Annotated in this window: 50 protein-coding genes (2 of these 50 running past the window's edge); 23 read left to right on the forward strand and 27 right to left on the reverse strand. The window is 59.2% G+C overall.

Features of this window, described 5'->3' with window-relative positions; genetic code table 11:
• The 10 genes from tssH to tssA all read right to left on the reverse strand — a co-directional run.
• Positions 1-2,307: the 5' portion of a type VI secretion system ATPase TssH gene (gene tssH / locus GTU76_RS03210; RefSeq protein ID WP_180698059.1), read on the reverse strand. It extends 351 nt beyond the left edge of the window; the window shows 2,307 of its 2,658 coding nt (coding positions 1-2,307); it begins with the start codon at positions 2,305-2,307; its stop codon lies beyond the left edge, outside the window.
• A gap of 11 nt (positions 2,308-2,318) precedes the next feature.
• On the reverse strand, positions 2,319-3,326 hold the full coding sequence (tssG, locus tag GTU76_RS03215) for a type VI secretion system baseplate subunit TssG (protein WP_016985779.1): 1,008 nt from the start codon (positions 3,324-3,326) through the stop codon (positions 2,319-2,321).
• Complete coding sequence (gene tssF, locus GTU76_RS03220; RefSeq protein ID WP_016985778.1) at positions 3,290-5,077, reverse strand: type VI secretion system baseplate subunit TssF; 1,788 nt, start codon at positions 5,075-5,077, stop codon at positions 3,290-3,292. The genes tssG and tssF overlap by 37 nt, the downstream gene beginning before the upstream one ends.
• Positions 5,078-5,202: 125 nt before the next feature.
• Positions 5,203-5,409 carry a hypothetical protein gene (locus GTU76_RS03225; protein WP_100216387.1) on the reverse strand — a complete coding sequence of 69 codons (207 nt, stop codon included), beginning with the start codon at positions 5,407-5,409 and terminating at the stop codon, positions 5,203-5,205.
• Positions 5,406-6,209, reverse strand: a complete 804-nt coding sequence (locus GTU76_RS03230) for a hypothetical protein (RefSeq protein WP_180698060.1) — start codon at positions 6,207-6,209, stop codon at positions 5,406-5,408. Before GTU76_RS03230 ends, GTU76_RS03225 begins: the two co-directional genes overlap by 4 nt.
• On the reverse strand, positions 6,206-6,718 hold the full coding sequence (locus GTU76_RS03235; protein ID WP_180698061.1) for a PAAR domain-containing protein: 513 nt from the start codon (positions 6,716-6,718) through the stop codon (positions 6,206-6,208). Before GTU76_RS03235 ends, GTU76_RS03230 begins: the two co-directional genes overlap by 4 nt.
• A gap of 11 nt (positions 6,719-6,729) precedes the next feature.
• Positions 6,730-7,137 (reverse strand): type VI secretion system baseplate subunit TssE, encoded by a 408-nt coding sequence (gene tssE, locus GTU76_RS03240; RefSeq protein WP_007920274.1) that lies wholly within the window; start codon positions 7,135-7,137, stop codon positions 6,730-6,732.
• A 9-nt stretch (positions 7,138-7,146) separates the two neighbouring features.
• On the reverse strand, positions 7,147-8,622 hold the full coding sequence (gene tssC, locus GTU76_RS03245; protein WP_007920272.1) for a type VI secretion system contractile sheath large subunit: 1,476 nt from the start codon (positions 8,620-8,622) through the stop codon (positions 7,147-7,149).
• A 25-nt stretch (positions 8,623-8,647) separates the two neighbouring features.
• A complete protein-coding gene (gene tssB, locus GTU76_RS03250; RefSeq protein WP_003229587.1) occupies positions 8,648-9,151 on the reverse strand; it encodes a type VI secretion system contractile sheath small subunit in 504 nt (167 codons plus the stop codon).
• 32 nt (positions 9,152-9,183) lie between these two features.
• Positions 9,184-10,746, reverse strand: a complete 1,563-nt coding sequence (gene tssA, locus GTU76_RS03255) for a type VI secretion system protein TssA (protein WP_007920270.1) — start codon at positions 10,744-10,746, stop codon at positions 9,184-9,186.
• 714 nt (positions 10,747-11,460) lie between these two features.
• On the opposite strand from tssA, the gene GTU76_RS03260 reads away from it, so the two are divergent.
• The 8 genes from GTU76_RS03260 (at position 11,461) to GTU76_RS03295 (ending at position 20,493) form a co-directional block, all read left to right on the forward strand.
• Positions 11,461-13,485 carry a type VI secretion system Vgr family protein gene (locus GTU76_RS03260; RefSeq protein WP_180698062.1) on the forward strand — a complete coding sequence of 675 codons (2,025 nt, stop codon included), beginning with the start codon at positions 11,461-11,463 and terminating at the stop codon, positions 13,483-13,485.
• A complete protein-coding gene (locus GTU76_RS03265; protein WP_180698063.1) occupies positions 13,482-14,330 on the forward strand; it encodes a DUF4123 domain-containing protein in 849 nt (282 codons plus the stop codon). The genes GTU76_RS03260 and GTU76_RS03265 overlap by 4 nt, the downstream gene beginning before the upstream one ends.
• Positions 14,327-15,118 carry a hypothetical protein gene (locus GTU76_RS03270; RefSeq protein ID WP_180698064.1) on the forward strand — a complete coding sequence of 264 codons (792 nt, stop codon included), beginning with the start codon at positions 14,327-14,329 and terminating at the stop codon, positions 15,116-15,118. Before GTU76_RS03265 ends, GTU76_RS03270 begins: the two co-directional genes overlap by 4 nt.
• Positions 15,115-17,451 carry a lipase family protein gene (locus tag GTU76_RS03275; protein WP_180698065.1) on the forward strand — a complete coding sequence of 779 codons (2,337 nt, stop codon included), beginning with the start codon at positions 15,115-15,117 and terminating at the stop codon, positions 17,449-17,451. The genes GTU76_RS03270 and GTU76_RS03275 overlap by 4 nt, the downstream gene beginning before the upstream one ends.
• A 27-nt stretch (positions 17,452-17,478) precedes the next feature.
• A complete protein-coding gene (locus GTU76_RS03280) occupies positions 17,479-18,099 on the forward strand; it encodes a hypothetical protein (RefSeq protein ID WP_150707781.1) in 621 nt (206 codons plus the stop codon).
• A gap of 234 nt (positions 18,100-18,333) precedes the next feature.
• Complete coding sequence (locus GTU76_RS03285; RefSeq protein WP_180698066.1) at positions 18,334-18,966, forward strand: CDP-alcohol phosphatidyltransferase family protein; 633 nt, start codon at positions 18,334-18,336, stop codon at positions 18,964-18,966.
• Positions 18,953-19,552, forward strand: a complete 600-nt coding sequence (locus GTU76_RS03290) for a lysophospholipid acyltransferase family protein (protein ID WP_180698067.1) — start codon at positions 18,953-18,955, stop codon at positions 19,550-19,552. The genes GTU76_RS03285 and GTU76_RS03290 overlap by 14 nt, the downstream gene beginning before the upstream one ends.
• A complete protein-coding gene (locus GTU76_RS03295; protein ID WP_175552700.1) occupies positions 19,549-20,493 on the forward strand; it encodes a phosphatidate cytidylyltransferase in 945 nt (314 codons plus the stop codon). The genes GTU76_RS03290 and GTU76_RS03295 overlap by 4 nt, the downstream gene beginning before the upstream one ends.
• A 99-nt stretch (positions 20,494-20,592) precedes the next feature.
• Here the strand turns inward: GTU76_RS03295 and GTU76_RS03300 are convergent, their stop codons facing one another.
• The 3 genes from GTU76_RS03300 to GTU76_RS03310 form a co-directional block, all read right to left on the reverse strand.
• On the reverse strand, positions 20,593-20,868 hold the full coding sequence (locus GTU76_RS03300) for an HU family DNA-binding protein (protein ID WP_003213368.1): 276 nt from the start codon (positions 20,866-20,868) through the stop codon (positions 20,593-20,595).
• A 190-nt stretch (positions 20,869-21,058) separates the two neighbouring features.
• Positions 21,059-22,207, reverse strand: a complete 1,149-nt coding sequence (locus GTU76_RS03305; RefSeq protein ID WP_137218271.1) for an NAD(P)/FAD-dependent oxidoreductase — start codon at positions 22,205-22,207, stop codon at positions 21,059-21,061.
• A 20-nt stretch (positions 22,208-22,227) separates the two neighbouring features.
• Complete coding sequence (locus GTU76_RS03310; protein WP_003437744.1) at positions 22,228-22,395, reverse strand: rubredoxin; 168 nt, start codon at positions 22,393-22,395, stop codon at positions 22,228-22,230.
• 201 nt (positions 22,396-22,596) lie between these two features.
• Here GTU76_RS03310 and GTU76_RS03315 point away from each other — a divergent pair, with 201 nt between their 5' ends.
• Together GTU76_RS03315 and ubiA are read left to right on the forward strand one after the other, a co-directional pair.
• Entirely contained in the window at positions 22,597-23,157 is a 561-nt protein-coding gene (locus tag GTU76_RS03315) for a chorismate--pyruvate lyase family protein (RefSeq protein WP_016985773.1), read from the forward strand.
• Positions 23,157-24,047: a 4-hydroxybenzoate octaprenyltransferase gene (ubiA, locus tag GTU76_RS03320; RefSeq protein ID WP_180698068.1), complete on the forward strand. Its 891-nt coding sequence runs from the start codon at positions 23,157-23,159 to the stop codon at positions 24,045-24,047. Before GTU76_RS03315 ends, ubiA begins: the two co-directional genes overlap by 1 nt.
• Before the next feature lie 112 nt (positions 24,048-24,159).
• Here the strand turns inward: ubiA and GTU76_RS03325 are convergent, their stop codons facing one another.
• A complete protein-coding gene (locus GTU76_RS03325) occupies positions 24,160-24,546 on the reverse strand; it encodes a COG4315 family predicted lipoprotein (RefSeq protein ID WP_016985771.1) in 387 nt (128 codons plus the stop codon).
• Between the two features lie 151 nt (positions 24,547-24,697).
• Here GTU76_RS03325 and phoB point away from each other — a divergent pair, with 151 nt between their 5' ends.
• The 3 genes from phoB to GTU76_RS03340 all read left to right on the forward strand — a co-directional run bounded on the left by phoB (position 24,698) and on the right by GTU76_RS03340 (position 28,199).
• Entirely contained in the window at positions 24,698-25,387 is a 690-nt protein-coding gene (gene phoB / locus GTU76_RS03330; RefSeq protein ID WP_007896474.1) for a phosphate regulon transcriptional regulator PhoB, read from the forward strand.
• 74 nt (positions 25,388-25,461) lie between these two features.
• Positions 25,462-26,748 carry a phosphate regulon sensor histidine kinase PhoR gene (phoR, locus tag GTU76_RS03335; RefSeq protein ID WP_219342044.1) on the forward strand — a complete coding sequence of 429 codons (1,287 nt, stop codon included), beginning with the start codon at positions 25,462-25,464 and terminating at the stop codon, positions 26,746-26,748.
• A gap of 110 nt (positions 26,749-26,858) precedes the next feature.
• Positions 26,859-28,199, forward strand: a complete 1,341-nt coding sequence (locus tag GTU76_RS03340; RefSeq protein WP_016985769.1) for a hemolysin family protein — start codon at positions 26,859-26,861, stop codon at positions 28,197-28,199.
• A 114-nt stretch (positions 28,200-28,313) separates the two neighbouring features.
• Here GTU76_RS03340 and GTU76_RS03345 read toward each other — a convergent pair whose 3' ends face one another.
• From GTU76_RS03345 to GTU76_RS03375, 7 genes are all read right to left on the reverse strand, one after another.
• Entirely contained in the window at positions 28,314-29,210 is an 897-nt protein-coding gene (locus tag GTU76_RS03345; RefSeq protein ID WP_016985768.1) for a peptidoglycan DD-metalloendopeptidase family protein, read from the reverse strand.
• Between the two features lie 75 nt (positions 29,211-29,285).
• On the reverse strand, positions 29,286-30,257 hold the full coding sequence (locus tag GTU76_RS03350) for a response regulator (protein WP_180698069.1): 972 nt from the start codon (positions 30,255-30,257) through the stop codon (positions 29,286-29,288).
• A gap of 176 nt (positions 30,258-30,433) precedes the next feature.
• Positions 30,434-31,195, reverse strand: coding sequence for a phosphate signaling complex protein PhoU (gene phoU / locus GTU76_RS03355; protein ID WP_016985766.1), 762 nt, complete (start codon positions 31,193-31,195; stop codon positions 30,434-30,436).
• 70 nt (positions 31,196-31,265) lie between these two features.
• The gene (gene pstB, locus GTU76_RS03360; RefSeq protein ID WP_034152104.1) at positions 31,266-32,099 is read right to left on the reverse strand and encodes a phosphate ABC transporter ATP-binding protein PstB; all 834 of its coding nucleotides are present in this window, start codon (positions 32,097-32,099) and stop codon (positions 31,266-31,268) included.
• A 170-nt stretch (positions 32,100-32,269) separates the two neighbouring features.
• On the reverse strand, positions 32,270-33,940 hold the full coding sequence (pstA, locus tag GTU76_RS03365; RefSeq protein WP_016985764.1) for a phosphate ABC transporter permease PstA: 1,671 nt from the start codon (positions 33,938-33,940) through the stop codon (positions 32,270-32,272).
• A 16-nt stretch (positions 33,941-33,956) separates the two neighbouring features.
• The gene (locus tag GTU76_RS03370) at positions 33,957-35,990 is read right to left on the reverse strand and encodes an ABC transporter permease subunit (RefSeq protein WP_175555629.1); all 2,034 of its coding nucleotides are present in this window, start codon (positions 35,988-35,990) and stop codon (positions 33,957-33,959) included.
• Between the two features lie 422 nt (positions 35,991-36,412).
• Positions 36,413-37,414 carry a phosphate ABC transporter substrate-binding protein PstS gene (locus GTU76_RS03375; RefSeq protein ID WP_016985762.1) on the reverse strand — a complete coding sequence of 334 codons (1,002 nt, stop codon included), beginning with the start codon at positions 37,412-37,414 and terminating at the stop codon, positions 36,413-36,415.
• Positions 37,415-37,602: 188 nt separating this feature from the next.
• Here GTU76_RS03375 and GTU76_RS03380 point away from each other — a divergent pair, with 188 nt between their 5' ends.
• Both GTU76_RS03380 and GTU76_RS03385 read left to right on the forward strand, forming a co-directional pair.
• Positions 37,603-38,661, forward strand: a complete 1,059-nt coding sequence (locus GTU76_RS03380; RefSeq protein ID WP_016985761.1) for a helix-turn-helix domain-containing protein — start codon at positions 37,603-37,605, stop codon at positions 38,659-38,661.
• Complete coding sequence (locus GTU76_RS03385; RefSeq protein WP_016985760.1) at positions 38,658-39,149, forward strand: PIN domain-containing protein; 492 nt, start codon at positions 38,658-38,660, stop codon at positions 39,147-39,149. Before GTU76_RS03380 ends, GTU76_RS03385 begins: the two co-directional genes overlap by 4 nt.
• 16 nt (positions 39,150-39,165) lie before the next feature.
• Here the strand turns inward: GTU76_RS03385 and GTU76_RS03390 are convergent, their stop codons facing one another.
• Positions 39,166-40,464, reverse strand: coding sequence for an MFS transporter (locus tag GTU76_RS03390; protein ID WP_095119761.1), 1,299 nt, complete (start codon positions 40,462-40,464; stop codon positions 39,166-39,168).
• 376 nt (positions 40,465-40,840) lie between these two features.
• Here GTU76_RS03390 and GTU76_RS03395 point away from each other — a divergent pair, with 376 nt between their 5' ends.
• Together GTU76_RS03395 and GTU76_RS03400 are read left to right on the forward strand one after the other, a co-directional pair.
• On the forward strand, positions 40,841-41,245 hold the full coding sequence (locus GTU76_RS03395; protein WP_003229628.1) for an acyl-CoA thioesterase: 405 nt from the start codon (positions 40,841-40,843) through the stop codon (positions 41,243-41,245).
• Positions 41,246-41,303: 58 nt separating this feature from the next.
• Positions 41,304-42,203, forward strand: a complete 900-nt coding sequence (locus GTU76_RS03400) for a D-hexose-6-phosphate mutarotase (RefSeq protein ID WP_016985757.1) — start codon at positions 41,304-41,306, stop codon at positions 42,201-42,203.
• Positions 42,204-42,326: 123 nt separating this feature from the next.
• Here GTU76_RS03400 and GTU76_RS03405 read toward each other — a convergent pair whose 3' ends face one another.
• From GTU76_RS03405 to GTU76_RS03425, 5 genes are all read right to left on the reverse strand, one after another.
• Positions 42,327-42,863 carry a DUF3299 domain-containing protein gene (locus tag GTU76_RS03405; protein ID WP_016985756.1) on the reverse strand — a complete coding sequence of 179 codons (537 nt, stop codon included), beginning with the start codon at positions 42,861-42,863 and terminating at the stop codon, positions 42,327-42,329.
• Between the two features lie 93 nt (positions 42,864-42,956).
• Entirely contained in the window at positions 42,957-43,202 is a 246-nt protein-coding gene (locus tag GTU76_RS03410) for a GlsB/YeaQ/YmgE family stress response membrane protein (protein WP_007920223.1), read from the reverse strand.
• 109 nt (positions 43,203-43,311) lie between these two features.
• Positions 43,312-44,394, reverse strand: a complete 1,083-nt coding sequence (locus GTU76_RS03415) for a 5-(carboxyamino)imidazole ribonucleotide synthase (protein WP_007920221.1) — start codon at positions 44,392-44,394, stop codon at positions 43,312-43,314.
• Positions 44,395-44,404: 10 nt separating this feature from the next.
• Positions 44,405-44,896, reverse strand: coding sequence for a 5-(carboxyamino)imidazole ribonucleotide mutase (purE, locus tag GTU76_RS03420; protein ID WP_007920220.1), 492 nt, complete (start codon positions 44,894-44,896; stop codon positions 44,405-44,407).
• Positions 44,897-45,229: 333 nt separating this feature from the next.
• A complete protein-coding gene (locus tag GTU76_RS03425; RefSeq protein WP_122592897.1) occupies positions 45,230-46,138 on the reverse strand; it encodes a LysR substrate-binding domain-containing protein in 909 nt (302 codons plus the stop codon).
• Between the two features lie 180 nt (positions 46,139-46,318).
• Between GTU76_RS03425 and GTU76_RS03430 the strand changes: the two genes are divergently transcribed.
• The 6 genes from GTU76_RS03430 to GTU76_RS03455 form a co-directional block, all read left to right on the forward strand.
• Positions 46,319-47,743: an aspartate ammonia-lyase gene (locus GTU76_RS03430; protein WP_016985755.1), complete on the forward strand. Its 1,425-nt coding sequence runs from the start codon at positions 46,319-46,321 to the stop codon at positions 47,741-47,743.
• 485 nt (positions 47,744-48,228) lie between these two features.
• Positions 48,229-49,677 carry an alanine/glycine:cation symporter family protein gene (locus tag GTU76_RS03435; RefSeq protein WP_016985754.1) on the forward strand — a complete coding sequence of 483 codons (1,449 nt, stop codon included), beginning with the start codon at positions 48,229-48,231 and terminating at the stop codon, positions 49,675-49,677.
• A gap of 172 nt (positions 49,678-49,849) precedes the next feature.
• Positions 49,850-50,854: an asparaginase gene (locus tag GTU76_RS03440; protein WP_180698070.1), complete on the forward strand. Its 1,005-nt coding sequence runs from the start codon at positions 49,850-49,852 to the stop codon at positions 50,852-50,854.
• A gap of 248 nt (positions 50,855-51,102) precedes the next feature.
• The gene (locus GTU76_RS03445; protein WP_175552706.1) at positions 51,103-52,095 is read left to right on the forward strand and encodes an AraC family transcriptional regulator; all 993 of its coding nucleotides are present in this window, start codon (positions 51,103-51,105) and stop codon (positions 52,093-52,095) included.
• A 127-nt stretch (positions 52,096-52,222) separates the two neighbouring features.
• Positions 52,223-53,254, forward strand: a complete 1,032-nt coding sequence (locus GTU76_RS03450) for a histone deacetylase family protein (protein ID WP_175552707.1) — start codon at positions 52,223-52,225, stop codon at positions 53,252-53,254.
• Positions 53,255-53,384: 130 nt separating this feature from the next.
• A protein-coding gene (locus GTU76_RS03455; protein WP_180698071.1) for a dermonecrotic toxin domain-containing protein crosses the window boundary here: on the forward strand, positions 53,385-57,671 show its 5' portion. The gene runs 327 nt beyond the window's last position; the window shows 4,287 of its 4,614 coding nt (coding positions 1-4,287); it begins with the start codon at positions 53,385-53,387; the stop codon falls past the right edge of the window.

Below are 57,671 nucleotides of genomic sequence, written 5' to 3' on the forward strand. Positions count from 1 at the left end.
CACCGGGCGAATGGTTTCTTCGAGGACTTCAGCAGTCGGCCGTGCGCCGTTTTCGCAGAGGTCGCTGATCTTGTCGCTACCGAGGTTCGAGGTCATCAGGATCAACGTATTGCGGAAGTCGATCTCGCGACCTTCGCCGTCGTTGGCCACGCCTTTGTCGAAGATTTGGTAGAACAGGTTGAGCACGTCCGGATCAGCCTTCTCGACTTCATCGAGCAGCACCACCGAGTACGGTTTCTGCCGCACGGCTTCGGTGAGCATGCCGCCTTCGCCGTAACCGACGTAGCCCGGTGGCGCGCCGATCAGGCGGGAAACGGTGTGTTTCTCCTGGAACTCGGACATGTTGATGGTGGTGATGAAACGATCACCGCCATACAGCAAGTCAGCGAGGGCCAGTGCAGTTTCGGTTTTACCGACGCCGCTCGGGCCAACCAGCAGGAACACGCCGACCGGTGCGTCCGGTTTGTTCAGGCCGGCAGCGGTGGCGCGCATCGAGCGGTCCAGTGCGTGCACGGCTTGTTCCTGACCACGGATGCGCGTGCGCAGGTCGGTGGCGAAACTGGCGACTTTGGCGTTGTGTTCGCGAGCCAGTTGCGCCAATGGCACGCCGGTCCAGGCACTGATCACTTCGGCGACCAGACGCGGGCACACTTCGAAGCTGACCAGACGCTCTTTGACTTGGGCGGCGGTCAGGGCGCTGTGGGTTTCGTTGAGTTGGGCTTCCAGCGCTTCGACGCTTTGGCCTTCTTCGACTTCGGCGGCAACGGTTTCGATCACGGTGCCTTCAGCGTCTTCTTCAACGGTCACCACTGGCTCAACGGCTGCCGCTTCGCGGGCCTTGGCCAGTTGCTGACGCAGTTCCAGCAGGCGCTCGGCCAGTTGTTTCTGCTCAGTCCACAGGGTTTCCAGCGCGACCATTTCGTCTTCGGCTTCGTCGAGACGAGCTTCCAGTGCGTCCAGCGCTTCGTGGTCGATCAGCAAGCCAGCTTCGGCATCGCGGCGCAGGGCCTGACGCTGACGGCCACCTTCAGCCAGTTCGCCACGCAGGCGCTCCAGACTTTCCGGGGCAGCGGCGAGGCTGATGCGTACGCGGGCACACGCGGTGTCGAGGACGTCGACGGCTTTGTCCGGCAGTTGCCGACCGGCCAGGTAACGTGCGGACAGTTCAGCGGCCGAGACCACCGCGTCATCACGCAGGTAGATGCCGTGGCTTTTCTCGTAGACCTGGGCCAGACCACGGAGGATGGTCACCGCTTCGCTGACGGTCGGTTCGTGCAGTTGCACCGGTTGGAAACGACGGGCCAGCGCCGGGTCTTTCTCGAAGTATTTCTTGTACTCGGCCCAAGTGGTGGCGGCGATGGTGCGCAATTCGCCACGGGCCAGCGCTGGCTTCAGCAGGTTGGCCGCGTCGGAACCGCCGGCATTGCCGCCCGCGCCGATCAGGGTATGGGCTTCGTCGATGAACAGAATGATCGGTTTTGGCGAAGCTTTGACTTCGTCGATCACGCCTTTGAGGCGACGTTCGAACTCACCTTTGACGCTGGCGCCGGCCTGCAACAGGCCCATGTCCAGCGACAGCAGTTCAACGCCTTTGAGCACTTGCGGCACTTCACCGGCGGCGATGCGCGAAGCCAGGCCTTCGACGATGGCGGTCTTGCCGACACCGGCCTCACCAACGACGATCGGGTTGTTCTTGCGGCGACGGGCGAGGATGTCGACCATTTGGCGAATGGCGCCGTCACGGCACAGCACCGGGTCGAGTTTGCCGTCACGGGCCTGTTGGGTCAGGTTGTGGGTGAAGCGCTGCAACAGCGATTCGCCCTGCGCGGCCGGTTTACCACTGGCCGCCGGTTGTTCCTTTTGCGACAGGGCAAATTCTTTCAGGCGATCGATGTTCAGCTTGGCGAGCAGCGGCTGATAACGGCTGCCGGCGTAGCGCATCGGGTTGCGCAGCAGCGCGAGGATCAGCGCCGCATCTTCAACCTGGGTCTGGCCCAATTCGAGGTTGGCCACCAGCAGCGCATCTTGCAGCCACTGCACCAGTTCCGGGGCGAACACCGGGTTGCGCGAAGCACTGTGTTCGACGCGCGATTGCAGCGCGGCGCTCAGTTCGCCGGCGTCGACGTCGGCATCCTGCAGTGCGCGCGACAGCAAGCCGTTCGGACGCTCGAGCAGGCCGAGCATCAAATCTTCGACGAGGATCTTGCTGCCACCACGGGCCACGCAACGCTCGGCAGAACGTTCCAGATCACGACGGGTTTCGGCGTCCAGCGCCTGGATGAGTTGTTGCAGGTCTACGTTGATCATGGCTCACGTCCTTAATGAATTTTGCTGCCCAGGGTCACCACGCCGTCCGCTTTTTCGCGGCCCAGCCAACTGGTCCAACCGAGGCGACAGGCGTTCTGCTCACCGATGCGCAGTTCGCGGATTTCTTCCTGGCGCAGAACCAGGCGGATGTCGTAATCGAGCGGGTCACGCAAGGTGAACCGCACCAGCGCGCAGAGCGGCTGGTAACCGAAACCGATCGGCAGGAATTCATGGAATCGCTGCCAGTCGAGTTCGGTGATGTGAATGCGGAATTTGCCGCTGCGGTCGCGCACGTGTTCCCCGAGCACCAGGTCTTCACCGAGCAGGCTGTTGGCGCGGCCCAAACGATTGCGCTGCTCTTCGAGAATTTCTACGCGGCGCTCGATGCACTGCTCGATGACCAGGTCTTCGTGCTTGAAGTAGTAACGCAGCACGGCTTCGATCAGCGCCGCCGAGTGCGCGCGCAGGCTGAGCAAACCGAGATACGGCAGCAGGCGTTTCCAGTTGAGTTCCTTGGCCTTGCGGATCTCTTCGCCACCGAGGCCGATCAGGGCAAACAGCTGCGAGGAGAACGGGTCAATCGCCCCGCTCTGGAAGCTCGCGCGGTAGCGGTACTTGCGCCAGATCGGCAGCATCAGCCGTTGCAGGCGATGGTGGAACAGGTCGAGGAAGTTACGTGTCGGGTTGCCGTCCTCGCTGTCGCCCAAGGCTTGTTCGCCATAGAACGCCGGCAGCGGCGAGCCGGAACCGACCAGGCCGATCAGGTTGAAACGCATGCGCGCGCGCATCTGCCCGTGTTCTTCGAAAAACTCGACGCGATCGACGTCGCTGCGCGGAAAACCGAGGCTCGGGTTGGCCTGGAACTCCACGTGGTCGTACAGATCGTCTTCGCTCAGGTGCGGGTGTGCTTCGCGCAGCCGGTCGATCACCAGCAGCACGGCCTGAAACAGCGAGTACTCGCGTATTACCTTGGTCAGCCCGCTTAAAGCAGGGGCTGCAGGCCCATACGTGGTGTCCATTGGTACACCTCTCCCTGTGTGCTTTTTACGCGCAGCTCATGGAATGAATTGAGACTGGCGTAAAGCGCGAAAAACTCGTTAAGAACCGAAGCGAAAACGAACAGGTCGCCTTCGCCGATGTACCCTTCCGGGTCGATGGTCAGTTCGGTGCGCAAACCGCGCACCGGCAACCCACGGTGCAAGCGGTCAACGTGGTGATGCTTGATGTGCTTGAGGCCGCCAAGCAGGCGTTTGCTGACCTTCTCCGCGTGCTGGTCGTAGTAGCGCGGCAGGTCGTAGGTTTCGAGAATCACCTTCAACGCATTGACGTCGGCCAGCGACAGATAGTTAAGCGACATGTTGCTGATCAGCTTCCACAGGAAGTCTCGGTTCAGCGGCGGCGCGAAGCTGGAAGTGGCCGGGGTAATGTTGCGGAAGCTCAAGAACTCCGGCGTCTCTTCACTGGCCATGCAGATGTCGCCGAGCTTGAGCTTGCGCGGCAGGTTCTGGTTGGTGCACATCAGCTCGATCGACAGGGTTTCGTGGGCTTCGGTATGGCGAATACCGAAGCTCAGGTAGGTGTCGAGGCCGTCGTGCAGCAAGGACGAACGCTGGCGGATGCTGTAGTGCGGACGGCTGTTGGGCACGTCGAAACTCGGGTCGTGCTCGAAGGATTCGAACGGCACATACTCCTGATAACCAAGGCCACCAGGCTTCCAGCCAGTCACGGTTTCCACCGAGAACACGCCGCAGTTTTCCAGATCGTATTCCGCCGGCAGCAACAGGTATTCGTCCTGCTTGCCGTCGAGGCGGATCGGCAGCGCGTCGTGGGCGAACAGGTTGGCAATCGGCGTGCAGAACAGCTTGACGTTATCCAGGGTCGGCCGCATGCGCATGATGCCGCTCTTGCGGATATCGAAGCGCAGTTCGAGGCCACGCATCTGCTTGAGGGTGTCTTCCGGCAGCGCGTTGATGATGTCCAGACCGTTGACGTCGACGAACAGGAATTTGTCCTGGAAGGCGAAATATTCCTGCAGGTAGCGATAGCCGCGGAAGGTGTTCAGCGGATACGGGATCAGCGCTTCTTCTTCGGCAAAGCCCACCGGTTTGACCCGATCACCGGGAATCTTGAACGCCATCGGCTTGCCACTGACACCATCGATTGGCTTGCCGGCACCGTCGAGCGGGATCAACTCGATGCCTTCGAGGTTGCGCAGCAGGCTCAGGTAGAGCATCTGGCTGATGTAGCGCTCACCGGCAAAGTGCAAACGCAGCTTGCTCAGTTCCAGCTCACCGAGGTGGCCGTCGGCACTCATTTCCAGACGCAGGCTGAGCAGCGAGCCGTCGCCCTTCACCGAGTAATTCAGCGCGGCCAGATCCAGCGGCAAGACTTCGGTCGGGTAGCAAGTACGGAAGCGGCAACGCACGTCTTCGATCGGTTTGCTTTCAATCGGTGTATCACGCTCGACGCGCAACGCAGGCCCGGAACGCTTGAGCGGATCGAACTGCAAAATGCTGAACGCCGGCAGCGGGCGCATGTAGTTCGGCCACAGCAACTGCATCAGCGAATGGCTGAGTTCCGGCAGCTCGTCATCGAGCTTCTGGCGCAGACGCCCAGTCAGAAACGCAAAGCCTTCGAGCAACCGCTCCACATCCGGATCCCGCCCGGCCTGCCCCAGATACGGCGCCAACGCCGGACTACGCTCGGCGAAACGGCGACCGAGTTGGCGCAGTGCGGTGAGTTCGCTTTGGTAGTAGTGGTTAAAGGACACGGGTTACCTGCCTGTGGTTGGAATCGGGGAAATCTGATGGCTGGTGCAATTCTGCGCTGTTCGTGCGACTGGCATACTCGAGAGTTCGAGAGAAATCGCCAGTCTTCGACAGCCGAAAAATCATCTCAGGCAGGTGACTGGTTCAAATAAATACTTCCAACCACGTGCATAATCGGAATCATCATCACGCACACGAACATCATGATTTTATGCGTCTTCTTTTCCCTGACTCGCGCAGAAATCCCGGACAAAGCAACTACCAAGCAAATAATTGCCAAAGTGCCAAACAAATCGCTATCAGCCACTCCGGCCAAGTAACCTTGAATAGTCACTTATTGAACTCCATGAAATTCCATCGATAAAACAAAAAAATACTCAAAAAATCTTCGGCCATTGAGCCGGTGCTGAGATTTTTATAATTCCAACCTGCTTCAGCCTTTCGATAAAGCCCGGTCTCGATCAGCATGCCCGCGTACCCAGAGTTCTGCGGGTCAGCCATGTTTGCACCCATCCACTTCTGTATCGTTGTGATTGGACGAAAGCTGGCACCAGAGGTATTTCCTTGCCGGATCTCAATTTCCGTTTCAGTAATACGGACAACCATCTGAATGTGGTGCGCGAGATCACCTGGACGATCCTTCGCCTGCGCTAGGATATCGCCAGGTAACAATCCCTCTACGGACTCCACTGCCAAGGTGTTTTCACCGACTCGCTGCATGTCGGGAGCACCGTAAGTCAACATAACCATTTCACTGAATCCAAACATATTGGACGCATATCTGTCATGGTTCGCTGCCGCGTAGTTCTCCATGTTACGGTATGTTCGGACACCCGTTTTCAACTTGACGGGTAGCCCACGCTTCGACGCGAACTCACACAACACCCTAAGTGCAAAATCTTCGCACGTAAATTTATTGTTAGTGACTGCGCCTTCTCTGTTCCAATACTGTTCATTGATCAATTTTTCTGCAATCAATGGCGCATCACTGTGAAAGTCGGCGACGTCTGCATCAGTCCAAAAAGCCGTTGTTTTCCAAAAAACCTTATAGGTCACTTTTTTTGGAGTCTTGTCCGCTTTCGGAGTCAAAGCAACCGAGCGAGCCATTAACGTCGACAGAACTTCTGCACTCATAGTGCCGTTCCATCAATCGCTGCGTGGAAGTCGAAAGTTTCACCCTCTTTTCCTCCGACTAACTCGGTTCTGCCCATTGCATCACTTTGACCGGTGATGACTTTCCCTTTGGAGGTTGTAATTTGATAAGGAATATCCGACAGCGGATTTCCATCCTGATCTTCCATCACCACCTGTTGTGTATGTGAAAACAGCATCAGCGGCAACGGCGGCACAAACGGCGCCGGCGAATGCGAATTCCCGATAATCACCGTCGAAGACCCAGCCGTAACCTTGTTGCCGTGGGAGCCCACGGAATCAACAGTGACAGCAGACTTGCCGTTGATTTTTACCGTCGTCGCCAAACCGCCGACCATCGCACCACCACACGCCGAGGCATCGCCTTGGCGGGCGGCCGCGAGGCCGTCGAAGAACACGTCGCCGGAACCGGCGGCGATCGGGTTGGTACCGTGGCCTGGAAGTGGGCAAGCGGTGGGGTCGGATACGCGTGCTGCTGGTTTGCCAGACATCGGGGATCTCCTTAGGTGACCTTCACTTGTCCGCTGCCATCCAGGCGCGCGGAAAAACTGACCTGACGCTTGAACCCTTCAACTTCCAGCAGGCCTTCGATGCTGAAGGCGAGGCGAAGCTGATCGTGGTCACGCGGCAGGGAAATGACACGCACATTGCTCAGGCGCGGCTCGTAGGCTTCGATGAAGTTTTCGATGGCCAGACGGGCCTGACTCAGGGAGTCGTGCAGGCTCAGACGCATGTCATTGAGATCGGGCAACCCGTAGTCGGCCAGCGTTTGCACGCTGCCGGCCCGGGTGCTGAGCATTTTGGCCAGATGGGCAGCCACTGACGCCATGGCACAAGCCTCAAGGCTGTTGCCCTTGCGTAGTTGCGCGTCGCCGTTGAGGCGTTCGAACAGGCTGCCGTATCCGTCCATGAGTCGCTCTTACTCTTTGTCCAGCTTGCCAACCAGCGACAGGGTGAAATCGGCACCCATGTACTTGAAGTGCGGACGCACGTTCAAGCTCACGCGGTACCAGCCCGGCTCGCCTTCAACGTCGCTGACGATCACTTGCGCAGCGCGCAGCGGACGACGGCCACGGACTTCGGCGCTCGGGTTTTCCTGGTCGGCAACGTACTGACGGATCCACTTGTTCAGTTCCAGCTCGAGGTCGGTACGCTCTTTCCACGAACCGAGTTGCTCGCGCTGCAACACTTTCAAGTAGTGAGCCAGGCGATTGACGATCATCATGTACGGCAGTTGGGTGCCGAGCTTGTAGTTCAGCTCTGCAGCCTTGCCTTCTGCGCTGATGCCGAAGAACTTCGGCTTCTGCACCGAGCTGGCGGAGAAGAACGCCGCGTTGTCGGAGCCTTTACGCATGGTCAGGGAGATGAAGCCTTCCTCGGCCAGTTCGTATTCACGACGGTCGGAAACCAGAACTTCAGTAGGAATCTTGGTTTCGATTTCGCCCATGCTTTCGAAGTGGTGCAACGGCAGGTCTTCAACCGCGCCACCGCTCTGCGGGCCGATGATGTTCGGGCACCAGCGGAATTTGGCGAAGCTGTCGGTCAGCTTGGTGCCGAATGCGTAAGCGGTGTTGCCCCACAGGTAGTGCTCGTGGCTGTTGGCCACGGTTTCCTTGTACACGAACGATTTGACCGGGTTTTCTTCCGGATCGTACGGGTTACGCAGCAGGAAGCGCGGCACGGTCAGGCCAACATAACGGGAGTCTTCCGAAGTACGGAAGCTCTGCCATTTGGCGAATTGCGGGCCTTCGAAGTGGTCTTTCAGATCTTTCAGATCCGGCAGGCCGGTGAAGCTTTCCAGACCGAAGAATTTCGGGCCGGCAGCAGCGATGAACGGCGCGTGCGACATGCACGAAACGCTGGCCACGTACTGCATCAGCTTCACGTCTGGCGAGCTTGGCGACATGTAGTAGTTAGCGATGATCGCGCCCACAGGCTGACCACCGAACTGGCCGTATTCAGCGGTGTAGATGTGCTTGTACAGGCCCGACTGCATGACTTCCGGCGAATCTTCGAAATCGTCCAGCAGGTCTTCTTTCGAGACGTTGAGGATTTCGATCTTGATGTTTTCGCGGAAGTTGGTGCGGTCGACCAGCAACTGCAGACCACGCCACGACGATTCCAGAGCCTGGAAGTCCGGGTGGTGCAGGATTTCGTCCATCTGACGGCTGAGCTTGGCATCGATCTCGGCGATCATGCGATCAACCATGGCCTTCTTGACCGGCTCACCGTTGTTCTGCGGCTTGAGCAGTTCTTCGATGAACGCCGACACACCGCGCTTGGCGATGTCGTAGGCTTCGTCGTCCGGAGTCAGACGGGTTTCGGCGATGATGCTGTCGAGAATGCTGTACTCGCCGTTGCCGGCGCTCTTCTCTTGTGCTGCGCTAGTGCTCATTGTGTTGGCTTCCTTGGCTGGAGTCTCAGGCGTCCGGGGCTGCGGCGTTCAGGCCCAGCTCACCGAGTACGCGACCGCGGGATTCGTCGTCGGCGAGCACGCCTTCGATCGCTTTACGGAACGCAGGTGCGTTACCCAGCGGGCCTTTGAGGGCCACCAGCGCATCGCGCAGTTCCATCAGTTTTTTCAGCTCAGGCACTTGCTCGACCAGGCTGGCCGGGTTGAAGTCCTTCATCGAATTGACGCGCAGTTGCACAGCCAGCTCGTCGGCCTCGCCATCTTCCTGCAGACGGTTCGGCACGCTCAGCGTCAGACCCAGTTCTTGCTTGGCCAACACTTCGTCGAAGGTCATCTTGTCGATGCTGATCGGCTTGCGATCTTCGATTTTGCGATCGTCCTTGCGGTGGGTGTAGTCACCGATTGCCAGCAGCTTCAGCGGCAGTTCAATCTCTTCCTGAGCACCGCCGGTGGCGGGTTTGAAGGTGACGTTGATGCGTTCCTTGGGGGCTACCGAGCCTTCTTTGGCCATGGCTTTTCTCCTTGCGGTTGTGGCCCTGGGGCCTATTCGAGTACCACTTCGAGGTCGAGGTGGCACAGCCTGCGATAAATCTCTTCCTTGCGTTCACGTACGGCATGGTTCTGCGGCAACAACTCGCAGCAGCTATGCAGTAAATGCAGCACTTCCAATGCAAGATCGGGCTCCCAGGCGTGCAGGCCTGAGTCCTGTAATGTCTGATCGAGGGTTTCCAGCTGGTTCTTGGCCAGTTCGTATTTCTTGGCCATGAAGCACAGGCGCGCGAGGGCGAACTGCCAGAAGAAACGTTCGCGTCCGCCGTGGGCCGACTGCAAACCTTGCTTGAGCGTCTGCACGGCCGGCTTCAGGCCTTCCTTGCGCAGCAGCGGCAGGACTTCTTCGAGGGCCTTTTCCCAGGCCGGCTGGGTTTCGACGTTTTCGCTTTCGACCTTGCGCGGCGCACTGGCGCTTTGCAGGTGCGGCATGACGTTGGCGGCGATCCACGCCCGGGTGGACGGATCGGCAAACGGCGCGCCGTCATGGAAGCGCAACTCGACAATGCCGGGCAGCCGTTGAACCAAAAGCGCGAAGTGGATTTCCACTTCGCGCATTGCCAACTCGGCGTTGAGGTTCTGGAGACATTCCCAGACCATCCTCTGGCCATCGAACCAGAACGGCGCCTTCGCCAGGCTTGCCTCCAGCTCCACCAGCAGGTCAGCGTATTTACCCTGATCGAAACGGTCCTGATAGAGCTTGAGCTTTTCCAGCGGCAAACCGCGCAGCACGGTGATCTGCTCGGCGTTGCGCTCGGGCACCGCGTCGATGGTCATCCACAACAACGTGCGGTTCAGGCGCAGGGCACGCAGGTCGGTGGCTTTCTGCTTGAGCCACCAGGCGCACAACGGGCGGGCACTTTCCTGCTGGGCGCGCAGAGCTTTGTGCGCGTCTCGTTCGTTATCGATCGGAGCGCCGGGTGTGAGCAACTGGCTGGCAGCCTGCTTGACCTGCGCCACCGCCGCACCGACCACACCGGGAGCCGGCTGGTTGTCAGCGGCGCGCTGGATCATGGTTTTCAGGCGACGGGAGATCGGCAGCAGCAGCGGCGAGTCATCGCCCAGGTGCTCAGCACACGCCGCTTCGAGACCGGACAGGTGCTCGGAGAGCTGCCGGAACATCGGCAACTGCTCTTTGATCGCAATGTTTTCGGTGATGACCTGCTCGAGACGCGGCACCAGCCAGCCGATCGCGGCGGCACGGGTGCGGGGTTTGAGCGGGTGAACGTCGGCCCAGTTGTTTTCCGACAAATGGTGCAGCAAGCCGAGACCGGCAAGGAGGCCGGGGAAGGATTCGCGCTGGTACAGCGACCAGGTCAGCCAGGCGCCGACACGCAAATCCTTGGATTGGGTACGCAGCAGATTTTCGCTGTTTTCGCGGATTTTCAGCCAGTCGATCTGCCCGCTTTCGTGCATCGACGACGCTTTGGCCAGCTCGCTTTCCAGCGCCTCGAATTCGCTCGAAAAACGAACGTCTTCGCCCGCGAAATTCTCTTTGGAAACAGAGACTTTAGCGAGTTCGAGGTAATGGGCGGAAAGTTTGCTTGAGTAGGACATCCATGGCCTTTATTAAGGATTACAGTCAGGCGCCTGTTGGAGTAACCGTGGCGCGGGACAGTATCGAAGAGCGGTGGTGCGACTCATCCAATTGAGATGTGCTCTTTCAAGTGGGCGCATCGTAATCACTATGATGGCCACTAGCAAGCATCTGATTAAACAACAAGACGAAGTGTTCATTGGGGTGTGTAGGAGATCGCCCTATATGTCGCAAGGGAATCCCTGATAGTCATTTATATTCGCCACATTTCTCTCTCCCCAGCCAAAGCCCTGAGCCAGAGCGCTTCCGGGCGGCGAGACGACATCTTGCCGGACGCTCGTCCCATTACAGGGTGGCAAGCATGACAACTCTTGAAAAAAATAGAAGTAGGACACTTCCGAAAATGCATCAGCCTCTTTGAATAATTCAGCGAGGACAATGACGAACAGAAAAAGTGCCATCAATTTGATGGCAAAGTACTTTTGTGAAACTTTCACAGCCCGTAAACACTGCACATTCGTGCTAACTCAATAAATACCGAAGTAGTCTCCTACAGCCCTTTCCTTCAATTCATACAACATTTTACAACCCAGAAGTCTCTGACAGATGACAGAGACACTTCTTACATCAATTTATTTCCCCCGCAGCTAGCGTGCCTTGGCAAATTTTTTATGCGTGGCGATCAGGGAGGATCGGACACCGCGCAATGACTCACTTTGCTTAAGGACAAGCCTATGTTCGGTACGGGCAATTGCGCACTGTTTACCCTGAAAATTCCTGCTTTTCGTCACGACTTCAAGGTGCTTTCGTTTAACGGCGCTGAAGCCATCAGTCAGCTGTATGCCATCCGTGTCGCACTGGTGAGCGAGCGGACTGATGTCGATCTCGAAGCGTTGCTAAGCCGACCTGCATTCCTGCAATTCGGCGCCAATCAGGAAGGCATTCACGGGCGCATCGAAAACGTAATGCTGGCGGAGTCCGGCAAACGCCTGACTCGCTATGAGCTCACACTGGTGCCCGCGCTGCACTATCTGCGATTCAGTCGCGACCAACGGATTTTTCAGAACCTGACGGTGCCACAAATTGTTGCGCAGGTTCTGCAACGGCAGGGCATTCAGCCCGATGACTTCACCTTCAATGTCACCACCAGTCCGGTGCGTGAGTACTGTACGCAATACGGCGAGGACGACTTCCGTTTTATCCAGCGCCTGTGCGCCGAGGACGGCATCGCGTGGCATCACCAGCACTCGGTCGACAGGCATTTGCTGGTGTTCAGCGACAGTCAGGTGTTTTTCCCAAAATTGGGAGCGACCGCTTTTCAGCCTGACAGCGGCATGGTTGCAGAACATCCGGTGGTCAATCACCTCACCATGGGCTTCAACACTCGCACCAGCACGGTCACCCGCCGCGACTATGACCTGAAACGCCCGAGCCTGTTGCTGGAGAGTCGCTTCACCGCCGAATTCACGCCCGAACTTGAAGACTACCGTTATCCGCTGCTCATGACGTCCGAGAAACACGGCAAACAGCAGGCGCGCCAAGCACTGGAGCGGCACCGCAGCGACTATCAATGGATTGAGGGCAAGAGCAATCAAGCGATATTGCGCAGCGGTCACCTTTTCGACCTGACCGAACATCCGCGACCGGACTGCAACGAGATGTGGTTGCTGCTGAACATCACTCATGAAGGCAAGCAGCCCCAAGTGCTGGAAGAGGCTTTCAGCAGCGATGACAAAACGGCTGATGGTTTCACTCAAGGTTATCGCAACACCTTCAAGGCAATCCCGGCCGACGTGCTCTATCGCCCGCCGCTGCCAGCGCCAAGACCTGTGCTGGTTTGCCAGACCGCGCGAGTCACCGGGCCTCCCGGAAGAGAGACGTTCTGCGACGAATACGGCAGGGTTCGCGTCGAGTTTCCATGGGACCGGGCAGAACTCAATAGCGAGAAAAGCAGTTGCTGGATACGCGTTGCCTCCAGCTGGGCCGGGGAAGGTTTCGGGGCGATGACCATTCCGCGCATCGGCATGGAAGTGGTCGTGACCTTTCAGGAGGGAGATCCCGACCAACCACTGATCACCGGTTGCGTACCCAACAAGGTCAAATCCCCCGCCCACCCACTGCCGGCCAACGAGACCCGAACGGTGTTGCGCAGCCAGAGCTCTCCGCGCAATGGCGGATACAACGAACTGTCGATCGAAGACCGTGCTGGCCAGGAGAAAATCTACCTGCGGGCTCAGCGCGATCTGGAACAACTGATCCTTAACGACAGCTACAGCCTGATTACCCGCGACCGCTTCGAGCAAATTGGCAATGACAGTACCAGCCTGATCGAGGGCAAGACGTCGCACACCCACCAAGGTGTGCGCAGCACGCAGGTCAACGCCGATGACCTGCTCACGGTTAGCGGCATCAGCAGTCAGTCGGTGGGAGCGCTGGTAATTCAGGCCGGTCAGCAGGCGCATGTCACCGCAAGCAACGTGGTGATCGACGCTGGCATGAGCCTGACGCTGTCGGCGGGCGGACACCACATCGTCATCAACGCCGGCGGGATTTTCAGCAGCGTGCCCATCGTCGAGGGCGGTGCGCCGTTGGCGGGCATCGAGCCACTGCAGCCGCTGCAGGCAGTGGGCGGCATCGCCCCTCCTGTCAGTACCACACCGCTGTCGATCGTCAACAGTGCTCGCCAGCAAGCGGCGGATTATTGCCCGCTGTGCGAAGCCTGTGCGGCTGGGCAGTGCGGCTTGGGAGAAGTCGCATGAACCGGGTCGAACAATGGCTGCACGAACAGTCCCGGGCCGGACGTGATCTGTTTCTGATGCTCGATACCGACGGTCAGAGCGAAGCACGCACGGCGCTGGCCGCCGACCTCGGCACTGAGCGATTTCGTCATTTGTACGCGGGCACGGCGGCTGAGTCATTGGCGCAAACCGGCCCGCTGCTTTTGCAGATCGACACGGCGCGCCACCCCGTCATCCTGTCATTGCTCGACACACCCGATCGCCATTGGGGTTGGCTGGCCAGCGCCGAGCATGTCGCTCTGGATGATCTGGCAAGCCATTGGCGCGAGCGCGTGGTGACCGGTGAACGCCCCAACCTGGCGGTGTATCGCGTGCATGACAACCGCGTGCTCGGACGCGCGCTGGCGCATCTGCAACCCGAGCAATACGCAGCGTTGCTCGGGCCGGTCAGCAGCATCTGTTACTGGCATGCCGGGCAATGGAACGTCGCCGACAACCCGGCCCCCGGCGAACACCCGCTGCCCATCGACCCGCCATGGCTGCAGACGCCCATACCGGAGCTGATTTACGCAAACGTGCTGTTCGACAACGCCCGACGCTATCTGGTGGGTGAGCACACTGAAGCGATGGCCCAGCTAGCGGAGCAACTCGACATCGATGACTGGCTGTGGGGAGAGATTCAGCTGACGCACCTGTGGGGCTGGCAGCAACCGGAGCAAGTGCACTTTTTGCTGACCCAAAGTCTTCAGCTACCGGGGTATGTGCCGCCCAAGTCATGGTTGCCCAAACCCGGAGAAGACTCGGCGGTGCACTTTGAGCGGGTGTATCAGCAGGTACTGTATTGGCAGGAGAGCGGCCCCCTATGAGACGTGCATTTCAATATCTGGCACTTGGCAGTTGCACTGCATTGACCCTGGGTTGCTCTACGGTTGGTACGCCGAACACGTTTACCTTTGTCCCCGACTTTCCACCCAACTTCAAGTACGACCTGACGGCCACCTATGTTCCCGCGAAGGGACAAACGTGTTCCGTACCGGGTGGAAGAGACACTCAACTTGGGTTCAACAAAACCAACATGAAATACGAAGGCACCTCCGTAGTCCCGCTTTACAGAACCGTAAGCGACTGCCCGCTGGCGCTGAACCATGTGGAGATCAAGGTCATCGGTGTTTTTGGCCCCGGACGAAGTAACAGCAGCTATGACTACGCCTCATTTGCCGTACGCCCTGAGTTGCTGGAGCGACAAATGGGTACTTTCAGAGATGACGAGACAGCTGAGTTCTTCGGTGAGTGTATGTGGTCCTTCCGAACGGTGGGGCCGAAGCGTTACCTGATCAAACTGCTGACGTGCAAAAAAATGGATGCGCAGGGCAATGTCGGGCGAAGCCGTCCTTCAACGGCGTACACGCTGACTCAGCTTTCTGGAAAAAAGGTAATTCTGAAGATCCAATTGTCTGAGCGGGAAAAGCCCGCTTTTGGTGACACCTGGGTAAAAGTGCCAGGCGGATGGAAGCGCTGCATGGGGAAAGCCTTTGAGGATCAGGATGCGTTCTGTTTCGGCAATTACAAAGACTTCAGCACCTTCAGGATGGTAGACGAGCGGATCTGCACGATTTACCCGGATTGCACTGAAAACAAGGACGAGACCCAATGAGCATAGATCCGATAGATCCCAGCATAGTTGCCTTTATGCAAGGCAACATCCACGCCTGCCCAAAACGCGGTCACGCCACGAGTTTTCAATTGGTGGACGAGTTCGGTGATGGCAAACCCTACGCTGGTCTGACCTACGAAGCCGTCGATTACGAGGACACGGTTTATACCGGCAAACTGGACTCCACGGGCTCTGGAAAAGTTCTTGATCATTACTGCGGTCCCGTGACCTTGAAGCTCAGTCAGTTTTATCAGGGGAAAGAGGAATTATATGCGCGACTGAAGGAACGACCGCACTACCCCCTCCCCATCACCGAACTCCAGGTGCGCGCCGAAAAAACCCGGTTCTTCAACAAATCAGGTGTACGCACCCAAGCCAATCCTGCAAAAGACCTTGCCGCAAACGCTGCCTATTACCAGGTTGAAGTGAGCGAACTGGTCAAGCATGTAGCGCACTTGCCGCCCATGGCAAAGCGAAGTGATCCGCCGAATATGGTGGTTCACAAACTCATGCGATCCGCACCGAAAACCAGAGCTTTCGCGCAGGTTGATACAAGCGCCCCGGATAGTGGCGCGAGCGCGATCTTCACTCAGGGAGAACTGGCCACGGTCGAGTTGGGCTTTTCCCCGCCGCCGCCCAAACCCCAAGGCATTGCTTTGCTGCCTAACAAACATCATGTGCTGGAGGTGCGCCCCATGAGGGCGTTGCGCCCGATGCTGTCGACGAGCAATGAGTTCTGCGCACTCAACCTCTATCAACTGTCGCTGATGGCGACACTGAGTTACACCGACTTCGGACAGGAGCCAAACACACAACCGGTCGAGACCGACAGTGTGAGCTTCCCCTTGCAGCCCAGCAGCGGCAACTGGTTTGGCCATGCCCTCCCGCAGTTTGATGAGCTGTGGAAAGTCGATGCCACCCAGCGCAAAAAGTATTACCCGCTGTACGAGGAAGTACCCTACTCGAAACGCCTGGAAGTGGTGCCGTTCGACCCGCACCTCTATCCCGAGGTCAACGACTCGGCATTGGGTGATGAGCAGGAACACCCGGCCAAGCTGCACTTTTTTGATGATCGCCAGCAGGTCCAAAGCACGGACACACAAGCATTCATCTGCCACCACGACGAGCTGATCCTCATCAGCGTTCGCGGCACCAGTGAAATATGGCCCGACGGCCTGCGTGATGGTGATGCCTATCAGATTCCCTTCGAAGAAGGCGAAGGCAAGGTGCACCGCGGATTCTACGGTGGTGCTTTAGCGGCTTATCCGTTCATCGTGACTTATCTGGAAAAGTTCTACAGCGGACAAAAGCTGCTGATCACCGGGCACAGTCTGGGCGGGGCAATCGCACTGATCTTGTCCGAAATGCTACGGCGCGATCCACAGTTCCTACCGCAGATCGTCCTCTACACCTACGGCGCCCCTCGCGCCGGCGACACCGCTTTCATCGATAGCGCCCAACCGCTGATCCACCACCGCATCGTCAATCAGAACGACCCGGTTCCGAGCGTACCCGCCACATGGATGAACACTTTCGCCAATCCAAAGCCAATGTATATCGCCAACGGCGCAGTGCTGGTTATTACTCCGGCCGCCGGTTTTGCCTTGCTTGTCTGGGGAATGACCAACTTCTTCGGTGACGATTATGGCCATCACGGCGCGCTGCGCCATTTCATGCCAGTGGTGTTTGGCAAGGAACACCAATCCTCCATTCTCTGGCAGCCGGGCTGCAGCATCATCAACGATCACGGCTGTGCCGAAGCCTTGCGAAATATCAATGGCCTGCCCAAGCGCGGCTCTTTTCTAAAGCAGCTCTTCGCGGCAGGCGATCACTCGATGGTCGGCAGCTACATCCCCGGCTGCTGGGCAAGCCTGCGCCGCTGGCAAGAGGCGCAGCAGCTCAAACGCTCGTTGGTCACGCCACGGGAGTTCGAATGGGTCAGCGGCGCATTGGAAAATATCAGAAAGCAACTGCGTGCCGTTGAGCGCGAGATCCAGGCTCACCCCAGCGCCTATGTCCGCCACGAGGAAAGAAACCACAAGGTCACGGTTCTCAACAATGAAATAGACAAAATCAAAATGACCCATGACCGCCTGGTCGCCCTGCGCAGCCAGCGAGTCACCGAAGCCGACGTTTACGGCAGCTACGCCGACCAGCCCGAGTGGGTGCAGGAAAACCTGCTGCGCTGGAACGCTCACCCGGAAAACCTCGTTCAGGAACAACTGGCAGTGATTCCGCCAGCCGCCGAGGACCACGATGCCACTATCGCCGCAATGACCGGTGGGCATGCCGTTGGCGCGCCGTTTCAGCTGGATATTGATTCGTTCGTATGACTCAGTTTAGTCAACAAGGAAGCACTGATGCTCTCGCTAACTTCTAATCTGCACTTCGCCACTGCATCTCATCTGGTTCGTGCCTTGTTACTCACCAGCTTCATAATATTAACAACTGCATGCAGTTCGTTTTCCAAATCTGCAGTACTGAAAATTGATGTCCCTGCAAATTTTAGCGTTAACGCCGAGGCGTACTACCAACCAATTTCCCCGCATTACTGTTATGCACCCGACTACTACACACGCTACCCCAACCTTGGAGTCAAGAAATTTAGCCAATCCTCACAGTCCACTGCACAGGTCTCCAAATTCGACGTGAAACTACTCCCAAGCATTGGAGGCTGTCTCTCGCTGCTGAGCGGAATTAAGTTCTGGATCATGGATATGACCGAGGATCCAGAAAAGCTTGGCCTGAGCTCAGTATGGATACACCTTGATGACTTGGCCGATGAAGAAATGGAAAAGGTTGGAGCAGACGAAAGCTTGCTGTCAGTCGACTGTAAGTACGCAGACTCTCGATTAAGCAAAGTCTTTAAACAGGAACTTGAATGCAAAGGTCTGGCTACAAACGACGAAGTTTTGGGCACGCTAGGACTCGAACAACTCATGGATAAGACGTTGCGTTTAAGAGTTCGCATGACCGAATAGTCGACGTCTGCCCAGCACTTCGGCAGCAATGACTGCCGCACGCTGGACAACTGCTAATTCACCAGTCAAAGGCCTCAGACCTCCGTTGTCATGCCTTATTTCCTGGGGCTGCGCCTGCCCAAGGCCAGAGCATCATCTGAAAACCGTGGGCAAACAAAAGATAGTCAGGCGCTAAACCCCGTCGACGGTCACAATACAAACAACGCTATTCAGCACTGATACGGACATTGGCACATGGAAGAAAACAGAAGGCCCATCAAGACGCGTTCGGCGGGTTGGGCAAGGCGCATTACGGATGTGTTGGTCAAACGCGATATTTCCCCTAATCAAATCTCTGTCGTCAGCATGCCCTTCGCGCTGTTTGGCGCGATAACGCTGAACATCGACAACGGCGTGGCGGGTTCGATCTGCTGCATCATCGGCATTCAATTGCGCCTGTTGTGCAACCTGTTCGACGGCATGGTGGCCATCGAAGGCGGTAAGCAATCCGCCATCGGTAGCCTGTACAACGAGTTTCCCGATCGTGTTGCGGACAGTCTGCTGATCGTTGGGCTGGGTTACGCCATTGGGCAATCCGATCTTGGCTGGTTTGCTGCACTGGCCGCCGCGCTGACGGCGTATGTCCGGGTATTCGGCGGCTCTCTCGGTCTGACGCAGAGCTTCATGGGGCCGATGGCCAAGCAGCACCGGATGGCAGTGATGACGGTCGCGCTGGTGTTGAACGCGTTAGAAGCCAGCCATTACGCAACCCACTACGCTTTGCTGATCGCTCTGGTGATTATTGCCATTGGCTCGGTTGTTACCTGCGGTACGCGAACACTCGCCATTGCCAGACAATTGAAGGGGAACGCTCATGTGGATCAGTAATGCGCTGATTTCGGTACTGCGCTTCTTGATCGGTGTGACCGCTCGCTGGGAAAGCCCGCCAGACCTCACGCGCCAGCGTATCTACTACGCCAACCACACTAGCCACATGGACACGCTGGCGATCATCGCCGCGTTGCCGCCGGAAGCTCGCCGGAACGTCAAACCGGTCGCCGCTGCCGATTACTGGGGCAAGAACCGCTTTCTCTCTTACATCTCGCAGAAGGGCCTGAATGCGGTATTGATCGAGCGTAATCCGGCGCCTGGCACCAACGTGCTGGAGCCGATCTTCGATGTGGTGCGCGCCGGTCACTCGATCATCATATTCCCCGAGGGTACGCGCTCCACTCAGGCGCTGCCGGGGGAGTTCAAATCCGGGATTTTTCGCTTGGCCGAAACCTTTCCCGATGTCGACCTGGTACCGATCTACCTGGAAAACCTGCATCGCTCGATGCCCAAAGGCAAGCATGTGCCGCTGCCGATCATTTGTACGATCCGGATCGGCGACCCACTGCAAAGGATTGCCGGCGAAGAGAAGCAGGTTTTTCTGGAACGGGCGCGTGAAGCCATCGTGAGGTTGTCGAAATGAGTCTGGAAACCAAATTCCTCTGGTTCTTTGCGGCCATCGCCGCACTGCTGGCGGTGGCTTCGCTTATTGGCCGAGTACTGGCCAAACGGGCCAAGAGCGAAAGCTCGATCTCGACTATCGAAAACCTCAATCAGCGTGTCAACGCGTGGTGGGGGATGGTCATTATCTTCTTCGTGTCCTGGCTGCTCGGCCCGAATGCGACGGTGGTGCTGTTCGGCTTCATTTCGTTATTTGCGCTGCGCGAGTTCATCACCCTGACGCCCACCGCGCGCGGTGACCACAACGCGTTGTTCTCGGCGTTTTTCATACTGATCCCGCTGCAATACCTGCTGATCGGCACCCATTGGTATTCGATGTTCACACTGCTGGTGCCGGTGTATGCCTTCCTCTTGCTGCCGGCCATTGCCGTGTTGAGCCAGGACACCGAGGGTTTTCTGGAGCGCACGGCAAAAATCCAGTGGGGCGTGATGATCTGCATCTACTGCATCAGTCATGCACCAGCCCTGTTGTTGCTCGATCTTCAGGGATTCAGTGGTCAGAACGCCCTGCTGCTGTTTTATCTGGTGTTCGTGGTGCAGATGAGCGACGTGCTGCAGTACGTGTTCGGCAAGCTCTTCGGCAAACACAAGGTCGCGCCGCTGGTGAGCCCGTCGAAGACCGTTGAGGGGCTGATTGGTGGCGGACTGTCGGCCACGCTGATCGGTGGCTGCATGTTCTGGATGACACCGTTCAGTTTTTGGCAATCGTTGCTGATGTCACTGGTGATTGTAGTGATGGGCTTTCTCGGTGGGCTGGTCATGTCGGCGATCAAACGCAGCCTGAGCGCCAAAGACTGGGGCACGATGATCAAGGGCCACGGTGGCATGCTCGACCGCATGGATTCGATCTGCTTCGCCGCACCGATCTTCTTTCACCTGACGCGGTATTTCTTCTCGGCCTGAGCCGGAATTCACCAGCCACAAAAAATGGGCACCCGACCGCAATCGGTGTACCCATTTTTTATTACGGTGTTCCCCCGCTATTCAGGGGTTCCGCCGCAATTAAGGATTAACGCTGTCTTTCAACGATTTGCCTGGCTTGAACGCAACGGTGTTGCTGGCCTTGATTTTGACCGGTTCGCCGGTCTGCGGGTTTTTGCCGGTGCGGGCGCCGCGGTGGCGTTGCAGGAAGGTGCCGAAGCCGACCAGCGTCACGCTGTCCTTGCGGTGCAGAGCGCCGGTGATTTCTTCGAGAACGGCGTTGAGTACGCGGTTGGCCTGTTCTTTGGTCAGATCTGCTTTTTCAGCGATTGCAGCGGCGAGTTCTGGTTTACGCATTAGTGAAGCCCCTTTGACGGTTTTTTGTTGTTATGTCCGTGCTGTTCTCGTTGGAACAGCGCCCAAGGCGCCGCAGGCTCTACTCTGCGGCAGACGGGAGTGAGAATGGCACGCGGATACCGGCGGCGCCAGTCTCCCCGCGACCTTTGTAGGGGCAAAAGCGGGGTGATTCCGACAGAACGACCGGTATTTACGCCAGCAGGGCCGGAAGCTGTTTGTTCAGGGCGAGTTTTTCCATCACCGCCGCGCCGGTCAGCGCGTAGCCGAGCAATTGGCCGTCGGCGCTGTGACACAGGGCCTTGATGTCGGCGCCCTGCCCTTCAACGGTCCAAACGCCCTCGCTACCGCGTGGCGGCGGCGAAACCACCAGCGGGCACACCGGGGTTTTCACAGTGATCGGCATCGGCCCGTAGCTCACGGCAGTGGGGTTACCGGCGAGGGTTTGTGCCAGCGCACGCGCACAACTCATGAGGGGCATCACGTACAGCAGATTCAGCCCATCGACTTCGGCACAGTCGCCCAAGGCGTAGATGTTAGCGTGGGAGGTTTTCAGATGGCGATCCACCACCACACCGCGATTGACCTGCACGCCGGCAGCCGCCGCCAGATCGATGCGTGGGCGCAAGCCGATGGCCGACACCACCACGTCGCAAGGAATGACCTGGCCGTCGGACAGATGCGCTTCGAGGCCGTCGGCGACTTTCTGCAATCGGGTCAGTACCGGGCCGAGATGAAATTTCGCACCGAGGCTTTCCAGTCCGGCCTGCACGGCTGCCGCTGCGGCCGGGTGCAGCAACATCGGCATGACCTGTTCGCACGGCGCCACCAGTTGCACTTCGTAGCCGCCGAGGATCAGGTCATTGGCGAATTCGCAGCCAATCAGACCGGCACCCAGCAGCAAGACGCGGCGCTTACCGGCCGCTGCCGCACGGAAACGTGCGTAGTCTTCAAGATCATTGATCGGGAACACCAGATCCGCTCCGTCGCCTTCGATTGGCACACGCACGGTTTCCGCGCCCCAGGCGAGGATCAGATCACGGTAATAAACCGTTTCTTCGCCGATCCACAGGCGTTTATGGCCGGCATCGATGCCGCTGATACGCGTGTGGGTGCGCACCTCGGCTTTCAACTGCTCGGCCATGGCGCCCGGTTCGGCCATGCTCAGGCCATCGGCGTCTTTGTTCTTGCCAAAACCGGTGGAGAGCATCGGTTTGGAGTAAGAGCGGCCGTCATCAGCCGTGATCAGCAGCAGCGGGGTTTCGCTGTCGAGCTTGCGAAACTCGCGGGCCAGGTTATAGCCCGCAAGGCCGGTGCCGATGATGACGACAGGTGCGCTCATGCCTTACTCCTTTGTTTTGCTTAGTTGATTTCGATCATTTCGAAGTCCATCTTGCCGACGCCGCAGTCCGGGCACAGCCAGTCTTCCGGCACGTCCTGCCACAGGGTGCCCGGCGCAATGCCGTCATCCGGCCAGCCGTCGGCTTCGTTGTAGATCAGGCCACAGACGATGCATTGCCACTTTTTCATACAGGTACTTCCTCAGAGTTCAGGCTCATTGCAGGCGCGGACGGTCGATGGTTATTGCGCTGCCATCCGGCTCAGGGCGTTTTGTACTGATGGAGCCGGGCAGATGCAAGCCTGTTCGGCGCAACGGCGACCCGGATCAATCAATATCGCAGCTCGCCATGGTAAGCTCGCCGCCTCATTTGCGGCCAATAATGACTCATTGTGCGACATTCAAATGCCTGCCCGGCCCCGCTCTGGCTGACCCAAAGCCAACTGACGCCCCTCCCCGATTCGTTGACCCTCGACTGGTTGTTCGACGAAGGCTCCCTCACCCGCCGACTGACCCGGCTATCCAATGACGGCTTCAGCGTCACGCCCCTGTTTGAAGGCTGGGACACCCTGCGCGCTGACGAATGCGCCGCGCTGGATCTGGCCGAGGGCAGCGAAGGCTGGGTGCGCGAGGTGTATTTGCGCGGCCACGGCGAGGCCTGGGTGTTTGCCCGCAGCGTCGCTTCGCGCACCGCTTTGCAGGGCGACGGTTTGCACATGGACGAACTGGGCAGCCGCTCGCTCGGCGAACTGCTGTTTTGCGATCAAGCGTTCCAGCGTCGCGCCCTCGAAGTGTGCCACTACCCTGAACAATGGCTGCCACCAGCGGCCAAAGCGCCGGAATTGTGGGGGCGCCGGTCGCGCTTCGACCGTGGCGCGCTGAGCGTACTGGTCGCGGAAATCTTCCTGCCGAGCCTGTGGAGCGCCGCCCGCGCCCATCCGGAGAACTGCTGATGTATCAGAGCCTGCTCAAGTCCCTGAATCGCTTGAACCCGCGTGCCTGGGATTTCATTCAGTTGACCCGGATGGACAAGCCGATCGGCATTTACCTGCTGCTATGGCCGACGCTGTGGGCGCTGTGGATTGCCGGCAAAGGCTCGCCGTCGCTGGCCAACGTGGTGATTTTCGTCCTCGGCGTGATCCTGACCCGCGCCGGTGGCTGCGTGATCAACGACTGGGCCGATCGCAAGGTCGACGGCCACGTCAAACGCACCGCACAACGACCGTTGGCGGCCGGCAGGATCAGTTCGAAAGAGGCGCTGGTGTTCTTCGCCCTGTTGATGGGCGTGAGTTTTCTGCTGGTGCTGTGCACCAATGCGCCGACAATCTGGCTGTCGCTGGGCGGTCTGGCGCTGGCCTTCACTTATCCGTTCATGAAGCGTTACACCTATTACCCGCAAGTGGTGCTGGGCGCAGCGTTCTCGTGGGGCATGCCGATGGCATTCACTGCCGAGACCGGCGAGTTGCCGGCGGCGGCGTGGCTGCTGTGGATCGCCAATCTGCTGTGGACAGTGGGTTACGACACCTATTACGCGATGACCGACCGTGACGACGACCTGAAGATTGGCGTGAAATCCACGGCGATTCTGTTCGGCGAAGCGGACCGGGTGATCATCCTGAGCTTGCAGGGACTGTCGCTGGGCTGCTTGTTGCTGGCGGGGTCGAAGTTCGAGCTGGGGGTATGGTTCCATCTTGGCTTGCTGATGGCTGCCGGGTGTTATGCGTGGGAGTTCTGGTACACCCGCGATCGCGACCGCATGCGTTGTTTCAAGGCGTTCTTGCATAACCATTGGGCCGGGTTGGCGATTTTCGTCGGGATCGTGCTGGATTACGCATTGCGCTAAACGCAAATCAATGCAGGAGTGAGCCTGCTCGCGATAGCGGTGTATCAGTTAGCGAAAATACCGACTGATACACCGCTATCGCGAGCAGGCTCACTCCTACAGGGTGGCCAGATTATTTCTGCGATTCGTGGACGACGTGCCAGACGTCTTTCATACCATCGCCCTTCATTTCTCCAGGCTTCTCATCCTTCATGAAGGTGTACAGCGGTTTGCCGTCGTAGGCGTACTGCATCATGCCGTCATCACGCTTGATGACTGTCCATTTACCTTCTGCCTTGGCCCCCGCCGGCGCCATCATTGGCGGCCAGTTTTTCGCGCAATCGCCGTTGCACATCGACTTGCCGCCAGCGTCCTTGTCGAACGTGTAAACGGTCATGCCTTTGTGGTCGACCATCATGCCGTCCTTCATCATGGCTGGCTCGGCAGCCAGTGCAAATCCAGGCAGAGTCAGAGCCGCAGCCATCAGCAGTGCTTTGAAAGAAACAGTCATTTGAGTCATGGAAACCTTCTTTTGTGGTTGTCAGGATTCGGACTTAGAGCTTAGTTCAGGATTTGCACAATCGCTGCCGGACTAAAATACTGTCACACGACTGCAATAATTCCGTTATCTAATGCGGCGCAAGACAGTTAAATGACAAGAGGATTAAGGCATGGTTGGCAGGAGCATTCTGATCGTCGACGACGAAGCGCCCATTCGCGAAATGATCGCCGTTGCGTTGGAAATGGCCGGCTATGACTGCCTCGAGGCAGAGAACTCGCAGCAGGCGCACGCCATCATCGTCGACCGCAAGCCGGACCTGATCCTGCTCGACTGGATGCTGCCGGGCACCTCCGGCATCGAGCTGGCCCGCCGCCTCAAGCGTGACGAGCTGACCGGGGACATCCCGATCATCATGCTCACCGCCAAGGGCGAAGAGGACAACAAGATCCAGGGCCTGGAAGTCGGCGCCGACGACTACATCACCAAACCGTTTTCCCCGCGCGAACTGGTCGCCCGTCTCAAAGCCGTGCTGCGCCGCGCCGGCCCGACCGACGGCGAAGCGCCGATCGAAGTCGGTGGCCTGCTGCTCGACCCGATCAGCCACCGCGTGACCATCGACGGCAAACCCGCCGAAATGGGCCCGACCGAATACCGTCTGCTGCAATTCTTCATGACCCACCAGGAGCGCGCCTACACCCGTGGCCAGTTGCTCGATCAGGTCTGGGGCGGCAACGTCTACGTTGAAGAACGTACCGTCGACGTGCACATCCGCCGCCTGCGCAAGGCCCTCGGCGACGCCTACGAAAATCTGGTACAAACCGTGCGCGGCACCGGCTACCGGTTTTCCACCAAGGCCTGAGCCGACCGCCAGACTCGCTGACAAGGACCGTATTTCCCGTGAATCAAAACTGGCATGGCACCCTGATTCGCCACATGCTGCTGCTGGTCACCGCTTGCCTGGTGATCGGCCTGATCACCGGCTATTACGGCTGGAGCCTCGCGGCAGGTCTGGGGATTTATCTGGGCTGGACGCTCAAGCAATTGCTTCGGCTGCACGAGTGGCTGCGCCAGCATCAACCCGACGAAGCACCGCCCGATGGCTATGGCCTGTGGGGTGAAGTGTTCGACAGCATCTATCACCTGCAACGCCGCGACCAACGTGTGCGCGGGCGTCTGCAAGCGGTGATCGACCGGGTGCAGGAATCCACCGCCGCGCTGAAAGACGCGGTGATCATGCTCGACAGCGACGGCAACCTGGAATGGTGGAACCGCGCCGCCGAAACCCTGCTCGGTCTCAAGACCCCGCAAGACAGTGGCCAACCGGTGACCAACCTGGTGCGCCATCCGCGCTTCAAGGAATATTTCGAGCAGGACAGCTACGCCGAGCCGCTGGAAATCCCCTCGCCAACCAACGATCGCGTGCGCATTCAGCTGTACCTGACCCGCTACGGTAACAATGAACACTTGATGCTGGTGCGCGACGTCACGCGCATCCATCAGCTGGAACAGATGCGCAAAGACTTCATCGCCAACGTCTCCCACGAGTTGCGCACGCCGCTGACGGTGATCTGCGGCTATCTGGAAACCCTGCTCGACAACGTCGAGGAAGTAAATCCGCGCTGGAGCCGCGCCCTGCAGCAAATGCAACAACAGGGCGGGCGCATGCAGACGCTGCTCAACGACTTGTTGTTGCTGGCGAAACTCGAAGCCACCGATTACCCGTCGGACAACCATCCGGTGCAGGTCGACACGCTGCTGCAATCGATCAAAAGCGATGCGCAGCAATTGTCCGGCGCGAAGAACCAGCGCATCACCCTCGAAGCCGACACCAGCCTGCTGCTCAAGGGCAGCGAGGCGGAGTTGCGCAGCGCGTTTTCCAATCTGGTGTTCAACGCGGTGAAGTACACCCCGGCCGAGGGCAACATCCGCATTCGCTGGTGGGGTGACGATCAGGGCGCGCATCTGAGCGTGCAGGATTCCGGAATCGGCATCGACAGCAAACACCTGCCACGCCTGACCGAACGTTTCTACCGCGTCGACTCCAGCCGCAACTCCAACACCGGTGGCACCGGCCTGGGCCTGGCCATCGTCAAGCACGTGTTGCTGCGCCACCGCGCACGCATGGAGATCAGCAGCGTGCCCGGACACGGCAGCACGTTCACCTGCCATTTTGCTCCGGCGCAAGTGGCCAGCGCACGGGCGATCAGCGCCGCTGAGTAATGTCGCACTAGGCAATCGCCATGTCAGCCGCTACATTGGCTGACTTGTGCCTGCCTTTCAGGCGCGACTTTTACCTCTTTTGAATCACACGGAACCCGCAAAACTCCATCATGGACCCTTCCCCTGGCTTGTCCCTCGCAACAATATTCGCCGATTTCGGCATGATCCTTTTTGCTCTGATCCTGGTTTTGCTCAACGGCTTTTTCGTTGCGGCGGAATTCGCCATGGTCAAACTGCGCTCGACTCGGGTCGAGGCCATCGCTGATCAGAACGGCTGGCGCGGACACATCCTGCGCACCGTACACAGTCAGCTCGATGCGTACCTCTCGGCGTGTCAGCTCGGTATCACCCTCGCCTCCCTCGGCCTCGGCTGGGTCGGTGAGCCGGCCTTTGCGCATATTCTTGAACCGCTGCTGAGCGCGGTCGGCGTGCAGTCGCCAGAGATCGTCAAGGGCGTATCGTTCTTCACTGCGTTCTTCATCATTTCGTACCTGCACATCGTGGTCGGCGAACTGGCCCCGAAATCCTGGGCAATCCGCAAACCCGAGCTTCTGTCGCTGTGGACAGCGGTGCCGCTGTACCTGTTCTACTGGGCGATGTACCCGGCGATCTACCTGCTCAACGCCAGCGCCAACGCGATTCTGCGTATCGCCGGCCAGGGTGAACCCGGCCCGCACCATGAGCACCATTACAGCCGTGAAGAACTGAAACTGATTCTGCACTCCAGCCGTGGCCAGGATCCGAGCGATCAGGGTATGCGTGTTCTGGCCTCGGCGGTGGAAATGGGCGAGCTGGAGGTGGTCGACTGGGCCAACTCCCGCGAAGACCTGATCACCCTCGAGTTCAACGCGCCGCTGAAAGAAATCCTCGCGATGTTCCGTCGCCACAAGTTCAGCCGTTATCCGGTGTACGACAGCGAGCGCCAGGAGTTCGTCGGCCTGCTGCACATCAAGGATCTGCTGCTGGAACTGGCGGCGCTGGACCACATTCCCGAGTCGTTCAACCTCGCTGAACTGACCCGTCCGCTGGAGCGCGTGTCGCGCCATATGCCGCTGTCGCAGTTGCTGGAGCAGTTCCGCAAGGGTGGCTCGCACTTCGCCGTGGTCGAGGAGGCTGACGGCAACATCATCGGCTACCTGACCATGGAAGACGTGCTGGAGGTGCTGGTCGGCGACATTCAGGACGAACACCGCAAGGCTGAGCGCGGCATCCTCGCCTATCAGCCGGGCAAACTCTTGGTGCGTGGCGACACACCGCTGTTCAAGGTTGAACGCCTGCTGGGTATCGACCTTGACCACATTGAAGCGGAAACCCTTGCCGGACTGATTTATGAAACCCTGAAACGGGTGCCGGAAGAGGAAGAAGTGCTGGAAGTCGAAGGCCTGCGCATCATCATCAAGAAGATGAAAGGGCCGAAGATTGTGCTGGCGAAGGTGTTGATGCTGGATTGATGGGCTGATCCGGCACCGCGCCGCGCCCTTCGCGAGCAGGCTCGCTCCCACAGTTGAAATGCATTCCAGGGTGGGAGCGAGCCTGCTCGCGAAGGGGCCCGCAGGTGCAGCACATCATTGCTTGCCCAACGCAAAGTTGGGCAACGCCCCCAGCGGCTGGTTGAACTGATACGGGATCGACACCAGCCCCTCACCTGTATTGCGCTGCACCACAAAGTGCAGGTGCGGACCGCTGCTGTTGCCGGTGTTGCCTGACAACGCCAGCGGACTGCCCACGGTCACCCTTTGTCCTTCGCGCACGCTTACCGAGCCTTGCTTGAGGTGCAGGTACACGCCCATGGTGCCGTCGTCGTGCAGCACCCGCACAAAATTGCCGGACGCATCCGAGCCACGCCCGGTTTGTGAGTTCTCGGTCTTCACCACTACCCCAGCCCGCGCCGCAATGATCGGCGTGCCCACCGGCATGGCGATGTCCATCGCATAGCGATTCTTCGGCCCGTAGTGGCTGTATTGGCCATTGGCGCCCTGACTCAGACGAAACGGTCCGCCGCGCCATGGCAGCGGATAGCGATAGCCCTGAGCGGTGCCGCCAGGGTCGCCGAGGGAATAGTGAAATTGCGGCGTATACACCAGCGGCTGTTTGCCCGACACCGCCGTCAGCAACGCCAACCGAGTATTGCTACGCGCCGGCAGCACCCGGCGGATGGTTTGCGCCGGCGCGCCACGCACATTGCTCAACCCGGTAAACGCCAGCGCCACCTCAACCGGGGCATACAGATCGTTGCGGACGAACACTACATCGACGCCCTTCTGCTTCTTGATATCGAGGTACACCTGCCGCTCCAGGCGCTCGACCATCCGATCCTGAAAGACAAACACCTGCGCACCTTTGCTCGGGCGGTCACTGTACGAGACCACGCCGTTGGCATCGGTGGATTTGTAAATAGTCATGGCCACAGCCGAGGTGGAGGCCACGAAAAGACCACAGAAAAACAGCAGGCGCGCGAGCATGGGCAAAAGTCTGTCGAAGTGAGGCCTGGGAATGAGCCTAGCAGGTGAAGCAGACCAGGCTAGTCGACAGATGTTTCAAATTGGCCAGTCTGGGAGATTGGTGGTGCAAGTGATGGCCCCTTCGCGAGCGATCAGCCGGGAGATGTAGTCGAGCTTCTGCGCATCCTGGTCGACGAAACGAAACGTCAGTTGCAACCAGTCGCTGTCCGGTTTTTGTTCAAAGGCAACGACGGCGTGCAGGTAGCCGTTGAGGCGGGCAATCTCGGCGTTTTCGCCCTGCTCCAGATCGAGCACAGCGCTGTCGAGGATCTGCGGCAGGGTCTCGGTGCGCTTAACCACCAGCAACGCTTCCTTGATGCTCAGGGCCTTGATCACGCATTGCTGAGTACCACTCGGCAGGCGCAACTGACCCTGACCACGACCACTGGCCGGAGCCGACGCGGCGGCTGGCGCCTTGAGCGGTGGACTGTTGAGCAAACCACGCGATGGCGCAGCGGCGGTCGCTGGCGCGGCAGCAGCCGGTTTGGCAAACGGATTGACCGCAGCAGCGGCTGCCGGAGCACCGCCGACCACGGCAGGCTTGCCGCCGGTCAAGGCACTCAGGGAATCGTTGCCGAATGCCGAGTTCATCTTGGTCGGCGCGCTGTTCATCAAGGTGTCGAGCTTGCCGACCTTGTTCAGTGCCTGTTTGACCTTGGTCAGCAGTTGCTCGTTGGTGAACGGCTTGCTGACGTAGCCGGAAACGCCGGCCTGAATCGCCTGCACGACGTTTTCCTTGTCGCCACGGCTGGTGACCATGACGAACGGCATGGTCTTGAGGTTGTCTTGCTCGCGGCACCAGGTCAGCAGTTCGAGACCGGACATTTCCGGCATTTCCCAGTCGCACAGCACCAGGTCGAAGGCTTCCCTGGCCAGCATGGCCTGAGCCTTTTTACCGTTGACGGCGTCCTCGGTGCGGATCCCCGGGAAGTAATTACGCAGACACTTTTTCACCAGGTCACGAATGAACGAAGCATCGTCCACGACCAACACACTGATCTTGCTCATCCAACACCCCTATTAAAATCCCGGCAAGCATAACGCTGGCTGATGGCACATTGCCAAAACTCTTCAGTCACGCCGGGACTTTTCGTTCGCGGGTGCTGCTTTTTAATCGAATCTGTCTATGAAAAGCACAAACAAAAACGCCCGGCCAAAGGGCCGGGCGCTTTTCTCAGGCAATCTTACTTATCGTCAGCATTGCCCGGAACATTAGCGGTTTCGCCGCTTGTGCCTTCAACTTCTTCTTTCATGCGCTTGAGGCCCATGTGGCGCACGTCGGTGCCGCGCACCAGATAGATGACCAATTCGGAGATGTTGCGCGCGTGGTCGCCAATGCGTTCCAGCGAACGCAGCACCCAAATGATGCTCAAGACCCGCGAGATAGAGCGCGGGTCTTCCATCATGTAGGTGGCCAGCTCACGCAGGGCGGTCTTGTATTCGCGGTCGATGATCTTGTCGTACTGCGCCACCGACAACGCCAGATCGGCGTCGAAACGGGCAAATGCGTCCAGCGCATCACGGACCATGTTGCGTACCTGATCGCCGATGTGGCGAACCTCGACGTAACCGCGCGGCGCTTCGCCTTCTTCGCACAGTTGAATCGCGCGACGGGCGATCTTGGTCGCTTCGTCACCGATGCGCTCAAGGTCGATCACCGATTTGGAAATACTGATGATCAAACGCAGGTCGGACGCCGCCGGCTGACGACGGGCGAGAATGCGCAGGCATTCTTCGTCGATGTTGCGTTCCATCTGGTTGATCTGGTCGTCGATCTCGCGCACCTGCTGAGCCAGACCGGAGTCGGCCTCGATCAGCGCGGTCACCGCGTCGTTGACCTGCTTCTCGACCAGCCCGCCCATGGCCAGGAGGTGGCTGCGCACTTCCTCGAGCTCGGCGTTGAACTGCGCGGAGATGTGGTGGGTAAGGCCTTCTTTACTAATCATGTTGGCGTCCTTGGAGCGTCCGGTAAGGTGCGGTGGGCCGCAGCGTCAATCTGTGAATAAACCGCAACTGTCAGCCATAACGACCGGTGATGTAGTCTTCGGTCTGCTTCTTCGCCGGATTGGTGAACAAGGTATCGGTGTCGCCGAATTCCACCAGTTTGCCCATGTACATGAACGCCGTGTAGTCCGAAACCCGCGCAGCCTGTTGCATGTTGTGCGTAACGATGACGATGGTGAACTTGGATTTCAGCTCGTAGATCAGCTCTTCGACTTTCAGGGTCGAGATCGGGTCGAGGGCCGAGCACGGTTCGTCGAGCAGCAGCACTTCAGGCTCAACCGCGATAGTCCGGGCGATGACCAGACGCTGTTGCTGACCACCGGACAGGCCGAGTGCTGACTCGTGCAGACGGTCTTTGACTTCGTCCCACAGCGCTGCGCCTTTCAATGCCCACTCGACCGCTTCGTCGAGGACGCGCTTCTTGTTGATGCCTTGGATGCGCAGGCCGTAAACCACGTTTTCGTAGATGGTTTTCGGGAACGGGTTGGGCTTCTGGAACACCATGCCGACGCGACGACGCAGCTCGGCAACGTCTTCGCCTTTGCGATAGATATTGTTGCCGTAGAGGTTGATCGCGCCTTCGACGCGGCAGCCGTCAACCAGATCGTTCATGCGGTTGAAGGTGCGCAGCAACGTCGATTTACCGCAGCCGGACGGGCCGATGAACGCGGTCACGCGCTGCTTCGGGATGTTCATGCTGACGTCGAACAGCGCTTGTTTCTCGCCGTAGTACAGGCTCAGGCCCGGTACTTCGATGGCAACGGTTTCCTGCTCGAGGCTGAGGCTTTGCTTGTCGCGACCCAGGGCCGACATGTTGATGCCGTGGGTATGTGTTTCGTGCTGCATGGGAGGCTCCCTGTGCTAACAAAATTCGGTTCGGAACACTGCTCGGTGCAGCTTCCATCAATATTGCGGCGGTCGCGATTCAATGTGGGAGCGAGCTTGCTCGCGAAGGGGCCCTCACGGCCGCCAAAAGCTTCGCGAGCAAGCTCGCTCCCACAGGGTTCGCGTCGTCCTTAGCTATCCAGTGCTTTGTATTTTTCGCGCAGGTGGTTGCGGATATACACCGCCGACAGGTTCAACGTCGCGATCACCAGCACCAGCAACAGCGCCGTGGCGTACACCAGCGGTCGGGCCGCTTCGACGTTCGGACTCTGGAAGCCGACGTCATAAATGTGGAAGCCCAAGTGCATGATCTTCTGGTCCAGGTGCAGGTACGGGTAGTTGCCGTCCACCGGCAGCGACGGCGCCAGTTTCACCACACCCACCAGCATCAGCGGCGCCACTTCACCGGCGGCGCGGGCCACGGCGAGGATCATGCCGGTCATCATCGCCGGGCTGGCCATCGGGATGACGATCTTCCACAAGGTTTCAGCCTTGGTCGCGCCGAGCGCCAACGAGCCTTCACGCACGGTCCGCGGAATACGCGCCAGACCTTCCTCGGTCGCCACGATCACCACCGGCACCGCCAGCAGCGCCAGGGTCAACGAGGCCCAGAGCAAACCCGGCGTACCAAAGGTCGGTGCCGGCAGTGCTTCGGGGAAGAACAAGCGGTCGACCGAACCACCCAGCACGTAAACAAAGAAGCCCAGACCGAACACGCCGTAAACGATCGCCGGTACGCCAGCGAGGTTGTTCACCGCGATACGGATGATCCGCGTCAGGGTGTTCTGCTTGGCGTATTCACGCAGGTAAACCGCCGCCAATACGCCGAACGGGGTGACGATCATCGCCATGATCAGGGTCATCATCACGGTGCCGAAGATCGCCGGGAAAATCCCGCCTTCGGTGTTCGCTTCACGCGGGTCGTCCGAAAGGAATTCCCAGATCTTGCTGAAGTAGAAACCAACCTTGGTGAACGTACTCATCGCATTCGGCTGGTAGGCGTGAACCACTTTGCCCAGACCGATCTCAATCTCTTTGCCGTTGGCATCACGAGCGGTCAGCGCATCACGGTTGAACTGCGCATGCAGATCGGCCAGACGCGCTTCGATGTCCTGATAACGCGCATTCAGCTCGGCACGCTCGGACTCCATGTCCGCTTGCGCGGTGGCGTCGAGCTTGCCTTCCAGTTCCAGTTTGCGACCGTGCAGACGGATGCGTTCCAAGCCTGCGTTGATCGCACCGATGTCGGTTTTTTCCAGCGACTTCAGTTGTGCCGCCAGACCGTTTACACGGTTGATCCGCGCTTGCAGCTCAGGCCATGCAGCCTCGCCTTCGGCGATGACTTTGCCGTCCTGTTTGACGTTGACCAGGTAGCCGTAGAAGTTGCCCCACTCGCGACGTTCGATCGCCATCAGCTCCGGCGGCGTGGTCTGGTTGGTCAGCCACTCGCCGACGATCCAGGTGAAGTCGTTGCCGTTCAGGTCACGGTTGCCGACCTTGATCAGCTCGCGGGTCATGAATTCCGGGCCGACGTCAGGCACCGGCAAACCGGCGCTCTTCAGACGGGCACGCGGCACTTCTTCTTTCTGTACCACTTCGCCAACAACCAGATGCTGGGCCTGGCCCGGCACGTCGTAGCTGGCATGCACCAGATCCGCCGGCCAGAAGTGACCCAGACCGCGCACGGCAATCACTGCCAGCAGGCCAATGGTCATGATGACCGCGATGGACACCGCGCCACCGCTGATCCAGACGCCCGGGGCGCCGCTCTTGAACCATCCTTTCAGGGAGTTCTGTTTCACAGACTTCTACCTTTGCTTAAAGCGACGAGTATTTCTTGCGCAGACGCTGACGAATCAGTTCTGCCAGGGTGTTCATGACGAAGGTGAACAACAGCAACACCAGCGCCGATAGGAACAGCACGCGGTAGTGGCTGCCGCCGACTTCCGACTCGGGCATTTCCACCGCAACGTTGGCGGCCAGGGTGCGCAGGCCTTCGAACAGGTTCATTTCCATGACCGGGGTGTTACCGGTGGCCATCAGCACGATCATGGTTTCGCCGACCGCACGGCCCATGCCGATCATCAGCGCCGAGAAGATCCCCGGGCTGGCAGTCAGGATCACCACGCGAGTCATGGTCTGCCACGGCGTGGCACCGAGGGCCAGCGAGCCGAGGGTCAGGCCGCGAGGCACACTGAACACAGCGTCTTCAGCGATCGAGTAGATGTTCGGGATGACCGCGAAGCCCATGGCCAGACCCACCACCAAGGCGTTGCGCTGGTCGTAGGTGATGCCCAGGTCGTGAGAGATCCACATGCGCATGTCACCGCCGAAGAACCAGTTCTCCATGAACGGGCTCATGTACAGCGACAGCCAGCCCACAAACAGGATCACTGGAATCAGCAGCGCACTTTCCCAACCGTCCGGGACTTTCAGGCGGATCGATTCAGGCAGACGGCTGAAGGTGAAACCGGCGACCAAAATGCCGATCGGCAGCAACATCAAAAGACTGAAGATGCCCGGCAGATGCCCTTCCACATACGGAGCGAGGAACAGACCGGCGAAGAAACCGAGGATCACCGTCGGCATCGCTTCCATCAGCTCGATCACCGGTTTGACCTTGCGGCGCATGCCCGGGGCCATGAAGTACGCGGTGTAGATCGCAGCGGCAACGGCCAGCGGTGCAGCCAGCAGCATCGCGTAGAACGCGGCTTTCAGGGTGCCGAAGGTCAGTGGCGAGAGGCTCAGTTTCGGTTCGAAATCGGTGTTGGCGGCGGTCGATTGCCAGACGTATTTAGGCTCGTCGTAGTTCTCGTACCAGACCTTGCTCCACAGTGCGCTCCAGGAAACTTCCGGGTGCGGGTTGTCGAGCAGCAATGGTTGCAGCTTGCCGCCCGCTTCGACGATCACGCGGTTGGCGCGTGGCGACAGGCCGAATACGCCTTGGCCATCGACCACTTGATCTACCAGCAGCGTGCGGTGCGCAGTGCTGTGGAACACGCCGAGCTTGCCGCTGGCATCCAGTGCGAGGAAGCCTTTGCGGCGTTCTTCAGCGGTGATTTCAACGATCGGCGTGGTGCCCATTTGGAAGGTACGGATCTGCTTAAGACGCAGTTCGCCGTCGGTGTCACGAGCCATGAACCACTGGGCCAGACCACCCTTGGAGTCGCCGACGATCAGCGAGATGCCACCGACCAGTTGCGTGGTCGCGGTGACTTCGGCGTCAGCATTTTCCAGCAGTTTGTAGCGACCGTTGAGGCTCTTGTCGCGCAGGCTGAAGACGTCGGCCTGAGCACGACCGTTGACCACGTACAGCCATTGCTGGCGCGGGTCGACGAAGATGTTTTTCACCGGCTCAGTCATCTGCGGCAGATCGATGCGCTTCTGCTCGTTGGTGACTTCGCCGGTCATCATGTTTTCTTCGCTGGTCAGCGACAGGACGTTGAGTTGCGAACCGGTCGAACCGACCAGCATCAGTGTCGTGTCGGTGGCGTTCAGACTCACATGTTCAAGCGCACCACCGGCTTCGTTCAACGCGATCGGCGTCTCGCCGTACGGATATTCGATGGCCGGGCTGATGGTTTTCTTGCCATCGGGGTAGCTGACTTTGTAGGTGTGACGGAACACCAGCGCCTGACCGTTGGACAGGCCCACGGCCACCAGCGGATGGCCCGGCTGGTCTTCACCAATCGAGGTCACGGTGGCGCCGGCAGGCACCGGCAGATCGACGCGCTTCAGTTCAGCGCCACTGTCGATGTCAAAGAACAATGCCTGGCCCTTGTCGGAAACGCGCATGGCCACCTGATTCTGCTCTTCGAGCGAAATCATCAGCGGCTTGCCGGCGTCCTGCATCCAGGCCGGGGTGATCGAGTCTTTCGCGGTCAGGTCGGCACCCTGAAACAGCGGCGCAACCACGTAGGCGAGGAAGAAGAAGATCAGGGTGATGGCTGCCAGCACCGCGAGACCGCCAACGAGGACGTACCAGCGGGTGAAGCGATCCTTGAGCGCGCGAATGCGGCGCTTGCGTTGCAGCTCAGGCGTATTGAAATCAATGCGCTTGGGAGGATTAGTAGTCATGTGGGAATTGGCCAGATCATTCATGCGCTCACCCTAGCGATCCTGTATGACAGAAAGATGACAATGCAGTGACGCAGCAAATCCACCGCCAGCGGAACTGGCAGAGGATCAAAAATTTGAGGTGTGGAAAAGGCCGGTCTGCAAGCAGTTCCGGCCTTTTACCTGAGTCCGGTGGGGTTCACCCCGGACTCAATTTGTTACTTTTTTGCGACTTCAGCGCCGCCTTCCTGCAGACCCAGGTCAGCCAGTGCTTTTGCAGCAACTTTGGCTGGCAACGGGATGTAACCGTCTTTCACTACCACTTCCTGGCCCTGTTTCGACAGCACCAGCTTCACGAACTCAGCTTCCAGCGGAGCCAGAGGCTTGTTCGGGGCTTTGTTGACGTAAACGTAGAGGAAACGCGACAGCGGGTATTTGCCGTTCAGGGCGTTTTCTTCGCTGTCTTCGATGAACTCAGTGCTGCCCTTCTTCGACAGCGCAACGGTTTTCACGCTAGCGGTCTTGTAACCGATGCCCGAGTAACCGATGCCGTTCAGCGAGGAGCTGATCGACTGCACAACCGACGCCGAACCTGGTTGTTCGTTGACGTTTGGCTTGTAGTCGCCTTTGCACAGGGCTTCTTCTTTGAAGTAGCCGTAGGTGCCGGATACCGAGTTACGGCCGAACAGTTGCACTGGCTTGTTGGCCAGGTCGCCGGTCACGCCCAGGTCGCCCCAGGTTTTCACGTCGGCTTTGGCGCCGCACAGACGGGTCGACGAGAAGATCGCATCAACCTGTTCCATGGTCAGGTGCTGGATCGGGTTGTCCTTGTGCACGAACACAGCCAGGGCATCCACGGCAACCGGGATAGCGGTTGGCTTGTAGCCGTACTTCTGCTCGAAGGCCGCCAGTTCGGTGTCCTTCATCTTGCGGCTCATCGGGCCCAGGTTGGAGGTGCCTTCAGTCAGCGCAGGTGGCGCAGTGGCGGAGCCAGCGGCCTGAATCTGGATGTTTACGTTCGGGTATTCTTTTTTGTAGTTCTCAGCCCAGAGGGTCATGAGGTTGGCCAGGGTATCGGAGCCGACGCTGGACAGGTTGCCCGACACACCAGTGGTCTTGGTGTAGCTCGGGATAGCAGGGTCAACAGCGGCAACCGCGTTGGCAGTCGCAACGCCAGCAGCGACAAAAGTCATTGCCGCCATCAAACGCTTCAGTTTCATGCCTTACTCCTAGCAGATAGGGTGTGTTAAGTCGGGGCCAAGTATCAGCAGGCCGTGTGAACACTCTATGGCTGAAATATGACAATTGGATGAAAGGCCAGCATGGGAGCCGTGTTAAAAAAATGAAACTCCTCTTGGGTTGACAAATCAGCACCTAAAGATAGTCTTGTCAACCACGAGAGGACCCCATGATAAACGACCGTATTCGCCGCGCACGCCTGCAAAAAGGCCTCACTCTTGAGGCTTTGGCGCTGGAGCTTGGCGACATAACCAAACAAGCCTTGAGCAAATATGAGAAGGGGTTGAGCACTCCGAACTCAACTCGTCTGCTGCAACTGGCCAAAGCGCTTCAGGTCAGTCCTGAGTACTTCTTCCGTGCGGATGCCATTGCGCTGGCGCCTCTGGAGTTTCGAAAGCTGGCCCGAATGCCCAAATATCGCCAGGCACAGGTGGAAGAAAAAATTCGCGAGCACCTTGAGCGCTACATCGCGCTTGAGGAATGTTTCGATCCTGCCGACATCCACACTCCGGCCACCCCGGCACAAATGATCCCGGTTTCCTGTCTCGATGACGCCGAACGCGCAGCAGAGCAACTTCGTCAGTTCTGGGGAATTGGTAGCGACCCTATCGCCAATCTGACCGAACAGCTGGAGGAGCACAGCATAAAAGTCGCCATGCTAAACGGCCCGGACGACTTCGACGGCGCTTGCGCTGCCACCGGTAACGGCGAACACGTGTTGATTGCACTGAATGCCGATCGCCCAGGCGAACGAATCAGGTTCACTGCCGCGCATGAACTCGGTCACTGGGTCATGGCATTACCAGAGGATATGCCGGAGAGGGACAAGGAAAATTGTTGCCATCGATTCGCAGGCGCGTTTCTTTACCCGGCGAAAAGTGTCACCGGCGACTTCGGTAGCCATCCTCGCTCCAGAGTTCATCCACGAGAACTGCTGATTGCAAAGCGTCAATACGGGATCTCAATGCATGCCGCGCTGAGACGCCTGAAAGATCTGAAGCTTCTCAGCGAGAGTGGCTATAAATCCCTCACTATCCAATTCAGCGCCAACGGCTGGCGCAAATCAGAACCTGAGCCGCTACCTTGCAAACCGCCACAAAGATTTGAGTCGCTAGCATTCTGGGCGTTGGCAGAAGGGCTGATCACCAAGTCTCGGGCTGCCGAACTCCTGCGCAAACCAGTTAGCGCACTGGACCCCAATTTCCTGGGTTCACTGGAGAATGCATGAGTTTGATCTTCATCAGTGATACGAATATCTGGATTGACTTCAGAAACGCCGGATTACTGGAGCAGATGTTTCAATTGCCATTCACACTTTGCTGCACCGACTTTGTCATGCAGGAGCTTGCAGACTTTCCCCACCAGGAATTGCTTGATCGAGGACTGAGTGTCGAATCGTTCGATGAATTTGGCGTGATCAGACTCTTTGAGCTGAAAGTCGAGCACAACAACAGCTCACTGGCGGACGTGTCTTGTTACCTGCTCGCACAGGAAACAGGACGTCCGTTGCTGACCGGAGATGGCAAGTTAAGGCGCCAGGCACAACGAGATGGACTGGAGGTGCACGGCGCTCTTTGGTTACTTGATCTGATGGTTGAGCATCAAGTAATTGAAAAGTCGGATGCCGCAAACGCCTTGACCCACATGCTTGAGCATGGCGCTCGACTCCCGACTGGAGAATGTGAAACAAGGCTCTCACTCTGGCGAGAGCCCTAGAAGCAGAATCTCAGGATCAGCGCCCCTTCTTCCATAGCCACGCCCCCACCAGAATCCCCATCGCGCACAGCACCGCCACATAATAAGCAGGCCCCATCGCGCTTTCCTTCAGCAGCAAACTCACCACCATCGGCGTCAAACCACCAAAGATCGCGTAAGCCACGTTGTACGAGAACGACAACCCGCTGAAGCGCACCACCGGCGGGAACGCTTTAACCATCACATACGGCACCGCACCAATGGTGCCGACCAGAAAACCGGTCAGCGCATACAGCGGGAACAGCCAGTTCGGGTGATCGGCGAGGCTGTGATAGAACGTCCACGAGCTGATCAGCAGGCCCAGGCAACCGAACACGAATACGCGGCCGGCACCAAAGCGATCCGCCAGTGCGCCAGAAATGATGCAGCCGATGCTCAGGAACACGATCGCCAGACTGTTCGATTGCAACGACTCGGTCGGCGAGAAGTGATAGACCGTTTGCAGCACGGTCGGGGTCATCAGAATGACCACGACGATGCCAGCGGAGAGCAACCAGGTCAGCAGCATCGAGATCGCAATCGCGCCACGATGATCACGCAGGACGGCACGCAGCGGCACTTCTTCTGCCAGCGCCTTGCGCAATTGCAGTTCGGCGAATACCGGCGTCTCGTGCAGCCAGCGGCGCAGGTAAACCGAGAACAGGCCGAACACACCGCCGAGCAGGAACGGGATCCGCCAGGCGTAATCGGAAACCTCGGCAGGCGTATAAATGCTGTTGATCGCCGTAGCGACCAGCGAGCCGAGCAGAATGCCGGCGGTCAGGCCGCTGGTGAGGGTGCCACAGGCGTAACCCATGTGCTTTTGCGGGACGTGTTCGGAAACGAAGACCCACGCGCCCGGCACTTCCCCGCCGATGGCCGCGCCCTGAATTACGCGCATCAATAGAAGCAGGATCGGCGCCCACATGCCGATCTGTGCATACGTTGGCAGCAGGCCCATGATCAGGGTCGGCACGGCCATCATGAAAATGCTCAGGGTGAACATCTTCTTGCGCCCCAGCAGGTCGCCGAAGTGCGCCATGACGATGCCGCCCAGCGGCCGCGCGAGGTAGCCGGCGGCGAAGATGCCGAAGGTCTGCATCAGGCGCAGCCACTCGGGCATGTCGGCCGGGAAGAACAGCTTGCCGACCACGGTGGCAAAGAAGACGAAGATGATGAAATCGTAAAACTCCAGCGCGCCACCAAGGGCGGACAGCGACAGAGTCTTGTAGTCATTGCGGGTCAACGGTCGTGCGGGTTGCTCGGGCTGCGCGAGGCTCGAAGGCGCTGTGGTCATGGCAAGGGCTTCTCTTATAGTCGGATCTGCCGCCACAACAACGCTGGCGGTGGCTTGGGCAGGTTCGGCACCATAGCAAATTGTTCGAAAAAGCACATAGAGGCGCGTAATTGACGGTCGAAATGAGAACCGGATGGTCGTCGTGGAGTCTACCGACCGATATACTCGCAACCTGCTCCGGTTTGTAGGGGGTTGCTGTGCGAAAACGTCGTTGGCCCGGCCTTTGCTCGGGATTAGCCGGTTTCGCAGAGTTTCTCCTTAGGCGCCTGATGGAAAACGTGACGAACGTAGTATGTTCGGTGCTGAATCGTTTTTCCCGAAGACGGCTACCACCAGCAATACCAACGAAGAGTCACGGGTCAGAGGCACCCCCGGCATGATAGAGCTCGAACAAGAAGATCCGATCCCGCAAGGCGACCTGGCCCTGCAAATCACCGCACTCCCGCGCGAAACCAACGGCTTTGGCGATATTTTCGGCGGCTGGCTGGTGGCGCAGATGGATTTGGCCGGCACTGCGATGGCCAGCCGTGTCGCCGGTGGCCGTGTGGCAACCGTTGCCATCGATCGCATGGCTTTCCTCGTCCCGGTCGCTGTCGGCGCGCAATTGTCCTTTTATACCCAGACCCTGGAAATCGGCCGTAGCTCGATCCAGATGATGGTCGAAGTGTGGAGCGACGACCCACTGTCCAGCGAGTGGCGTAAAGTCACCGAAGCGGTATTCGTCTTCGTTGCCATCGACGGCAGCGGTCGCACGCGCTCGGTTCCGCCACGCGCGCGTTAAACCTCGCGGCCGTTTTGCGGTCGATAATCGTCCCAAGTGTCTGATCGAGAGCTGTCCCATGAACACGCCCAACGTTGAAGCGGTGAAACTGGATGAACTGAACTGCTGGCGCATCCGCCACGGTCAGGCCGAAGTGCTGGTGGCCCAGCAAGGCGCGCACATCCTCAGTTATCAGATCGATGGCCAGCCGCCGATCATCTGGCTCAACGACAAGGCCGAGTTCAAGACTGGCAAAAGCATTCGCGCGGGTGTGCCGGTGTGCTGGCCGTGGTTTGGCAAGTTCGAGCGCAACCCGCAGAGCGTGCAGGCCATGTACACCGGTGAGCAACCGGCACCCGCGCACGGTCTGGTGCGGGCGATGGATTGGGAGCTGGGCGGCATCGAATCAGAGGCTGACGGCGTCAAGGTCGAATTCAAGCTGCCCTACCCCGAAGGTGGCCTGCCGGGCTGGCCGCATCAGGTCGATCTGACCCTGACCCTGCATTTGTCCGAGCAACTGAGTTTCAGCCTGACCAGCCACAACCGTGGCAGTGACAGCGTCAGCCTGAGCCAGGCGCTGCACACGTATTTCGCGGTCAGTGATGTGCGCAATGTGCACGTCGACGGCGTCGATGGCTTGAATTACATCGAGACGCTGGACGACTGGAAAACCAACAGCCAGCAAGGCGACCTGCATTTTGCCGGTGAGACCGACCGCATCTACCTCGATGCGCCGCCACAACTGAGCATTGTCGACCCGGCGTGGGAACGACGCATTGTGCTGACGGCTACCGGTTCACGCACGGCGGTGATCTGGAACCCGTGGATTGATCGCGCGGCAGCACTGGCCGATATGGACAACGATGGTTGGCAGCGCATGTTGTGCATCGAGACGGCGAATGTGATGGATGACATCGTCACGCTGGCGCCGGGGGCTAGCCACACAATGGGCGTCAGCGTCGCCAGCAAATCGCTTTAAGCCACACCCGATAAAACTGTGGGAGCGAGCTTGCTCGCGAAAGCGTCGTATCAGTCAACATCAATGTGACTGAGAGACAGCATTCGCGAGCAAGCTCGCTCCCACAATTGTTTTGTATAGGTCCTACAGATCGGATTCCTGCACCACCCGCACTTTGTCCGCTTCCAGCGCATACGCCGCATCAGCCAGATCATTGCTGACCTTCTCGACTTTCAGCGTGCCGGTCACCCACAGCGGCGTGTAGATATCGTCCAGTTTCAAACCTTTCGGATAACGCACCAGCACCAGTTGATTCGGCGGCGGTGGCGGCACATGGATGCAGGCGCCCGGGTACGGCACGAGGAAGAACAACGTGCTGCGGCCCTTGGCATCGGACTCCAGCGGCACCGGATAACCACCGATGCGGATGTGTTTGTCGTTCATTGACGCCACGGTTTTGGTCGAATACATCACCGCCGGCAGACCTTTGGCCTGTTTCATCCCGCCCTTCTCGGTGAAGGTGCCGGTGGCTTCCGGGGAGTTGTGGTCGATTTCAGGCATGGCCTCGAGGGCCTTTTGATCCGACTTGGGCATCAGTTCGAGCCAGTCGGTTTCCGGCAGTTCGCCGGCGTGGGCCAAACCGCTGCCCAGAAAAAGGAGAGTCAACAGAAGACAGCGCATGAAGGTGCTCGGTATGGAAAGGAAGGAACAGTGAATCGCCGAGCATTCTAGCCCTCCCGGCCACTTTGGCAGAGAGGGCTTTGTCGCATTGGATCAGTTCTTTTTGATCAGGCCGTAGATCACCAGCAACACGATGGCGCCGACCAGTGCGCCGATGAAACCTGCGCCCTCGCCCGCGTGATAGATGCCCAGAGCCTGGCCGCCGTAAGTGGCTGCCAGCGAACCGCCGATACCGAGCAGGATGGTCATGATCCAGCCCATGCTGTCATCGCCCGGTTTCAGGAACCGCGCCAGCAGGCCGACGATCAAGCCGATAAAGATGGTTCCGATAATTCCCATGGCATTTCCCTCTGAATAGTAGATATGCGAAGCCTAGTCAGACTTTGGCATCCTGCCATGAGAGAACGGCGGCCCCTGAATGGTTCCGCCGCTGCCACATGAAACTGTTTTACTCAGCGATCAGCGCTTCGACCTTGACGATCTGCGCTTGCAGCGTGGCCATGTCGGCGCAGCGCAGGTTGGCGTGACCGACCTTGCGCCCGGCCTTGAAGGCTTTGCCGTAGTGATGCAGGTGGCAATCTTCGATGGCGATGACCTTCTCAACCGGCGGTACCACGCCGATGAAGTTGAGCATCGCGCTCTCGCCGACCTTGGCGGTCGAACCCAGCGGCAGGCCGGCAACGGCGCGCAGATGGTTTTCGAACTGGCTGCACTCGGCGCCTTCGGTGGTCCAGTGCCCGGAGTTGTGCACGCGCGGGGCGATTTCGTTGGCTTTCAGGCCACCGTCGACTTCAAAGAACTCGAACGCCATCACGCCGACGTAGTCGAGTTGCTTGAGCACACGGCTCGAGTAGTCTTCGGCCAGCGCCTGCAACGGGTGATCGGTGCTGGCCACCGACAGCTTGAGGATGCCGCTGTCGTGGGTGTTGTGTACCAGCGGATAGAACTTCGTTTCACCATCGCGAGCACGCACGGCGATCAGCGAGACTTCACCGGTGAACGGCACAAAGCCTTCCAGCAGGCAGGACACGCTGCCCAGTTCGGCGAAGGTGCCAACCACGTCTTCCGGCTTGCGCAGGACTTTCTGGCCCTTGCCGTCATAACCCAGAGTGCGGGTTTTCAGCACGGCCGGCAGACCGATCGAAGCCACGGCGGCATCCAGATCGGCTTGCGATTGAATGTCGGCGAAGGCTGGGGTCGGAATGCCCAGGTCCTTGAACATGCTCTTTTCGAACCAGCGGTCGCGAGCGATGCGCAGGGCTTCGGCGCTCGGGTAGACCGGGACGAATTGCGACAGGAATGCCACGGTTTCGGCCGGGACGCTTTCGAACTCGAAGGTCACCAGATCGACTTCATCGGCGAGCTGGCGCAGATGATCCTGATCGCCGTAATCGGCCCGCAGGTGTTCGCCCAGCGCCGCGGCGCAAGCGTCCGGCGCAGGGTCGAGGAAAGCGAAGTTCATGCCCAACGGAGTGCCCGCCAGAGCCAACATGCGACCCAACTGGCCGCCACCGATTACACCGATCTTCATCTCAACAACCTCAGGCAATACGTGGGTCTGGATTGTCCAGGACGCTGTCTGTCTGCTCGGCACGGAAGGTTTTCAGTACCGCGTGGAACTGTGGATGCTTGGCGCCGAGAATGCTCGCCGAGAGCAGCGCGGCGTTGATCGCGCCGGCCTTGCCGATGGCCAGGGTGGCGACCGGAATGCCCGCTGGCATCTGCACGATCGACAGCAGCGAGTCGACGCCCGAGAGCATGGCCGACTGCACTGGCACACCCAGCACCGGCAGGTGGGTCTTGGCCGCACACATGCCTGGCAAGTGGGCTGCGCCACCGGCACCGGCGATAATCACCTCGATGCCGCGGCTTTCAGCCTCTTCGGCGTACTGGAACAGCAGATCCGGGGTGCGGTGGGCAGAGACCACTTTGACCTCGTACGGGATGCCGAGCTTTTCCAGCATATCGGCGGTGTGGCTAAGGGTGGACCAATCGGACTTGGAGCCCATGATCACGCCAACCAGTGCACTCATCGTCGCGCCTCTTCTCTCTGGAGCGCCCGCAGGCGCGTCATAAAACAACAAGCCACGCAGGTTGCGTGGCTTGATTGTACGAAAAATGGCCGGACGTGCCGGCCGAAGGCCGCGCAGTATACCGCAAAGAAAGCAATAAACAGCCCCCGAAACGACCATCTGTCAAATGAGCGAAAGCCCCGGTTTTATTGACCTGAAGGTCAGCGAAGAGACACCTCAAATTTCATTGTGGGAGCGAGCCTGCTCGCGAAGAGGGAGGGTCAGTCAACATTGATGCTGCCTGACCCACCGCATTCGCGAGCAGGCTCGCTCCCACAGGGGCTGCGGGTGGGTTCAGGAGTTTTGTGCGGCGCCGCCTTCGAGCTTGCGCCACAGCAGACGGACGTTGGCTTTACGCACCAGTGCGCAACGGTACAGGCGGATTTCCAGCGGCACATGCCATTGCGGGCCGCCGCAAACCACCAGTTCACCGCGAGCCAACTCCGCGCGCACGCTCAACTGCGGCACCCAGGCAATGCCAAGGCCTTCCAGCGCCATGCTTTTCAGGCTGTCAGCCATCGCGGTTTCGTAAATAGTGGTGAAGCGCAACTGACGCTGACGCAACAAGCCATTCACCGAACGCCCAAGAAACGCCCCGGCGCTATAAGCCAGCAACGGCACGCTCGCCTCTCCTTCGAGATCGAACAGCGGCTTGCCATCAGCATCCGCTGCGCACACCGGCAGCATCTCGGTCTGGCCCAAATGCAACGAAGGGAAAATCTCCGGGTCCATCTGCATCGCCGCGTCCGGGTCATAGAACGCCAGCATCAGATCGCAGCCACCTTCGCGCAAGGCATGCACCGCGTCGCCGACGTTGGTCGCGACCAACCGCGTGGCGATGTTCAAGCCTTCATTACGCAGTTGCGCGATCCAGCGCGGAAAGAAGCCCAGTGCCAGCGAGTGAGCGGCAGCGACTTGCATCACCTCGCCCTGCCCGCCTTCCAGATGATGAAGGTGGCGCAGCACCTCACCGAGCTGTTCGACGACCGTGCGCGCAGTGACCAGAAACAGCTGCCCCGCCGCCGTCAGTTCGATCGGCGTGCGCGAGCGGTTGACCAGAGTCAGCCCCAGTGCAGCCTCCAGACTGCGAATCCGTCGGCTGAACGCCGGCTGGGTCACGAAGCGCCGTTCGGCTGCTTGCGAGAAGCTGCGGGTGGCGGCCAGAGCACTGAAGTCCTCGAGCCATTTGCTTTCCAGATTCATCACGTCCTCCCGGACACGCACCAAAACAGGTCACACGTCTGCCGCGCACGCGGCGTCACATGGGCATTATGCCGAATGTGCATAGGGCAGTGCTGAACAGCATTGGCCCAAAATTCCCCACAAGCCTAGCATTCGCAGCGTTCCGGCACAGACCGGGTCCATATCGAGATGATTTCTATCATGTCCTCCGCTGCATCTTTCCGCACAGAAAACGACCTGCTTGGCGCCCTCGAAGTACCGGCTCAAGCGTATTACGGCATCCAGACCCTGCGAGCGGTGAACAACTTCCGTCTCTCCGGCGTTCCGATTTCGCATTACCCGAAACTGGTTGTCGGTCTGGCAATGGTCAAACAGGCCGCTGCTGACGCCAACCGCGAGTTGGGTCATCTGAGCGAAGCCAAGCACGCTGCCATCAGCGAAGCCTGTGCCCGATTGATCCGCGGTGATTACCACGAAGAGTTCGTGGTCGACATGATCCAAGGTGGCGCCGGTACCTCCACCAACATGAACGCCAACGAAGTGATCGCCAACATTGCGCTCGAAGCAATGGGTCACGAGAAAGGCGAGTACCAGTACCTGCACCCGAACGACGACGTCAACATGGCGCAGTCGACCAACGACGCCTACCCAACGGCGATCCGCCTGGGTCTGCTGCTCGGTCACGACACCCTGCTGGCCAGCCTCGACAGCCTGATTCAGGCGTTCGCGGCCAAGGGCAAAGAATTCGATCACGTCCTGAAAATGGGTCGTACCCAACTGCAAGACGCCGTGCCGATGACCCTCGGCCAGGAATTCCGTGCCTTCGCCACCACCATGGGCGAAGACCTGGCCCGTCTGAAGACGCTGGCCCCGGAACTGCTGACTGAAGTGAACCTGGGCGGCACCGCGATCGGTACCGGCATCAACGCCGACCCGCGTTATCAAGCGCTGGCGGTACAGCGTCTGGCCCTGATCAGCGGTCAACCGCTGGTTCCAGCCGCCGACCTGATCGAAGCGACTTCCGACATGGGCGCCTTCGTGCTGTTCTCCGGCATGCTCAAGCGCACTGCGGTGAAGCTGTCGAAGATTTGCAACGACCTGCGCCTGCTGTCCAGCGGCCCACGCACCGGCATCAACGAAATCAACCTGCCAGCGCGTCAGCCAGGCAGCTCGATCATGCCCGGCAAGGTCAACCCGGTAATCCCGGAAGCTGTGAACCAGGTTGCTTTCCAGGTCATCGGTAACGACCTGGCGCTGACCATGGCAGCCGAAGGCGGCCAACTGCAGCTGAACGTGATGGAGCCGCTGATCGCGTTCAAGATCTTCGACTCGATCCGCCTGCTGCAACGCGCCATGGACATGCTGCGCGAGCACTGCATCGTCGGCATCACCGCCAACGAAGCGCGCTGCCGTGAACTGGTCGAACACTCGATCGGTCTGGTCACCGCACTGAACCCGTACATCGGCTACAAAAACGCCACCCGCATCGCCGGTCTCGCTCTTGAAAGCGGCCGCGGCGTGCTGGAACTGGTGCGCGAAGAAGGTCTGCTCGACGAAGCCATGCTCGCCGACATCCTGCGCCCGGAAAACATGATTGCTCCGCGTCTGGTTCCGCTGAAAGCCTGAACCGACACGTTACTCGTAGCACCGCTCACCAGGTCGAGGGACTAGACACCTCTCACCTTTTGAGGGCTTGGGGATTTAGTCCCCAAGCCCTTTTTTTTAACTTCTTTGCGGGCAGGACGTTAAATGTTTTGTGTATTTGATACCGCCAAGATCGCAGCCTTCGGCAGCTCCTACATTGATTGACGTACACCTGTAGGAGCTGCCGAAGGCTGCGATCTTTTGATCTTGCAGCACCCTCGTTTCGTCGCTTGCACCACTACCGTGCAGACGGGCGCGTCACTGATCGGTATAGTGCCGCCCCTCTTCGCGTGAGCGGTCGTCGGTAACGAGGCCACAACCCATGCGAAACCCGAACTAATAACAAACCCGCGAAATGGATCCGGGACGAAACCTTCGCCCACCTGTCGTGCCGCGCGCACACCGGTGTAACACGATATTTCTTCCATCCAGCATTTGCTCACACAAAAAACAGCGAGGATAAATCCATGCTCGAAGTCATTAACGACTTCCTCTCAGGGAAAGTACTGATCGTGCTCATTGTCGGGCTCGGTAGCTACTTCACGATTCGCTCGCGTTTCGTTCAATTGCGCCACTTCTTCCACATGTTCGCGGTGTTCCGCGACAGCCTCAAAGGCAGCGCCGGGCAACTCAGCTCGTTCCAGGCCCTGATGCTCAGCCTTGCCGGCCGTGTCGGCGCAGGCAACATCGCCGGTGTCGGCATCGCCGTGACCCTCGGTGGTCCGGGTGCAGTGTTCTGGATGTGGGTGACCGCACTGGTCGGCATGTCCAGCAGCTTCTTTGAATGTACCCTGGCCCAAGTCTACAAGCGCGCCGATGGCGACGGCCTGTACCGTGGCGGCCCGGCCTATTACATCCAGCACGGCCTTAAGTTGAAAGGCATGGCGGTGGTGTTTTCCGTCCTGCTGTTGGTTACCTACGGCTTCGCCTTCATTGGCCTGCAGTCCTACACCGTGACCCACTCGCTGCAGAACGCCTTTGAATTCAACCCACAACACACCGGTATCGTCCTGGCAGTGCTGCTGGCCATCACCTTCATCGGCGGCATCAAGCGCATCGCCTCGGTGTCCGACCTGCTCGTACCGATCAAGACCCTCGCCTATATCGGCGTGACCCTGTACGTGATCGGTACTCAGATCGAACACGTGCCAGCCATGCTGGAAACCATCTTCAAGAGCGCCTTCGGCCTCGATCCGGCCTTTGGTGGTCTGCTCGGCAGCGCCATCGTCATGGGCGTGAAGCGTGGCGTGTTCGCCAACGAAGCGGGCCTGGGCAGTGCGCCGAACGTCGCCGCCGTGGCCGCCGTGAAGCACCCGGGCGCTCAGGGCGTGGTTCAGGCTTTCAGCGTGTTCCTCGACACCTTCGTGATCTGCACCTGCACCGCGCTGCTGATCCTGCTGTCGGGCTTCTACACCCCGGGCTTTGAAGGTGACGGCATCGTCCTGACCCAGAACTCGCTGGCCGCGGTGGTCGGTGACTGGGGTCGCATGTTCGTCAGCGTCGCGCTGTCGCTGTTCGTCTTCACCTGCATCCTCTACAACTACTACCTGGGCGAAAACAGCCTGCAGTTCCTCACCCGCAACCGCGCCGCGCTGATGGTTTTCCGCGGTCTGGTGCTGGCGCTGGTGGTATGGGGTTCGATGCAGGACCTGTCGACCGTGTTCGCCTTCGCCGACATCACCATGACCTGCCTGGCCTTCGTCAACCTGGTGGCCCTGGCCATGCTGTTCAAGGTCGGTATGCGCGTGATGCGCGACTACGACGGGCAGCGCCGCGCCGGCGTCAAACAGCCGGTGTTCGACTCCAGCAAATTTGCTGATCTGGACCTCGACCTGAAAGCCTGGCCAGCCAACCCGTCTGTCGCTGCCGGCAAGACCGAAGCCGAGCCGCAAGGCGTGCCTGCAGCGCAACGCTGACAGGTGAATGACGGGCGCATCCCCTGCGCCCGTCAGTTATTGTGGTGCAATAACTTGTAGGAGCGAGCCTGCTCGCGATAGCGGTCTTTCAACCAACATCAATGTTGAATGATGAACCGCCATCGCGAGCAGGCTCGCTCCCACAAGGACCTCATCCTTTCGGAGAATCCCCATGAATTCGTCGACCTACCCCGCTGCCCAACACGTCATGGTGCTCTACACCGGTGGCACCATCGGCATGCAGGCCAGCGCCAATGGCCTGGCCCCGGCGTCCGGTTTCGAAGCGCGGATGCGCGACTACCTGCACAGCCAGCCTGAGCTGGTGGTGCCGCAGTGGCGCTTCCGTGAAATGTCGCCGCTGATCGACAGCGCCAACATGACCCCGGCCTATTGGCAGCAACTGCGTGAAGCGGTGGTCGATGCCGTGGATGTGCAAGGTTGCGACAGCGTGCTGATCCTGCACGGCACCGACACCCTGGCTTACAGTGCGGCGGCGATGAGCTTCCAGTTACTGGGGCTGAATGCTCGCGTGTGCTTCACCGGCTCCATGCTGCCGGCCGGCGTTACCGACAGCGATGCCTGGGAAAACCTTGGCGGCGCACTGGTTGCCCTCGGTCAGGGCCTGGCACCTGGCGTGCATCTGTATTTTCACGGCGAACTGCTGGCTCCGACCCGTTGCGCGAAAGTGCGCAGCTTCGGACGTCATCCGTTCAAGCGTCTGGAGCGTCAGGGCGGCGGTGTCAAAGCCCCTTCGATTCCAGCGTCGTTGAACTACAACCAGCCGAAGCAACTGGCGAAGGTTGCGGTGTTGCCACTGTTCCCCGGCATCAGTGCCGAAGTGCTCGACGGACTTCTCGCCAGCGGTATTCAAGGTCTGGTGCTGGAGTGCTACGGCAGCGGTACAGGGCCGAGCGACAACCCTGAGTTTCTGGCTAGCCTTGGCCGTGCGCGGGATAACAGCGTCGTCGTGGTTGCGGTTACGCAGTGCCATGAAGGTGGCGTTGAGCTTGATGTGTACGAAGCAGGCAGCCGCTTGCGCGGTGTGGGCGTGTTGTCCGGTGGTGGCATGACCCGCGAGGCGGCGTTCGGCAAGTTGCATGGGTTGCTGGGGGCAGGGCTGGCTACAGGTGATGTCCGCCGGCTGATGGAGCTGGATTTGTGTGGTGAGTTGCTCTGAGCAAGGCTCTGGAATGGCCCTCACCCTAGCCCTCTCCCGGAGGGAGAGGGAACTGACCTTAGTGTCTTGCGCTATACGCCGACCTGAAAAAAAGTGTCGATTATGGATTCGGCACAGTTTTTTCACGTCGGCGTATCTCTTCAATATCCCCCAATCGGCCCCCTCTCCCTTTGGGAGAGGGCTGGGGTGAGGGACTGCTGCGGCATGCAACTTGCTGCGTTACAGCCATCTCAAGGCTGGAAGATCTTATGCTTCACTCCCACCTCACCACCCTCAACGCCGTCTCGCTGGTGCTCAACACCTTCAAGGCCGAAGGCTTGTCGAGCGAGGCATTGCTGGCCGGCAGCGGTATCAGTGCGGCAGATTTGCAGCGCGCCGACACCCGCATCACCACCAATCAGGAGATGCAGGTTTGCGCTAATGCCGTCGCGCTCAAGCATGACATCGGCCTGGAACTGGGCCGGCGCATGCACGTTTCCTGCTACGGCATCCTCGGTTACGCGCTGCTTACCTGTGCCACCTTCGGTGACGCTTTGCGTCTGGCGATCCGTTATCCGGCGCTACTGGGAACACTTTTCGAGCTGAGTCTGGAAGATGACGGCGAGCGCGTGTGGTTCGTCGCCGCCGATTATCGCGAGAGCCCGGCGATGGCGGTATTCAATGCCGAATTTTGTCTGGTGTCGCTGAAAGTCATTTGCGATGACTTGCTTGGGCATCCGTTGCCATTGCTCGCCACGCGGTTCGAACACGCCGCGCCGGACTATCGCGACAGCTACGCCGAGCACTTCGACAGTCAGCTGCACTTCACCGCCAAGGACAACGCCTTCGCCTTCGACCGTCACTGGCTCGATCAACCGCTGCCGCTGGCCGATCTCATCACCCACCAAGCCATGGCCGAACGTTGCCGCAAGCAGAACCTTGAATTCACTGGGCGTCAGGCGTGGTTGGGGCGGATTCGGCAACTGCTCAGCGCGCAATTGAACGCCGCGCCGGGTTTGGAGGGTTTAGCGCAGCAGATGAAGTGCTCGCCGCGCACCTTGCGCCGGCATCTCAAGGACATGGGCTGCAGCTATCAGGAACTGCTCGATGAACTGCGCTTCGAGCGAGCCAAGCAGATGTTGTGTGAGGATCAACTGCCGATCTACCGCATTGCCGAAACCCTCGGGTTTAGCGAGACAGCCAGTTTCCGCCATGCGTTTGTGCGCTGGAGTGGCGTGGCGCCGAGTCAGTTCAGGGCCTGAGACAGGGGCGAATTGCGGTCAGTGTTTTTGGCCATATCCATCCCCTTTTGGCCTTTCCTGCCGTTCTCCGATTCGCCGCGCGCCGCAACACTGACAACAACCGAATCAGCCCTGCGGAGAACAACAAATGCTGACGATCTACTCGGACGATCACCACCTGCACCATGGCCGCTGCGAATTGATCGATGGCCAGCTCAAGCCCTGCTTCGAGATGCCATCGCGCGCCGACCATGTGCTGCAAAGGGTGCAGCAGCAGAATCTCGGCCCGGTCGAGGCGCCCAGGGATTTCGGCCTCGAACCGATTGCCCGTATCCACAGCCGCGACTACCTCGACTTCTTCAAAGGCGCCTGGGAGCGCTGGACCGAATTCAACACCGACGGCGATCTGCTGCCCTACACGTGGCCGGCACGCACCCTGCGGGCGATCAAACCGACCAGCCTGCATGGCCAGCTCGGTTACTACAGCTTCGACGGCGGGGCGCCGATCACCGCGGGCACCTGGCAAGCCGCCTACAGCGCAGCGCAGGTTGCCCTGACCGCACAAGCGGCGATCCAGCAGGGTGCGCGCAGTGCCTTCGCCCTGTGTCGTCCGCCGGGACACCATGCTGCCAGCGATTTGATGGGCGGTTATTGCTACCTCAACAATGCGGCCATCGCGGCCCAGGCTTTCCTCGATCAGGGCCACCAGAAGGTCGCGATCCTCGATGTCGACTATCACCACGGCAACGGCACGCAGTCGATTTTCTACGAGCGCAGCGACGTGCTGTTCACCTCGATTCACGGCCATCCGGAAGCCGAGTTCCCCTTCTTCCTCGGGTACGAAGATGAACGTGGCGAAGCTGCCGGTGAAGGCTTCAACTTCAATTATCCGCTGCCGGCCGGTTCTGCCTGGGATGTCTGGAGCGCGGCACTGGATCAGGCCTGCAATGAGATCGACAGCTACGGCGCCGACATCATCGTCGTCTCGTTGGGGGTCGACACGTTCAAAGACGATCCGATCTCGCAATTCAAACTCGACAGCCCGGACTATCTGGCAATGGGCAGGCGCATTGCCGCCCTCGGCAAACCCGTACTGTTTGTAATGGAGGGCGGATACGCGGTGGAAGAAATCGGAATCAACGCAGTGAACGTACTTGAAGGTTTCGAAAGCGCGCAGTAACCCGAAAACAGCTGAGGACCCGCGCTCGCGGGTCTTTTTTTGCCCGCAAGATTTATGTACCGCACACCGCCACGACGCGACCTCTACCTTGCCCTGATATGAATCTCTCTCGTCAGATCAGGAATGGCTCATGCCCGATTTTCCCCTCCCCAATACCATTGATGTAGTGACCCAACTGATGACCGGCCCCTCGTTGCGCGAGGTCGCCTCGAAAACCCTGCAACCGGCACTCAAGACGCTGTATCCGACGCTGGGCATTGATCCGCAACAGGCCATGGTGGTGACACCGTCATGGTTCTACGAGGGCGGGCGCATCATCCCCGGCCGCGAACAGATCGAATCGCTGACCGATGCTCTGGTACGGCTCACGCTGAACGGAACCACCGTGACCTACCTCGATGCAGAGCACTTTCTGACGTTGCAGCCCGGCAGACTGGCGATCCAGTTACCGGTAAAGATCGACGCCGTCGGCCGCCTGCTCAACGAACTCGCGCCCCTGATGTTCGTGGCCTTCAAAGAACAACATATTGCTTATTGGGGCGCATTCACCGCTGCGCATCAGCCACGCTGGCAGCAAATGTCGGACGCTCTGCGCAACGTCTGGAATGTCAGCGCCCGTACTGGCTGGGACACCGATCAACTGGCCATGGCTCAGGCTGTTTTCAAGGTCCCGGACAAGCACCAGCGTTTGCCCGCAGACCCCTACAAGACCCGCGCCTGCCTGATTGACCTTGATCAGAGCCAGGCCGCTGACGAAGACAGCAGTCACCTGACCCTGCTGGACAGCGCCGTACTGATCGGCACCGTCGGGCAGCGCACGATGATCCTGACGTATTCAGTGATCCATGGCTTCCAGAGTTTCGATTCGCTGGATGAGCTCGGTGAAGCGCTGCCGCGCAAGTACTGGCAACGCACCCCTGACCGCGGGCTCAAGTGGCGGCTGGTGGAACCGCAAGGCAACTTCTTCGACCACCAGGCCTGCACGCTGATCGCGCTGGAAGGCGACGCGCTCGGCGAGATCAATTTTTTCGAAGGCCCGACATTCAATCTGCTCTACCCTCACACCGGTCGCCCCCGGCGGCCACCGCCAGGCATCAAGCCCCATGTCGACCGCCTGCGCCCGATGCTGCCTGCCTGGCTGGACAACGCCGCGCCCGCCGACCAGGCCGCTTTCAGTCGTTACCTGTTGGACCTGACGGTGTTGCAGCATTCGCACAAGGGTCGATCGTTTCAGGCACAGGTCGCCAGTCTGCAGACCTTTACTCACGAGGCCCTGACGCGGCAGATTCTCAAGGAGCACCCGAGCGCGGGCGACGTGAAAATCGACGACATCGAGATCAGCATCGCCAGTCTTGAGGTTTGGGGCACATTCGTCTTGCCGGGCCAGATTCAAACCAGGAGCCTGTCGCTGACCGAGCTTGCCCTGCAAAACCTGGCAGGTCTGCCGCTGGGCAATAAAACCGTACGCTACAAGGACGACAGTGCTCTGCCGGGCTGGATGACCGTGGCTTATGTCGAGCGACTGGTGAGCACCGTCGACATCGGCAAAACCTACCCCGCGCACCTGAAGAAGCTGCTGATTGACGATGCCGTGCAAGCGGCTGCCTTGCAGAAGCTTTACACCGATCAGTTGGCTCTTGAACTACCGTTGCTGGCACTGCAAAACAAGATTCGTGGAACAGCAGGTATCGACGAGCAGGGTTACCGATACGTGGTCGCCGTCCTTGACGACCGTGCCGAAGCGCGTCAAGTCGATGGGCAAGAGATCGTCATCCGGCCACTGGCGTTCGTAGCCCATCGCACAAGTTCAGCGGCCGACACCGTGACCAACATGTTCGTCATCGGCCCGCGCGACGCAAGCAAGGGCCCCTGCGTGCTTTATCGGCCGCTGTTCGACATGGCACTGATTCAGTACCCCAGTCACGCCAACCTGCTGTATTCGATCCGCCATTCACGACACCTGCGTGAGTCGGTACTGGCCTGGTTGCCGGACGATGTGCGATTCAATTACAGCCAGTTCGTGTTCACCGCTAAATTGCCGTCGGTGTGGACGATCCCGCAACTGTTGGTCAACCCGCTCACCTCAATCGATATGTCCGGCCCCGTTGCTCTGGGCACTGCCATCATCGAAAGTGACATCCTGGCGACCTTGCACACCACCAACGCTCAGGCTGTCATCACTCAAGCCGACCGCCAGTCTGTCTCCAATGCGGAAGCACGTTGGGCCACACTCAAAAGCGGCGGCTGGATGCTTTTCAATGCGGCACTGCCGTTTCTGGGCCGCAGTGTCGGCACGGCGGCATGGATCTGGCAGATCATGGACGACTTGCAGGAGATCAGCGACGTCGCCAATCAAGAGTCCGGCAAGTTTGCCTGGACGGCGCTGGCCGATATCTTCCTCGCGCTGGGCATGGTGCTTGCTCATCGCGCCGCGGTCGGCGACGCGCCCCCCGCCGAATCAGCCTATGTGGAGCCCGAGGAAGAGGCGCAGGCAACAACCCCACGCCCTGCGACGATCAAACCGTTGCGCTTGCCCGACGTCACCCGTACCGAGCTGCCCGCCGCCCATGAATCCTCGGTCAACGCCATGGCCGCGCTACTGCGCTCGCCCCTCGCGCTGAAATCCCTGCTCGACCGTTTCAACGTCGAGAAACCAGAAGGGCTTGGTGATGCCGCCAGTACCGGTCGACATCAACACCTCTATGCACATCAGAACAAATGGTATGCCCCCGTCGGCAAACGCTGGTTTGAGGTCGCGATCAATGACAACGAAGATGTGCAGATCATCGACACGCGTATGCAATCGCTGATATCCGGCCCCTTGCTCACCCGCAGCACCGGCGGTCTATGGGTGGTTGACCTGCGCTTGCGCCTGCGCGGGGGCGGGCTGCGCAATCGCCGCAAGGACGCCAAGAGCAAAAGCGACAGGCAAGCGAAAAAGCTGACCATCGATCTCAAGGCTTTCGACTTGACGATGGAGGACAAACAGAACCGACTCGATCAAGCCCACAGCGCAATGCTCTCGGCTCAGCCACAAGCCCTCGCAGCGGCACGTCAGCAGTATCTGGACACCCTCGATGCGCAGAGCAAGGACTACGGCGCGAACATCGAGAAGATCAAGGCATTGAACCTCGCGCAGGACATCCCCAACTATCGCACGACCATGATCCAGCGGTTGGAGATGCAGTTGTTTCTTGGCCAGGAGTGGCTCAGCCAGCATTCCACCGACTATCAAGCCAATGTAATGACGACGATGGCGATGATTGCAGACGACACCCGCGTCGAGCGGCAGGCCTTTATCCAGGCCTGTGAACAAATGACCGATCAGACCCAAGGCATCATCGACAAGATCGAGTCGGCGCATAGCCGATTCCGCGAGCTCGAACTGCTTGGCAGGGACGCCGTGGAAACCCTGGCCATTTATCGAAAAGCGCTGCCGGCCTACGATTTGAATGATCTCAAGCTGTTGCAGATCAGCCTTGGCCAAGAGATTTGCATCAAGCCCGGCGAAACAGCGATCCGCGCCGATGCGCAGCAGACCCTGGAAACGCTTATTGAAGATGCTGCGCTGAATATTCAGAGTTCACTGAACCTGACCGCCGATGAAAGCCTGAGCAATCTGCGCGAAAGAATCGACGCCCTGAGCAATGTCTCGGAACAGTTTGCCGCTGTGGATCAACGCTTTGCCGATTTCGCCGTAGAGTTTCCCGAGCAGATTCAGTCGGCTCGACTGGGGCACGTGCGCACTCGAGTGATCGAGTTCAAGGCGCAAACGGATGTGCGACTGGCGGATCTGCTGCGTAACAAACACTTGCTGGATCCCCAGCCCGGCCCATCGAGGCCCCCTTCGGCCTCGGCATCCAGCCGAAAAATCATCAAGACCCGGTTCAAAGGCACCCTGGTCGGCGAACGAAAAAAGAGTATTGATGGCCAAGACACCGACCTCGTTGAAGTGCGCAGCGAACTGACCGGGGTAATCGCTACGTTTCATGAGAAGACGCCGGGGGAGTGGGTCGAACACGACACGACGCCATCGCCTCCTGCCAGACCCAAGGCCAGGCCGAATCTTAAAAACAGCATTGAGGAGGGGCAGGCGTTGATCGATGGCCTGCCTGCGTTCGAACAGCGTACCGAGGCCCGCATCAACCGCGCGCGACGAATTCCGGTCGAGATTGAAGAGGCCTTTCATCATCATGCTGACCGCCTGCGCAAGGCCAGCGCGGCGATCGATGAAGCGCTGACGGCAAGCAATCTCACTGCCGGCTCGTCACCCGGGACGGAACCCCTCGGTCACGCCCTCAACGATGCCGCAACCCGTCTTTACGAAAAAGGCACCGGCCTGCGCATCAACATGATCAAACAGCAACCGCCCACGGCCGCAGGGGTTGAGTGGCTGAAAAGCCAACGTGAAGTAAAA

This window comes from Pseudomonas crudilactis (genome assembly GCF_013433315.1).
GTDB classification, from domain to species: Bacteria; Pseudomonadota; Gammaproteobacteria; order Pseudomonadales; family Pseudomonadaceae; genus Aquipseudomonas; species Aquipseudomonas crudilactis.

Bases quoted from the DNA above. Each gene is read 5' to 3' on its own strand.
- tssG (WP_016985779.1), bottom strand. From the start codon at position 3,326: ATGGACACCACGTATGGGCCTGCAGCCCCTGCTTTAAGCGGGCTGACC.
- GTU76_RS03230 (WP_180698060.1), bottom strand. From the start codon at position 6,209: ATGAGTGCAGAAGTTCTGTCGACGTTAATGGCTCGCTCGGTTGCTTTG.
- GTU76_RS03235 (WP_180698061.1), bottom strand. From the start codon at position 6,718: ATGTCTGGCAAACCAGCAGCACGCGTATCCGACCCCACCGCTTGCCCA.
- tssE (WP_007920274.1), bottom strand. From the start codon at position 7,137: ATGGACGGATACGGCAGCCTGTTCGAACGCCTCAACGGCGACGCGCAA.
- tssC (WP_007920272.1), bottom strand. From the start codon at position 8,622: ATGAGCACTAGCGCAGCACAAGAGAAGAGCGCCGGCAACGGCGAGTAC.
- tssB (WP_003229587.1), bottom strand. From the start codon at position 9,151: ATGGCCAAAGAAGGCTCGGTAGCCCCCAAGGAACGCATCAACGTCACC.
- tssA (WP_007920270.1), bottom strand. From the start codon at position 10,746: ATGTCCTACTCAAGCAAACTTTCCGCCCATTACCTCGAACTCGCTAAA.
- GTU76_RS03260 (WP_180698062.1), top strand. From the start codon at position 11,461: ATGTTCGGTACGGGCAATTGCGCACTGTTTACCCTGAAAATTCCTGCT.
- GTU76_RS03265 (WP_180698063.1), top strand. From the start codon at position 13,482: ATGAACCGGGTCGAACAATGGCTGCACGAACAGTCCCGGGCCGGACGT.
- GTU76_RS03270 (WP_180698064.1), top strand. From the start codon at position 14,327: ATGAGACGTGCATTTCAATATCTGGCACTTGGCAGTTGCACTGCATTG.
- GTU76_RS03275 (WP_180698065.1), top strand. From the start codon at position 15,115: ATGAGCATAGATCCGATAGATCCCAGCATAGTTGCCTTTATGCAAGGC.
- GTU76_RS03280 (WP_150707781.1), top strand. From the start codon at position 17,479: ATGCTCTCGCTAACTTCTAATCTGCACTTCGCCACTGCATCTCATCTG.
- GTU76_RS03285 (WP_180698066.1), top strand. From the start codon at position 18,334: ATGGAAGAAAACAGAAGGCCCATCAAGACGCGTTCGGCGGGTTGGGCA.
- GTU76_RS03290 (WP_180698067.1), top strand. From the start codon at position 18,953: ATGTGGATCAGTAATGCGCTGATTTCGGTACTGCGCTTCTTGATCGGT.
- GTU76_RS03295 (WP_175552700.1), top strand. From the start codon at position 19,549: ATGAGTCTGGAAACCAAATTCCTCTGGTTCTTTGCGGCCATCGCCGCA.
- GTU76_RS03300 (WP_003213368.1), bottom strand. From the start codon at position 20,868: ATGCGTAAACCAGAACTCGCCGCTGCAATCGCTGAAAAAGCAGATCTG.
- GTU76_RS03305 (WP_137218271.1), bottom strand. From the start codon at position 22,207: ATGAGCGCACCTGTCGTCATCATCGGCACCGGCCTTGCGGGCTATAAC.
- GTU76_RS03310 (WP_003437744.1), bottom strand. From the start codon at position 22,395: ATGAAAAAGTGGCAATGCATCGTCTGTGGCCTGATCTACAACGAAGCC.
- ubiA (WP_180698068.1), top strand. From the start codon at position 23,157: ATGTATCAGAGCCTGCTCAAGTCCCTGAATCGCTTGAACCCGCGTGCC.
- GTU76_RS03325 (WP_016985771.1), bottom strand. From the start codon at position 24,546: ATGACTCAAATGACTGTTTCTTTCAAAGCACTGCTGATGGCTGCGGCT.
- phoB (WP_007896474.1), top strand. From the start codon at position 24,698: ATGGTTGGCAGGAGCATTCTGATCGTCGACGACGAAGCGCCCATTCGC.
- phoR (WP_219342044.1), top strand. From the start codon at position 25,462: ATGCTGCTGCTGGTCACCGCTTGCCTGGTGATCGGCCTGATCACCGGC.
- GTU76_RS03340 (WP_016985769.1), top strand. From the start codon at position 26,859: ATGGACCCTTCCCCTGGCTTGTCCCTCGCAACAATATTCGCCGATTTC.
- GTU76_RS03345 (WP_016985768.1), bottom strand. From the start codon at position 29,210: ATGCTCGCGCGCCTGCTGTTTTTCTGTGGTCTTTTCGTGGCCTCCACC.
- GTU76_RS03350 (WP_180698069.1), bottom strand. From the start codon at position 30,257: ATGAGCAAGATCAGTGTGTTGGTCGTGGACGATGCTTCGTTCATTCGT.
- phoU (WP_016985766.1), bottom strand. From the start codon at position 31,195: ATGATTAGTAAAGAAGGCCTTACCCACCACATCTCCGCGCAGTTCAAC.
- pstB (WP_034152104.1), bottom strand. From the start codon at position 32,099: ATGCAGCACGAAACACATACCCACGGCATCAACATGTCGGCCCTGGGT.
- GTU76_RS03370 (WP_175555629.1), bottom strand. From the start codon at position 35,990: ATGCAGGACGCCGGCAAGCCGCTGATGATTTCGCTCGAAGAGCAGAAT.
- GTU76_RS03375 (WP_016985762.1), bottom strand. From the start codon at position 37,414: ATGAAACTGAAGCGTTTGATGGCGGCAATGACTTTTGTCGCTGCTGGC.
- GTU76_RS03380 (WP_016985761.1), top strand. From the start codon at position 37,603: ATGATAAACGACCGTATTCGCCGCGCACGCCTGCAAAAAGGCCTCACT.
- GTU76_RS03385 (WP_016985760.1), top strand. From the start codon at position 38,658: ATGAGTTTGATCTTCATCAGTGATACGAATATCTGGATTGACTTCAGA.
- GTU76_RS03390 (WP_095119761.1), bottom strand. From the start codon at position 40,464: ATGACCACAGCGCCTTCGAGCCTCGCGCAGCCCGAGCAACCCGCACGA.
- GTU76_RS03395 (WP_003229628.1), top strand. From the start codon at position 40,841: ATGATAGAGCTCGAACAAGAAGATCCGATCCCGCAAGGCGACCTGGCC.
- GTU76_RS03400 (WP_016985757.1), top strand. From the start codon at position 41,304: ATGAACACGCCCAACGTTGAAGCGGTGAAACTGGATGAACTGAACTGC.
- GTU76_RS03405 (WP_016985756.1), bottom strand. From the start codon at position 42,863: ATGCGCTGTCTTCTGTTGACTCTCCTTTTTCTGGGCAGCGGTTTGGCC.
- GTU76_RS03410 (WP_007920223.1), bottom strand. From the start codon at position 43,202: ATGGGAATTATCGGAACCATCTTTATCGGCTTGATCGTCGGCCTGCTG.
- GTU76_RS03415 (WP_007920221.1), bottom strand. From the start codon at position 44,394: ATGAAGATCGGTGTAATCGGTGGCGGCCAGTTGGGTCGCATGTTGGCT.
- purE (WP_007920220.1), bottom strand. From the start codon at position 44,896: ATGAGTGCACTGGTTGGCGTGATCATGGGCTCCAAGTCCGATTGGTCC.
- GTU76_RS03425 (WP_122592897.1), bottom strand. From the start codon at position 46,138: ATGAATCTGGAAAGCAAATGGCTCGAGGACTTCAGTGCTCTGGCCGCC.
- GTU76_RS03430 (WP_016985755.1), top strand. From the start codon at position 46,319: ATGTCCTCCGCTGCATCTTTCCGCACAGAAAACGACCTGCTTGGCGCC.
- GTU76_RS03435 (WP_016985754.1), top strand. From the start codon at position 48,229: ATGCTCGAAGTCATTAACGACTTCCTCTCAGGGAAAGTACTGATCGTG.
- GTU76_RS03440 (WP_180698070.1), top strand. From the start codon at position 49,850: ATGAATTCGTCGACCTACCCCGCTGCCCAACACGTCATGGTGCTCTAC.
- GTU76_RS03445 (WP_175552706.1), top strand. From the start codon at position 51,103: ATGCTTCACTCCCACCTCACCACCCTCAACGCCGTCTCGCTGGTGCTC.
- GTU76_RS03450 (WP_175552707.1), top strand. From the start codon at position 52,223: ATGCTGACGATCTACTCGGACGATCACCACCTGCACCATGGCCGCTGC.